The organism is Clostridium punense (assembly GCF_017874425.1).
In the GTDB taxonomy this organism is placed as follows: Bacteria; Bacillota; Clostridia; order Clostridiales; family Clostridiaceae; genus Clostridium_J; species Clostridium_J punense.
Genome location: NZ_JAGGLL010000013.1, coordinates 1 through 57,671, shown reverse-complemented (window position 1 = coordinate 57,671; position 57,671 = coordinate 1). Strand labels below are relative to the sequence as shown.

The 57,671-nt window shown below is 31.4% G+C and carries 43 protein-coding genes, 1 riboswitch and 2 other annotated features (1 of these 46 running past the window's edge); of the genes, 4 read left to right on the top strand and 39 right to left on the bottom strand.

From position 1 onward, the window contains the following. The 7 genes from J2Z44_RS09555 to J2Z44_RS09525 form a co-directional block, all read right to left on the bottom strand. Nucleotides 1-773, bottom strand: the 5' portion of a protein-coding gene (locus J2Z44_RS09555; protein WP_021282083.1) for an Ig-like domain-containing protein. Its footprint begins 202 nt before the window's first position; 773 of the gene's 975 nt are visible here — the first part of the coding sequence; its start codon is at nucleotides 771-773; the stop codon falls past the left edge of the window. Between the two features lie 247 nt (nucleotides 774-1,020). Beyond that, a complete protein-coding gene (locus tag J2Z44_RS09550) occupies nucleotides 1,021-2,718 on the bottom strand; it encodes a peptide ABC transporter substrate-binding protein (protein WP_021282084.1) in 1,698 nt (565 codons plus the stop codon). Nucleotides 2,719-3,191: 473 nt separating this feature from the next. Further along, on the bottom strand, nucleotides 3,192-5,204 hold the full coding sequence (locus J2Z44_RS09545; protein ID WP_021282085.1) for a methyl-accepting chemotaxis protein: 2,013 nt from the start codon (nucleotides 5,202-5,204) through the stop codon (nucleotides 3,192-3,194). A 530-nt stretch (nucleotides 5,205-5,734) separates the two neighbouring features. Then, on the bottom strand, nucleotides 5,735-7,486 hold the full coding sequence (locus tag J2Z44_RS09540) for a sensor domain-containing protein (protein ID WP_021282086.1): 1,752 nt from the start codon (nucleotides 7,484-7,486) through the stop codon (nucleotides 5,735-5,737). Between the two features lie 322 nt (nucleotides 7,487-7,808). Beyond that, the gene (locus tag J2Z44_RS09535) at nucleotides 7,809-8,633 is read right to left on the bottom strand and encodes a DUF2785 domain-containing protein (RefSeq protein ID WP_021282087.1); all 825 of its coding nucleotides are present in this window, start codon (nucleotides 8,631-8,633) and stop codon (nucleotides 7,809-7,811) included. A 66-nt stretch (nucleotides 8,634-8,699) separates the two neighbouring features. Continuing rightward, a complete protein-coding gene (locus J2Z44_RS09530) occupies nucleotides 8,700-9,623 on the bottom strand; it encodes a helix-turn-helix transcriptional regulator (protein WP_209649528.1) in 924 nt (307 codons plus the stop codon). A gap of 161 nt (nucleotides 9,624-9,784) precedes the next feature. Then, nucleotides 9,785-10,690: a LysR family transcriptional regulator gene (locus J2Z44_RS09525; protein ID WP_021282089.1), complete on the bottom strand. Its 906-nt coding sequence runs from the start codon at nucleotides 10,688-10,690 to the stop codon at nucleotides 9,785-9,787. Between the two features lie 110 nt (nucleotides 10,691-10,800). On the opposite strand from J2Z44_RS09525, the gene J2Z44_RS09520 reads away from it, so the two are divergent. Next, entirely contained in the window at nucleotides 10,801-11,994 is a 1,194-nt protein-coding gene (locus J2Z44_RS09520) for a coenzyme F420-0:L-glutamate ligase (protein WP_021282090.1), read from the top strand. A 266-nt stretch (nucleotides 11,995-12,260) separates the two neighbouring features. Here J2Z44_RS09520 and J2Z44_RS09515 read toward each other — a convergent pair whose 3' ends face one another. Further along, nucleotides 12,261-12,923, bottom strand: a complete 663-nt coding sequence (locus tag J2Z44_RS09515; RefSeq protein WP_021282091.1) for a B3/B4 domain-containing protein — start codon at nucleotides 12,921-12,923, stop codon at nucleotides 12,261-12,263. A 235-nt stretch (nucleotides 12,924-13,158) separates the two neighbouring features. Beyond that, complete coding sequence (locus tag J2Z44_RS09510) at nucleotides 13,159-13,704, bottom strand: CGNR zinc finger domain-containing protein (protein WP_161624448.1); 546 nt, start codon at nucleotides 13,702-13,704, stop codon at nucleotides 13,159-13,161. Nucleotides 13,705-13,811: 107 nt separating this feature from the next. On the opposite strand from J2Z44_RS09510, the gene J2Z44_RS09505 reads away from it, so the two are divergent. After that, nucleotides 13,812-14,696: an arginase family protein gene (locus J2Z44_RS09505; protein WP_021282093.1), complete on the top strand. Its 885-nt coding sequence runs from the start codon at nucleotides 13,812-13,814 to the stop codon at nucleotides 14,694-14,696. A 177-nt stretch (nucleotides 14,697-14,873) separates the two neighbouring features. Here J2Z44_RS09505 and J2Z44_RS09500 read toward each other — a convergent pair whose 3' ends face one another. The 6 genes from J2Z44_RS09500 to thrS form a co-directional block, all read right to left on the bottom strand. Beyond that, nucleotides 14,874-16,724, bottom strand: coding sequence for an ABC transporter ATP-binding protein (locus tag J2Z44_RS09500; protein WP_021282094.1), 1,851 nt, complete (start codon nucleotides 16,722-16,724; stop codon nucleotides 14,874-14,876). Continuing rightward, nucleotides 16,708-18,543 carry an ABC transporter ATP-binding protein gene (locus tag J2Z44_RS09495; RefSeq protein ID WP_378109316.1) on the bottom strand — a complete coding sequence of 612 codons (1,836 nt, stop codon included), beginning with the start codon at nucleotides 18,541-18,543 and terminating at the stop codon, nucleotides 16,708-16,710. Before J2Z44_RS09495 ends, J2Z44_RS09500 begins: the two co-directional genes overlap by 17 nt. 247 nt (nucleotides 18,544-18,790) lie before the next feature. Further along, nucleotides 18,791-19,633, bottom strand: coding sequence for an alpha/beta fold hydrolase (locus tag J2Z44_RS09490; RefSeq protein ID WP_209649527.1), 843 nt, complete (start codon nucleotides 19,631-19,633; stop codon nucleotides 18,791-18,793). Further along, a complete protein-coding gene (arcA, locus tag J2Z44_RS09485; RefSeq protein WP_209649526.1) occupies nucleotides 19,630-20,853 on the bottom strand; it encodes an arginine deiminase in 1,224 nt (407 codons plus the stop codon). The genes J2Z44_RS09490 and arcA overlap by 4 nt, the downstream gene beginning before the upstream one ends. A 287-nt stretch (nucleotides 20,854-21,140) precedes the next feature. Further along, the gene (locus J2Z44_RS09480) at nucleotides 21,141-21,593 is read right to left on the bottom strand and encodes a DUF2628 domain-containing protein (RefSeq protein WP_021282101.1); all 453 of its coding nucleotides are present in this window, start codon (nucleotides 21,591-21,593) and stop codon (nucleotides 21,141-21,143) included. Between the two features lie 140 nt (nucleotides 21,594-21,733). After that, a complete protein-coding gene (thrS, locus tag J2Z44_RS09475; protein ID WP_209649525.1) occupies nucleotides 21,734-23,497 on the bottom strand; it encodes a threonine--tRNA ligase in 1,764 nt (587 codons plus the stop codon). A 106-nt stretch (nucleotides 23,498-23,603) separates the two neighbouring features. Next, nucleotides 23,604-23,829: a binding site (T-box leader), on the bottom strand. 194 nt (nucleotides 23,830-24,023) lie between these two features. Next, nucleotides 24,024-24,249, bottom strand: a binding site (T-box leader). Nucleotides 24,250-24,567: 318 nt separating this feature from the next. Between thrS and J2Z44_RS09470 the strand changes: the two genes are divergently transcribed. Further along, nucleotides 24,568-25,797, top strand: coding sequence for an MFS transporter (locus J2Z44_RS09470; RefSeq protein ID WP_209649524.1), 1,230 nt, complete (start codon nucleotides 24,568-24,570; stop codon nucleotides 25,795-25,797). A 98-nt stretch (nucleotides 25,798-25,895) separates the two neighbouring features. Here J2Z44_RS09470 and lplA read toward each other — a convergent pair whose 3' ends face one another. The 23 genes from lplA to J2Z44_RS09355 form a co-directional block, all read right to left on the bottom strand. Further along, nucleotides 25,896-26,909 carry a lipoate--protein ligase gene (lplA, locus tag J2Z44_RS09465; protein ID WP_209649523.1) on the bottom strand — a complete coding sequence of 338 codons (1,014 nt, stop codon included), beginning with the start codon at nucleotides 26,907-26,909 and terminating at the stop codon, nucleotides 25,896-25,898. Beyond that, nucleotides 26,899-28,599 (bottom strand): dihydrolipoyl dehydrogenase, encoded by a 1,701-nt coding sequence (gene lpdA, locus J2Z44_RS09460; protein WP_021282109.1) that lies wholly within the window; start codon nucleotides 28,597-28,599, stop codon nucleotides 26,899-26,901. Before lpdA ends, lplA begins: the two co-directional genes overlap by 11 nt. A gap of 382 nt (nucleotides 28,600-28,981) precedes the next feature. Beyond that, the gene (locus J2Z44_RS09455) at nucleotides 28,982-29,335 is read right to left on the bottom strand and encodes a carboxymuconolactone decarboxylase family protein (RefSeq protein WP_021282110.1); all 354 of its coding nucleotides are present in this window, start codon (nucleotides 29,333-29,335) and stop codon (nucleotides 28,982-28,984) included. Nucleotides 29,336-29,494: 159 nt separating this feature from the next. Next, nucleotides 29,495-29,929, bottom strand: coding sequence for a MarR family winged helix-turn-helix transcriptional regulator (locus J2Z44_RS09450; RefSeq protein WP_021282111.1), 435 nt, complete (start codon nucleotides 29,927-29,929; stop codon nucleotides 29,495-29,497). A gap of 241 nt (nucleotides 29,930-30,170) precedes the next feature. Further along, nucleotides 30,171-31,403 (bottom strand): MFS transporter, encoded by a 1,233-nt coding sequence (locus tag J2Z44_RS09445; protein ID WP_021282112.1) that lies wholly within the window; start codon nucleotides 31,401-31,403, stop codon nucleotides 30,171-30,173. Nucleotides 31,404-31,984: 581 nt separating this feature from the next. Continuing rightward, the gene (locus J2Z44_RS09440) at nucleotides 31,985-33,511 is read right to left on the bottom strand and encodes a hypothetical protein (RefSeq protein ID WP_209649522.1); all 1,527 of its coding nucleotides are present in this window, start codon (nucleotides 33,509-33,511) and stop codon (nucleotides 31,985-31,987) included. Between the two features lie 552 nt (nucleotides 33,512-34,063). Continuing rightward, nucleotides 34,064-34,525, bottom strand: a complete 462-nt coding sequence (ribH, locus tag J2Z44_RS09435) for a 6,7-dimethyl-8-ribityllumazine synthase (RefSeq protein ID WP_021282115.1) — start codon at nucleotides 34,523-34,525, stop codon at nucleotides 34,064-34,066. Nucleotides 34,526-34,545: 20 nt separating this feature from the next. After that, a complete protein-coding gene (locus tag J2Z44_RS09430; RefSeq protein ID WP_209649521.1) occupies nucleotides 34,546-35,763 on the bottom strand; it encodes a bifunctional 3,4-dihydroxy-2-butanone-4-phosphate synthase/GTP cyclohydrolase II in 1,218 nt (405 codons plus the stop codon). 18 nt (nucleotides 35,764-35,781) lie between these two features. Next, nucleotides 35,782-36,432, bottom strand: a complete 651-nt coding sequence (locus J2Z44_RS09425; protein ID WP_209649520.1) for a riboflavin synthase — start codon at nucleotides 36,430-36,432, stop codon at nucleotides 35,782-35,784. 170 nt (nucleotides 36,433-36,602) lie between these two features. Next, nucleotides 36,603-37,700: a bifunctional diaminohydroxyphosphoribosylaminopyrimidine deaminase/5-amino-6-(5-phosphoribosylamino)uracil reductase RibD gene (ribD, locus tag J2Z44_RS09420; RefSeq protein ID WP_021284572.1), complete on the bottom strand. Its 1,098-nt coding sequence runs from the start codon at nucleotides 37,698-37,700 to the stop codon at nucleotides 36,603-36,605. 208 nt (nucleotides 37,701-37,908) lie between these two features. After that, a riboswitch (FMN riboswitch) is annotated at nucleotides 37,909-38,022 on the bottom strand. A 255-nt stretch (nucleotides 38,023-38,277) separates the two neighbouring features. After that, the gene (locus J2Z44_RS09415; protein ID WP_021284571.1) at nucleotides 38,278-39,594 is read right to left on the bottom strand and encodes a B12-binding domain-containing radical SAM protein; all 1,317 of its coding nucleotides are present in this window, start codon (nucleotides 39,592-39,594) and stop codon (nucleotides 38,278-38,280) included. 14 nt (nucleotides 39,595-39,608) lie between these two features. After that, on the bottom strand, nucleotides 39,609-40,970 hold the full coding sequence (locus tag J2Z44_RS09410; RefSeq protein WP_021284570.1) for a B12-binding domain-containing radical SAM protein: 1,362 nt from the start codon (nucleotides 40,968-40,970) through the stop codon (nucleotides 39,609-39,611). 178 nt (nucleotides 40,971-41,148) lie between these two features. Then, entirely contained in the window at nucleotides 41,149-42,651 is a 1,503-nt protein-coding gene (locus tag J2Z44_RS09405) for a B12-binding domain-containing radical SAM protein (RefSeq protein ID WP_342591496.1), read from the bottom strand. Nucleotide 42,652: 1 nt separating this feature from the next. After that, nucleotides 42,653-43,297, bottom strand: coding sequence for a class I SAM-dependent methyltransferase (locus J2Z44_RS09400; protein WP_021284567.1), 645 nt, complete (start codon nucleotides 43,295-43,297; stop codon nucleotides 42,653-42,655). 91 nt (nucleotides 43,298-43,388) lie between these two features. After that, entirely contained in the window at nucleotides 43,389-44,675 is a 1,287-nt protein-coding gene (locus tag J2Z44_RS09395; protein WP_021284566.1) for a B12-binding domain-containing radical SAM protein, read from the bottom strand. A gap of 221 nt (nucleotides 44,676-44,896) precedes the next feature. Beyond that, nucleotides 44,897-46,003: a GNAT family N-acetyltransferase gene (locus J2Z44_RS09390; RefSeq protein ID WP_152513278.1), complete on the bottom strand. Its 1,107-nt coding sequence runs from the start codon at nucleotides 46,001-46,003 to the stop codon at nucleotides 44,897-44,899. A gap of 101 nt (nucleotides 46,004-46,104) precedes the next feature. After that, on the bottom strand, nucleotides 46,105-47,094 hold the full coding sequence (locus J2Z44_RS09385; RefSeq protein ID WP_021284564.1) for a GNAT family N-acetyltransferase: 990 nt from the start codon (nucleotides 47,092-47,094) through the stop codon (nucleotides 46,105-46,107). Nucleotides 47,095-47,758: 664 nt separating this feature from the next. Continuing rightward, complete coding sequence (locus J2Z44_RS09380) at nucleotides 47,759-49,267, bottom strand: sensor histidine kinase (protein WP_021284563.1); 1,509 nt, start codon at nucleotides 49,265-49,267, stop codon at nucleotides 47,759-47,761. A gap of 53 nt (nucleotides 49,268-49,320) precedes the next feature. Then, the gene (locus J2Z44_RS09375; RefSeq protein ID WP_021284562.1) at nucleotides 49,321-50,016 is read right to left on the bottom strand and encodes a response regulator transcription factor; all 696 of its coding nucleotides are present in this window, start codon (nucleotides 50,014-50,016) and stop codon (nucleotides 49,321-49,323) included. Further along, complete coding sequence (locus J2Z44_RS09370; RefSeq protein WP_021284561.1) at nucleotides 49,962-50,633, bottom strand: phosphatase PAP2 family protein; 672 nt, start codon at nucleotides 50,631-50,633, stop codon at nucleotides 49,962-49,964. Before J2Z44_RS09370 ends, J2Z44_RS09375 begins: the two co-directional genes overlap by 55 nt. Nucleotides 50,634-50,647: 14 nt before the next feature. Continuing rightward, complete coding sequence (locus J2Z44_RS09365; protein ID WP_021284560.1) at nucleotides 50,648-51,841, bottom strand: glycosyltransferase family 4 protein; 1,194 nt, start codon at nucleotides 51,839-51,841, stop codon at nucleotides 50,648-50,650. 371 nt (nucleotides 51,842-52,212) lie between these two features. Next, nucleotides 52,213-53,109 (bottom strand): DMT family transporter, encoded by an 897-nt coding sequence (locus tag J2Z44_RS09360; RefSeq protein ID WP_021284559.1) that lies wholly within the window; start codon nucleotides 53,107-53,109, stop codon nucleotides 52,213-52,215. A 13-nt stretch (nucleotides 53,110-53,122) separates the two neighbouring features. Beyond that, nucleotides 53,123-54,175 (bottom strand): NADH:flavin oxidoreductase, encoded by a 1,053-nt coding sequence (locus J2Z44_RS09355; protein ID WP_021284558.1) that lies wholly within the window; start codon nucleotides 54,173-54,175, stop codon nucleotides 53,123-53,125. Nucleotides 54,176-54,912: 737 nt separating this feature from the next. On the opposite strand from J2Z44_RS09355, the gene J2Z44_RS09350 reads away from it, so the two are divergent. After that, complete coding sequence (locus tag J2Z44_RS09350) at nucleotides 54,913-55,824, top strand: GGDEF domain-containing protein (RefSeq protein WP_021284557.1); 912 nt, start codon at nucleotides 54,913-54,915, stop codon at nucleotides 55,822-55,824. A 195-nt stretch (nucleotides 55,825-56,019) separates the two neighbouring features. Here the strand turns inward: J2Z44_RS09350 and J2Z44_RS09345 are convergent, their stop codons facing one another. After that, complete coding sequence (locus J2Z44_RS09345) at nucleotides 56,020-57,438, bottom strand: sensor histidine kinase (RefSeq protein WP_209649519.1); 1,419 nt, start codon at nucleotides 57,436-57,438, stop codon at nucleotides 56,020-56,022. Nucleotides 57,439-57,671: the final 233 nt, after the last annotated feature.

Sequence of the window (57,671 nt, the reverse complement as noted above, 5' to 3'; positions counted from 1 at the left end):
TTATTGTTTCTAATATAGTAGACTCCCTCATAGGCCTGAACTCCGTCTTTTGCAGCTTCTATATCCGCAATTCTATTATTTTTTTCATTGAAATAGAATTCTACTTCATCAATGGTGATATACCTTATTCCTCCTTGTTCATATACCTTGCTTATATATCCTGTTTTTCTCTCCCTTTTAATTTCCATAATATTAAGATTTAACTCCACATTTCTATCATACTGTTCTACCTTTCCTTCATATTTTACTTTTCCTATTTTACTTGTATCTATGACATTACTATTCCACACTACATCTAATTCCTTATCTTCATTATTTATTTTTGTTCTAACTTTAGTTGGCAGCTGATATTCACTGTTTTCATATAAATTTATATCAAGTTTAATAATTTCAAACTTTGATTTAATATCATTTAAAATTTCCTTCATATTTTCTGTATCTACATTGTTGTTTATTGCTGTCTTGATAATTCCATAAGCATCATCTAATCTTTGTTTTTCCATATACTTATTTTTTATTTCTATATAGGCCCCTTTATTAGCTTTATCCATAGAAATAGCTTTTTCAAAAGTACTTTTTGCATCTTCATATTTTCCCTCGCTTAAAAAACTAGTTCCATCCATAATAATTTTCTTAACCTCATCCTCTTGCAGTGCTGTTTCTTGCTTAATATCATTTGCTATTACAGTGGTCTTTTGTTTATCTTCGCATGCTGATAGTGTTATCATAGATAATATTGTTAATGTTACTAAGAATAGAGATTTCTTTTTCAAAATAATCACTCCCTGTATTTGGTATACTTATATATTATCATTGAGTTTTTTCCAAAATTAGAGAAGTTATTTCCAACTTATTTCCATCAAATATTTTTTTCTGCCACTTTGATATTTATGAAACAACTGCAAACTTACTACTATCTGAGATACTTAATTCTCTTGTTATATTTTACTAATCTCAGGTATAACCTAAAAAAACCCTAAAATATAAAAGCAGTGCTTTAGCACTGCTTTATGTTTTGTATTATTCTCTACCTTCAGTATAAGTGTATTTTAAATCTATAGTTCCAAAGGTCGGAGCTGCATAATTTTTAACATATTTTCTTATAAAAGTATTTTTAAATCTCCATATACGAGGTGAAATTACACCATCTTCATATACAAGAAGTCTTTCTGCATCCTTAAATAAGTTAGTTCGCTTCTCCATATCTGTAGTTTTAGCTGCATCTTTTATTAAGTTATCATACTTTTCACTTGTCCATCCTGTATTAGTTATTCCAGCATTGCTAATAAATAAATCAAAGAATGTGTTTGGATCATTGTAATCTCCAGTCCATCCACTACCTGCAATTTCAAACTCGTATTGCTCTGTTTTCTTTTGGAAAACCGCCCATTCAACATATTCACACTCAACATTTATCCCAAGCTTACTCTTGTAGTTTTGCTGAGCAAATTCAGCAAATTCTTTTGCTCTTGCATCTGTACCTGACTCTAAATACTTAATATTGATTTTTGATGGATCTGGATCTAATCCAAGCTCTTTTAATCCTTCAACTAATAAAGCTTTTGCATCCGGATGTTGTTTCTTTAACTCTTCTACTAAATTATGATTAACTTTATCCCTAAAGTCTTTTCCATCTATCTGTATTCCAGGTGGACACCAAGCATAAGCTGGCTCTGCTAACCCTCTATATAATGTTTTTGCTACTCCTTCTCTATCTTCTGCTATAATAAAGGCTTTTCTTACCTTCTCATTACTAAATAGCTTATTTTTTTGATTGAAAAGTGTATAAAAACCTGTACCATCATATCCTTTTTTTACATCGAACTTTCCAGTTCCATTGAATTTATCTATCCACTCTTGCTTAGATACTCCTGCACTATCCAAAGAACCATTGTAAAGTTCATTCATTCTTGAAGTTTCTTCTTTTATAATTTTCATAGTTACTTTTTCTAATTTTACATTTTTAGCATCCCAGTACTCCGGATTCTTTTCTAATTCAACAGCGTTATTGTGAACCCAATTTTTTATTATAAAAGGACCGGAAAACACCATTGTATTAGCTTCAGCTCCATACATCTCTCCATGCTGTGTCAAAATATCTTCTCTTTGGGGCTGCATAACTTTAAAATATGTTAAATCTAAGAAATATGCACAAGGTGAGTTTAATGTAAACTCAATTGTCTTGTCATCAACAGCCTTAATTCCTAAATCCTCAACCTTTGCTTTACCAGTATTAAATTCATTAGCATTCTTTATAGGATATAATAGAAAAGCATATTGAGATCCAGTTTTTTGATCTAGGGTTCTAGTAATTCCATAAACATAATCTTTAGCTGTAATTGGTTTACCATCACTCCACTTCGCATCTCTCAAGGTGAAAGTCCACTTTAATCCATCTTCAGACTGTTTCCATTCCTTTGCTCCGCCTTCTACTATCTTATCCTTTCCATCCTTGTCCACAGTAATTCTTGTTAAAGCCTCCTGAGTGTTTGTTAACACCTGAGAAGCTACTGAATCTGTAGATTTTGATTGATCTAAAGTTTTAGGTTCTGCACCAAGAACAATGTTTAAGAACTGTTCCTTGTCCATTTTTATTTCCTGCGATGTACTATTATCCTTACTAGTCTCTTTTACTTCATCTTTTTTGCATCCAACCAACAAAGTAGTTGATACCATTGACATAACAATTAAAGTTGCTAATAATTTTTTACTTTTCAACACAAATTCCCCCTCTTTATTATGTTCTCCTTGTCTTAAACAAATGAATTATCCCCATAACATTCATTTAAGTAAATATATGGATTTATTTACTTATATTACACCACATTTACACAATTTTCAATATATTTTTAAAATTATAAATATGATTTTTATTGAATTTTACAAATAATCCTCTATTTTTTCAAATTTTGAATTATTTTAGTGTAAAATCATTAAATAGCGTGTTGAAATAATTTAAATAAAAAAAAAGCCGACCAAGGTTCCAATTATGCCCCCTGTCTATTTGACAAAGGAGGGATTCCAATCACCTAGTAGGCTTTTTCTTATTGATTATTCAATTGTCACTTTTATGCTATCCAATACAAAAACCAACAATACTTCTCTTTACTTTAAGCACAGTCAAATTTTTAGCTAAACAAGTGCCACTCCACTTATGGAAGCTTCAGAATTAAAACTTTTATAAAATCTAACTATATCTTGAACCCTTCCACAATAGTCTTTAACTTATTGGAAATTTCCTGAAGATCCTCTACTGCCGTAGCTATATTATCCATTGCTCCAGATTGTTCTGTTACTGTTGCAGCAACTTCTTCAATAGAAGCTGCTGATTCTTCAGCAACTGCTGATACTTCTTCAATGCTGCTTATTACTATGTCTTTATCCTCTTCTATTGCTTTTATATTAGCCGTTAAGATTTTTATGTGTTCAATTGTGTCTTTAAAAGTACTGTTTATACCCTGGAATTTATGGATAGCCTCTCTAGTAGCCCTATCTGCTTCTATCATTATGGATTTTTCTTCTTCCATACTGCTTTTAGACGCATCTATCTCATTCATAATTTCCCTTATAATTTTTTCTATTTCTTTAGTTGAAATTGATGACTGCTCAGATAATTTTTTAATTTCTTCAGCTACAACAGCAAATCCTCTTCCAGCCTCGCCTGCTCTTGCTGCCTCAATAGCAGCATTTAAAGCAAGTAAATTGGTTTGCTGTGAGATACCTTGGATTGTGCTTATTATCTTTCCTACAGAATCAGATTTATTCGATAAAAGTTCAATATTCGCAGAAATTTTCTTTAATGCCTCATTATTTGCCTCTATACTATTTATAAGTCTTTCAGAGGAGTTTATTCCTTCTTCGCTCATAAACTGTGATTGGGTTGAAAGTTCAATTACTTTATCTGCACTGCTTGAAGATTCCTGGATTTTTTCAGCCAAATTAAATAACTGTTGTGACCCCATCTCTGTATTTTTAGCCTGATCTAGTGAGCCAGCAGAAATTTCATCCATAGTTAAGGAAATAGCTTGTATACCTTGAAGAGTTTCATCTGTATAAACTGAAATATTTGTGGAGTGCGAAAGAAGGCTTTCAGAATTATCTTTAAGTACCTCTATAGTTTCTCTTAATTTTTCTCTTAAGTTAATTACCGCTCCAGCAATTACACCAGTCTCATCTTTATTCTTTAATATTTTTCCAAATCCCTCTTCCCTATCTTTCTTTAAATCTAGCCTAGTAGTATTATTAATTAATTCTGTTACCGCTCCAATAGGTTTTGATATTCTACTTGAGAAATAAAGTGCTATAACAGAGAAAACTCCTAATAGTATTATTACCATAATTATAAAGCTAAAAACTAAGCCATTTAATGGTTTTAAAACTTCTGCCTTAGAAACTGCAAGTCCCATCTTCCATTTAGCTGAAGCTATAGGCGCCACTGCAAAATATTTCTCCACACCATCGTAGTCTTTTTGTTCTGTAAAACTAATTTTAGAGGTTTCTTGACCTAATATGTTACTTAAGCTTCCATCTAAAACCTTAGTAATATTTTTTAATCCTTCAGCACTAGGCTTAAATTCATCATTTTTATGAACTATTATTTCATTGCTTTCACCAATTAAGAAGCCATAACTATTATTTATAGGCTGAGCCTTTTCAACCTCAGAAATTATGCTTTCTATATTTATATCAGTAGCAACAACTCCAGCTACAACACCATCATTTTTGACAGCTTTTGCAGCAGTAATAACAACCTGCTTTGTGTCAGTATCTATGTATGGTTCAGAGTAAATTACAGTATCTGAAGATATAGCTTTCGTATACCATTCTCTCTTAGTACAATCATAACCTTCCTCTGGTACCCACTCGCTTGCGCTAAGAAGGCTTTTATTCTGAAAACCTATATAAACATCTAAAATTCCAGGCAAAGCTTTTGACCTGCTTTGTAGATACTTTAACATATTCTCATTAGTATAACTATTGTTAAACTCAAGATTAGCTCCAATTTCATTAACTAGATTTCCCTGTAAAGAAAGCCAACTATCTATAGACTTTCCATATTTCTCTGACATAACCTTTAGTTTCTCCGTAGACTCCTCCATAATAGTTTTATAAGATAGATAATAGCTTATTAAAGAAGAAAATAATAAACTAAAAAAACAAACTAGTGATACTAAACTAATAATTTTCAACTTGATACTTTTCATTTGTAACCCCCATCGTAAACCATGAATATTTGTCATCATGTGCCATATTTTTCTATATATTTCTATATTTCTACATATTATTCTATCAATGAGTTGTATTAATGTAAACACTTTAAATAATAATTTTACTATTATTTCAAATATTACCAAACAGTTTTTTATTGATTATCCTTAAGTTAACTACCCGTCATTGATTATTTCCACTGTGACTCCTTTAAACTGCCTACACCATCAAAAACTTTATCTTAACAATCAATAGCAATATATTCCTAACACTTCCATACATTTTTCCCAATGAAAAATTCAACTTTTAATGCAAAAAAGAGCAGCAAATTTGCTCCCCTTATTTTTACATTTACTATTAACTTAAATTATATAAATACTCAAGATAAAAGATTCACTCATTCAAACTGTATAGAATAAAAGAGGATTTACTTTCAAGATTGATCATTAATTTTTATTGCCCAGTTACCTTAATAACTTATATTTTACATTTGAACATCTCTATTTTACTATAAGCTAAAATTTATCTATAAAATTAATTCTATAAATTCCTCTTCAGGTAAAGGTTTACTTACAAGATATCCTTGAAACATATTACAGCTATGTTTCTTTAAATAGCTAAGCTGATATTCTTCCTCAACCCCTTCTGATATAACCTTTAATCCTAATTGCGATGCCATAAGTATAATAATGTTTGTCATATTTTTTCTGTCTTCTGACGATTTTATATCTGAGATAAAAGACCTGTCTACCTTTAAAATATCAATAGGCAGCCTTCTAACATAAGTAAGTGAAGAATACCCACAACCAAAATCATCTAATGCAATTCTTATTTTATGTTCTTTAAGTTCCTTTAATTTGGAGATTGCAAGGTCCATATATTCAATAAATACTGATTCCGTAATTTCAATTATTATACTATTAGGATTAACTCCTGACTCCTTGACTGTATCTAACACAAATTTAGTAAATCCCTGCTCAAGCAACTGATGAGATGAAACATTAACAGATACATAAAAATCAATATACCCTCTATCTCTCATGTTTTTAGCAAAGTTACATGCATTTTCTATTACCCATTTTCCAATTTTAATTATAGTACCATTTTCTTCAGCTACAGGAATAAATTTACCTGGAGGTATAATTCCTTTTTGTGGATGTATCCATCTTACTAATGCCTCACATCCTTTTATCTTTCCATTTTGCACATCAACTATGGGCTGATAATATAGCTGAAACTCTTTATTTTCAATAGCCCTATGTAAGTCTCCTTGTATTTCAGCTTTTTCTCTTGCAGTTTCCCCCATCTTTTCATGGTAAAAAGAATTTGTATTTCTACCTAACTCCTTAGATTTATACATGGCTGTATCTGCATTTTTTAATAACTCCTGAAAACTTTCTCCATGCTGAGGATAGCAAACAATCCCGCTGCTATGAGTAACATAAAACATATGCTCATTAATATGGAAAGGTTTTGCCATAGTACTATTTAAAGCCTCTAGATACTCTCCAATTTCTGTCCTATCATTGGTATTTTTTATTAGAATAATGAATTCATCTCCACCAGACCTAAAGGACATAATGTTAGTATTATCCATTGCTATTAGTCTTTTCCCAATATGCATCAATAATTCATCCCCAACTGGATGACCATAACAATCATTGATAAACTTAAAATTATCTAAATCCATAAATATAATGGAAAAGTTATTTTTATTTATGTTTTCTTTTTCAATTATTTCTGTTACTACTTCACTAAACATAACTCGATTTGGAAGACCAGTTACTGAATCATAATAAGCTAGTTTTTGTATTTTCTTTTGTTGCTCTTTTAATTCAGTTACATCTGTAAATGCACCAAAGGTAGACACCGCTTCTCCATTTTCATTAAACTCACACTTGGTACTGGAGGATAACCACTTATACTTACCTTCCTTACTTTTCACTCTATACTCAAAGGCCTTAACATCAATTTTATCAACAATCTGTAATCTAATTCCTTCTTTAACTAAGTGAATATCCTCAGGATGTACAATGTCAAACCAGTTTTGAAAATCCTCTAACTCTTCTGGTGTATATCCTAATATCTCGTATAGCTTTCCTGAAAAATACCTTTTTTTCTTAATCAAATCCCCTTCCCAAATAATATCCTTAGTAGCTTCAGCAACAATTCTATATTTTTCTTCGCTTCTCTTTAATTCCTCTTGTTTTCTAACTAGTTTCTTAATAGTTTCTTCTATATTATTATCAACAACATTTGATGTTTCATGAATGCCCATTATTCTGCTCCTTATGAAATGTCATATAATTCTAGGTTTAAAGATTATATTAAAACTTTACTATACTTGTCTATAAATAAAATCTCTTAATTCCACTAAATAATTATACACGTTTTTTCATAAATATAAAATAATGAATATTAAAAATATTACTTATTCTTTAATGTATATATCTCATTTATAACTTTTTACATTTTTAAACAACTTATAATTTTCATTTTCATCCTGTTGTCTCCTACAATTTTTCATTAGTTTTTCTAAATCAAAGGGAAATTTAATACTGGCCTACCCCATTGAGTTTATAAAGCTTCACCTCTTGTTCCTATAAACTATCTAAATTGCTTTTTATTTCCTTAAGTATCATTTCTGTACCTTCAACATTTGCCAATCTAAAATATAAGCTTCTAAGGAACCCTTTAATATTCACCTTAAAATGGTAAAACTCAATATTTTTATTGCTATAATCTTGAATTTTAAACGCCTTTAACCATGAAAGTATTTCTGAATTATTTAAAATCTTCCCCCTAATACAGCTCTCCACCACATTAACCATTCTTTCATCCTCTTCATCTATATAAACATAGTATCCAATGCATACCTTAGCTTTTATAGAATCTAATATCTCCTTAACATCATTTTTACTAAAGCAATCACATTGGATTAATTCATCTAATACATCTGCTGTATGAGCTGACGCATGGGCCCAACCCTGACCTTCAACATAACCTCTAAGATCTTCTTCCATTATCATATAATCTATTACCTTATGCCTTACATCCTGTAGTTCTTCCTTTGTTAAAAATTTTTCATTCCTGTGCTTATATACAATAAGGGCTATTATTAAAACAGAAAATGTCCTCTTAAAAACTCCATCCCCATGTTTTTCATTTACTCTATTAAAAAGATGTGAGTTACTTGTACTAATACTTAATAGCTGTCTAAGCTGTTCAGTATTGAATTTATCTTTTATAATCCAATGATAAAAAGTAGTATAAATTAACTTATCTCTAAGCTCTGCATCTAAGACTCCAATACTATTCATCATTTCTAACCCTATTTCATAATAACTTTCTTCTTTTTCTAATAAATAATTATTTTCTCTAATTTTCATTAACTTTACTTTTAATTTATTTTCCCCAAGTTTCATTTACATTCCCCTCACTTTTTTTACTTTTCTCTTTTATTATAAATTAGAATGACTGACACCATTGTGTCAGTCATCATATTTTGTATAAATATTTTTTATATACTCTAACATTTCTCTTCTTAATTTTAATGGAGCTAGAACTTCACACTGATCACCAAAACTTAGAATGAATTTTTTTAATCCTTCTTCCTCTGGGAAAGCTCCTTCCACTATATATGTTCCATTATCTAAAATTTTTATTTTGTCCTTTGAAAAATACTCACTTAACTGTAATCCCATTTTGCTAGTAAATTTTAAAGTTACTAGCATGCACTTCTTCTTATAGCTATCCTTGAATGTTTGATTTAGTTCATCTCTAGATATTAATCTCTTTCCAAAAATTTCCCCTAGAGCCATTTTTCTTATCCTAACTAGTTTGAATTTACGGTAATCTTGTCTAATTCTACAAAACCCAATGATATACCAATGACCGTCACTGAATTCAATATAAATTGGTTCTACTACCCGTTTTGAGCATTCTATTTTCCTGTTTATATATTCAAACTCCAGCACCCTGCTTTCCTCAATTGCCTTATTGATAATGAATAAAAACTCTCTAAGCTCCAGTTCCATGCTAAAATGTGACATATCAATGCTAAGCCTTTCATAGGTCTTTGCAGTATTTTCTCGTAAAGTTTCAAACTTAAGCACTATATCGTTAAACCGAGGATTGTTTCCAAATAAAACTTTCAAGTTATCCATTACAGCAATCAACGGCTGAATTTCATCTTTATTAAAAAATAAGTTATTTATATTATAATTCTCCATAATATAGTAGCCCCCGCCTTTTCCTCCAACGGCTGCTATTGGCACTCCTGACTCACTTATTTTTTCTATATCTCGATATATAGTCCTTAAAGACACTTCAAAATGTTCAGCAAGTTCTTTTCCAGTGACTAACCCCTTTTGCGAAATTATTATTAAAATAGATAGTAGCCTATGTGCCCTCATAGTTATAAATCCCCCAACTCAAGCATTATCCATCAAATATACCCATATAATAATTTTACCTTATATTGTTATAAAAGTAATTTATAATTTAATCTAGGTTTTGTCTTAGTAAAAATTTAATTTATATGCTTGTAACCCCTTTAAGATTATCGGGTTATTTTTTATGTATTGAGTATTTCATTTTTCTTTTTTTCCATTATTTCAATGAACTTTTTGGCTGCTTGAGAAAGTGATACACTTTTTAAATAGCATATACCTATACTCCTTTTAGGTATCTTTTCTATAGTTTTTACTTCGTATAAGGTACCTTCCTTTAAGTATCTTTGTGAAAATTCTTTAATAACACAAGCAATGCCTAGGTTTATTTTTGCAAATTCTAGCAATAAATCGTGAGATCCTAACTCAATCTCAGGAGAAATTATAAGATTCTTAGATAACATATATTTTTCTATGTATATTCTTGAATTAGATTTAGGCTCTAATAATATTAATGGTAACTTAGATACTTCTTTAAAGGTTAATTGTTTTGATGCTATTTCTTTGAATTTGTCTCCGCAGACAAAAATATCATGAATATCCTTGCAATGTATTTTTTCTAGCGCAGGATCCTTAATTGGAAAGTTGCATATTCCAATATCAACCTCTCCAGACTTTAACATATTACAAATTTCCAGAGTTGTACGATTAATAACTTGAAGCTTAATATTAGGGTATTTGCCGTGAAACTCCTCTAAGTAAGGCAACAAAAAATATTTTGAGTTTGTATCCCCTACACCAAGCCTTAACTCCCCTGCCATTAAATTTTTACATTCCAATAACTTTGTTTCTCCTACATTAATTAAATTTATTGCAGAACTTATGTATTCAAACAATAGCTGTCCTTCATTAGTTAGTACAACGCCCTTAGGTATCCTTGTAAAAAGCCTTGTATCAAGTTCTTCTTCTAACTGCATAATAGCTTGACTTACAGCTGGCTGAGTCATATAAAGTTCCTTTGCTGCCTTGGAAAAACTTTTACATTTACAAACTTCACAAAACACCTTGTATAGATCTAGTTTCGTTATCATATAAGCCCTCCTTATATGTAGTATTATATATATTTATTTTACTTATATCATAAACATACTGTATATTACAAGTATAGGATGTACTTTATAAAAAACAAGGAGATGTTAATTTGGAAAGAGTAGTTGGAACTGTAGTTAGAGGTCTTCGTTGCCCAATTATTAATGAAGGAGATAATATATGCGAAATAGTTGTAGACAACGTTTTAAATGCCTCTAATAAAGAAAATTTCGCTATTAGGGACAAAGATATTATTGCTGTCACTGAATCAATTGTAGCAAGGGCTCAAGGAAATTATGCAACCATCAATCACATTGCTAAAGATATTGAAGATAAATTCAATGGTGATAATCTAGGAGTTATTTTTCCTATTTTAAGTCGTAATAGATTTGCTATTTGTCTACGTGGGATTGCAAAAGGAGCTAATAAGAAAATTATTTTGATGCTTAGTTATCCTTCTGATGAAGTTGGTAACCATTTAGTTGACATAGATTTATTAGATGAGAAAGGTATTAACCCTTGGATAGATGTATTGACTGAGAGTCAATTCTATGATTACTTTGGAAAGGTCCATCATACTTTTACTGGAGTTGATTATATAGAATATTATAAGTCCTTAGTAGAGGAGTACGGTGTTCAATGTGAAGTAATCTTCTCAAATAATCCCAAGACCATACTAAATTTTACTAAGGATGTTCTTACTTGTGATATTCATACTAGGGCTAGAACGAAAAAGATTTTAAAGGCCAATGGAGCAAACAAAGTTTATGGCCTAGATGATATCTTATCAACATCTATTGACGAAAGTGGCTGTAATGAGGCTTATGGACTATTAGGCTCTAACAAGGCAACAGAAGATACTATCAAACTTTTCCCTCGCAATTGTCAACCTATAGTTGATAGTATACAAGCTAAAATTAAAGAGAAAACCGGCAAAACAGTTGAAGTAATGATTTATGGTGATGGAGCTTTTAAGGATCCAATAGGTAAGATTTGGGAACTAGCTGATCCAGTGGTATCACCAGCTTATACACTTGGACTTGAAGGTACTCCCAGCGAGGTTAAATTAAAATACCTTGCCGATAATAATTTTGCTAATCTAAGAGGAGAAGAGCTAAAAAAAGCTATTTCTGGATATATTCAAAATAAAGATTCCAACCTAGTAGGCTCTATGGTATCTCAAGGAACTACTCCTAGAAGACTTACTGATCTCATTGGCTCCCTAGCAGACTTGACTTCAGGAAGTGGTGACAAGGGAACGCCTGTTATATACATCCAAGGGTATTTTGATAACTACACAAAATAAAAATAATTATTTATGTATTCTCATAATTTTTTTATACAAAAGAGTTATATAAAGTGATAAAGCACTTATATAACTCTCTTTCACATTTTTCAACAATAAAGAATTTATTTTGTTCGATAATTATGGGATATAATTAAACTTAAATAAAAGTACTTTTGTACAGCAAGGTTTAGTTTTTAGCTAAAGACTTCTACCTTAAAGTTGTTTAATCACTAATAAAAACAGCTAAATTCCCCTATGAAAATGTTGTTAAAAAACTATGGGTTTTAAGAAAATACTTTAATCCCTATAATCTTTCCCCTAGCGTAGTTTTCTAATAAATTTATGCCATAATCCATGTACTGCTTTAAAACATTATCTCCATTAAAAGAGATAATGTTTAGCAAAATATGTGAAGTTTCAGAAGTAATCATAGCCCTAGTGGAGTCTGAAGTTGTACTCCCAAAATGCCCTTTATCATCAGTAAATAGAGGAATGTTCTCCAGGTTTATAAGGCCTCTCCCTATGCCCTCATAGGTTTCTCCTTCTCTACCTACTGTAAAATATATATTTCCTTCTATCTTATCTAAATCATAGGTTCCAACAGAATAGCAGCTAGTAAGAGATATAAGATTATTAATATCTACCACGTTATTAACCTTATATAATTCATTTCCCTTTACTATTCTCTTTACTAAGGATTCAGAAGATAATCTATATCTGCTTGGGTCTTTACCTAAAGTCTTATATGCTCTTCGTGAGCTGTCTATATTCTCAATATTTAGTATATCTTCTGGCTTGTAAGTACTTTGTATTTCTGCACATTTTTCATCTATAGTAGCCCATAACTCCTCTCTTCCACCTGTTACAGTCACATAAGCTTCAATGCTTCCTATAGCTACACTAGGACATTTTTCTTTTAGTTCTTCTTTTATTATAACTTCTATCATTAAAACTTCCCTTTCTTTTAGTAAAATAATTATTAGGATTTCAGGTGAAAATATATTTTACTTATCACCACATACCTTACCTGACCATTTATAAGACTAAAGTATAAGTTAAAACTATTCTTTGATTTTGTGTAAATACATAAATATAAAACATTCATATCTTCAGAATTTTAAACAAAGAATACATTTTTAATAATTTGATTGATGATAAATTTATTAGTACATTGTTACTTAATCATTTAAACTTCTCCTTATGCTTTGCTCTAAAATTGCGTACCTTTATTAAATTTCTACAAGTATCACAACACCAACGTTTACTATGGTTCTTACTTGAATCATAAAATACAAACCTACAGCTGGAGTTTTCACAAACTTTTATATTATCTATGCTATGATTACATATTAATTCCGCAAAAGATCCTAATATCCTATTTATTACATGCTTCCAATTATAAAAACTACACTCATAATCCAAAACAAGTTGTTTTTCATAAACTTGAATTTTTCTATACACTGGAGTTTTACTCATGAAGTTATTTAGTTCAACTATATGCTCTCTACTTATACTCCCTCTCTCCTGAATATGTTCTACTATGCTGACTAATAAATCTCTAAGATTTATTAATTCATTTAAATCTTCTTGTTCAGCAATTGGTAAAGTGGCAAGATTCCAGGTAATAAGAAACTTATTCACCCATTCCTGCTTTGTAAAAGGTTCTATACCATCTTGTTCTTTGTACCATTTGCTATTTATAAAATCAAAACATATTAAATCCAACATGTAACCTCCTAAAATAAGCATTGATTATTACAAACCTTAATGTTATATTTTTATTATATCATTGTAACCACTTAATTTAAACTTAAACTATTACTAGGAGGTATTCTATGAAAATAAGATTGATAGGCGTTCCAACCTTTTCTGGGAGCTTATATTCTGGTACAGAAACTGCACCTACTGCTCTTCGGCATGCAGGACTAAAGGATTTACTGCGTAAATCTAATCTTGAAGTTCATGATTTAGGGGATATATCCCTACCAAGCTACTTACCTAGACATAATATAGCTCCTGTCAGAAATTGGCCATCTCCCAGAATAATTTGGGAGGAATTAATTAATAAATCTCAAGAAATATTTAACTTAGAAGACTTTTCATTAATTCTCGGAGGAGACTGTAGCATAATTACTGGAACTATTCAAGGATTATATAACTTATTTAGAGATAAAGTTTATGTTATATGTATAGATGCTCACTTAGATGCGTTAAAACCTTCACCTGATACCTGTGTAGGTGCTGCTGCTATGGGGTTATGGTTTTTATGTAACCATAATATGTTTTATAATAAACCTGCCGAATTTAATAGCTCCAATGTTTTTGTATTAGGAACTCAACAAAATTACGAAGAGAACTATGGAATTTCATTCTATAGCTTAAATAATTTACGCTTACAAGGAATAAAAGCCTCAGTATATAATTTACTAACAAAGATACCTAAAGACTCAAAAATATTTATACACTTTGATTTAGATGCTATAACTAAGGATGAATTATCTGCAGTTTATGCTCCAAGTGATAATGGCTTTTCTATAAAGGAAGCAAAGGAACTACTTTCATATATTGTTCAAGATTCAAGAGTAATTGGTATTGAGATAACTGAGTTTTCAGCTATTAAGGATGAAAGTGGAACTGAGGCCAAAAAAGTAGTAAATATATTGAGTGATGCTTTAGCTAACTTGCACACAGGTAATCTAAAGAAATTTCATTCACTATAAAGTATAATAAAGAGCTGCCTTATAGCATATATAACTGGAAAGCTGCTTTCCATATTTTTTATGCACTAAGTTAATATTGATATAATTATAGGCTTTTAAATAAGAGCTACTTCAAAACAAACTATAGGAAAATTTGTTTTGAAACAGCTCTTAAATTTTAATTATATGAAGCCTCAATTACTCCTCGTAGGATTGAGAAAATTGCCTAGAGTACATATTATAATAAATACCCTTCTTATCTATAAGCTCCTCATGGCTACCTTTTTCAACTATTTGTCCATTATCAATAACCATAATTACATCAGCATCTCTAATAGTGCTTAATCTATGAGCAATAATAAAGCTTGTTCTACCTTTCATTAACTTAAGCATAGCTTCCTGTATGTTAAGTTCAGTACGAGTATCTACACTACTAGTAGCCTCATCTAAAATTAATATAGAAGGGTTAGATAAAATCGCTCTTGCAATGGCCAAAAGTTGCTTTTGCCCTTGACTTAAATTGCTTCCACTTTCAGCTAGTACTGTGTCGTATCCCTTAGGTAATCGTCTAATGAAAATATCTGCATTTGCCATAGCTGCAGCTTCTTCAACTTCTCCATCACTAGCTTCAAGCCTTCCATACCTGATGTTTTCTCTAATAGTTCCTGAAAAAAGATAGGTATCTTGAAGCACAATTCCAAAGGATTTGCGCAAACTATCTCTAGTATATTCTCTAATATCAACTCCATCTATTAGTATTCTGCCCTGAGTTACGTCATAAAATCTTGCAAGTAAATTAACAATAGTGGTTTTTCCTGCTCCAGTTGGTCCTACTAGTGCAATATTACTTCCTTCCTCTGCATGAAAGCTTACATCCTTAAGTATTAATTTATCCTCTATATATCCAAAGTTAACATTTTCAAATACCACATCACCTTTAGGATTCTTTAAGTCCTTTGCCTGTTCTATATCCTCAGGTTCTTCCTTCTCATCTAAAATTTCAAATACTCTTTCTGCCCCCGCAATGGCAGATTGAAGAGTGTTAAAAATATTAGCTAAGTCATTTAAGGGTCTTGAAAATTGCCTTGAATAGCTTAAAAAACTAGCTATTACCCCTATAGTAATCATATCCTTAACGGCTAAAGCTCCTCCTACCCCTGCAACTACAGTAAAGCCTATATTGTTTATGACATTCATTAGCGGCATTATGTAGCCAGATAGAATTTGTGCTTTTGTTCCAACTTCACAAAGCCTATTATTAATTTCATTAAAATCTTCAATAGCCTTGTCCTCATGATTAAAGGCCTTAACCACTAAAATTCCTGATATGGTTTCCTCAATGTGTCCATTAAGCTTTCCAAGTTCCACCTGCTGATTCTTAAACAATACTTTTGTTTTCTTAGCTACGGTTCTTGTTAATAAGAATACCAATGGTATAGTGATCAAGCTAGCTAAAGTAAGCAGTGGACTCAAATATAACATCATGCCAAAAGACCCTAATAAAACTATAGTTCCTGACATTAGCTGAATGGTAGATTGGGATATGGTAGTGCTAACATTTTCAATATCATTAGAAAGTCTACTCATAATCTCGCCATGGGTACGAAGGTCAAAAAAGGAAACAGATAACTTTTGAAGTTTCTCAAAAAGAGTATTTCTTAGTTTTTTAACTATTCTTTGGGCTACTCCAGCCATAAGCCATCCTTGAAAAAAGTTAATTACAGCATCAATGATATAAGTTGTTATTAAAATTCCCACAACTATGCTAAGCATAACAAAATCTACTCCATTATAAGCAGACATTGCATCTATAGCACGTCCTAATAAATAAGGAACTGAAAGTCCAATTCCTGAACTAAATAATATAAAAATAAAAATTATAAGTAAGAGCTTTTGCTCCCCACCAAAATACTTCCAAAGTCTTAACATGGTACCTTTAAAATCCTTTGGTTTAGCTATAGGTCCCATGGGTCTTCTTCCCCCAAAACCTCCACCTCTATTTAATGGACTAGGCACAACAACTTCACTTTCTTTACTTTTCTTTTCCATTGTTTATTGCCTCCTTCCCAATTTGAGAACGGAATATATCTTTATAAACCTCACTAGTTTTCATAAGTTCCTCATGTTTTCCAAGCCCTGCTACTTCTCCATTTTCTAGAACCAATATCCTGTCTGCACTCATAACTGATGTAATACGCTGAGCAATTATAATTGTAGTTAAATTACTAGAGTACTCTTTTAAGGCTTCTCTAATCTTTTCTTCAGTAGTCACATCCACAGCACTTGTACAATCATCTAGTATTAATATCTCAGGCTTTTTAATTAAAGCTCTAGCAATAGAAACACGTTGTTTTTGCCCTCCTGATAAATTTACTCCACCTTGTCCTAAAACAGTATTATACTCCTTAGGCTGAATGGAGATAAATTCATGTGCTTGAGCTACCTGAGCTGCTTCTACTACCTCTTCAAAGGTAGCCTTTTCCTTTCCCCATCTAATGTTATCCAAAATGGTTCCAGAAAAGAGAATTATCTTTTGAGGTACCAAGGCAATCTTCTCTCTTAAAGTTTTAATATCCATAGTTTTAATATCCATATTGTTTACTTTTATGGTTCCAGAGCTTATATTGTAAAAACCATTAATTAAATTAATCAGAGTAGTTTTCCCTGAGCCTGTAGAACCAATAATTCCAAGGGTTTCACCTGGAAGACAAGAAAAGCTTATATTCTTAAGCACAGGTTCCCCAGAGGTTCCAGCATAAGAAAAGCTTACGTTTTGAAAGTCGATTCTTCCTACCGCTTGAGATACTTCTTTCATATCTTCTTTAATATTAACCTGTTCCTTTGAAAATAGAGGGCTTTCTCTAAGAACTTTATTCTGAAAGGATTTTGAAACTACTGCTTCATTAAGCATAAGTGAACTTTCCTCTGAAAAAACCTCATCTATTCTTTCTGCTGAAGCCTTTGCTCTAACAAACATATTAAACACATGAGATATCATCATTAGTGAAAATAAGATTTGGGTCATGTAGTTGGTGAAAGCAATTATCTCTCCAACCTGCATCCCACCTCTATCTACTCTAATGCCGCCAATCCAAAGAGTTGCAACTATACCTAGATTTACTGTGAGAGTTATTCCTGGAGAAAATGCAGCCATAACCCTCATTCCTTTTGTTGATATATCAGATAATTCTTCATTTGTTTTCCTAAATCTCTGTGTTTCATAACTAAATCTATTAAAAGCTTTAACTACTCTAACTCCTGATAAATACTCTCTCATTACACTATTTACATTATCTAGAGCCTTTTGTATCTTTCTAAAAAAAGGATATCCAATCTTCATGTTCATACTTATAAGTAAAACTATTATAGGAATTACAATTATAAAAATTATAGACATATATGCATTTAGCCTTACTGCCATTATAAGACTTCCTATACATAGAAGTGGCGCCTTCACAAATATTCTCATAAGTCCATTGACAAAATTTTGTACTAAAGTTATATCATTAGTAAGCCTTGTAACTAATGAGGCTCCATCATATTTATCAATATTTTCAAAGGAAAGACTTTGAACCTTGCTAAAAAGATCACTTCTTAGTTCTGTACCGAACCTTTGTGATACAATGCTAGCTAGTATATTACGACTTACTGCCCCTAACGCACCGATAGCAGTAACTCCCAGCATCACCATACTCATTTTCAGTACAAAATCCAAATCCTTATTTTTTACCCCTATGTCCACTATTTTAGACATGATGGTGGGCTGTAATAGGTCACAAGCTGCCTCAACAGTTAAACAGGCCACCGCAAGGCAAAAGGGTTTCCAGTACTTTTCTATGTACTTTTTAAGAAATTTCAATATCATCATCCCCATTAATATATTTCAAAAAATTAGCTCACTAAGATAGGCTATTTATTAAAAGTTATTATCAGACATCACATAGTGAACTCATTAACATTTAACTTATTCGACAAGAATATGATGTATCCTTCCAAAACCAGTATGTATAGCAGCATATTTTAAATCTATTGCTTTTCTTGTAATTTTTATAGAGCAAAAGCAGTTATTTAATATAGAATTACCTTTTCTACTAAATAACTGCCTCTATATAGCTTTATTTTTCACTAATCGTACTTATCATTTCCTTTATTTCATCAATTATTGCCTGTGGATTATCATCCTGAATCATATGTCCAGCACCTTTAACTGTGATTTGCTTACTCTTATCTGATAAAGCAGAAATATCCTTTTGAAGCTGTGCCCATCCCACTAATATAGGACCTGGCACTTTCAAATCTGTATTTTCTGCAGAAAGTACTGTGATTGGGATATTTCTAAGAGCATCTTTTTTTCTTGCTTTTCTAACCTCAGCTGCACTATTTAATAAATCATCAAAGGTTCCTTCTGGGTTTACAAATTCTGTTCTAGTACTTTCATATTCCTTTGGTGCTATTAATTTATACAAACTAAACATTTCCTCATGGGCAGAATCAACAAATATTATGCCTGCCACTTCCTCTGGATAACTATCAGCAAATAATCTAGCATTAAAACCACCTATAGAATGAGCAACAATAATATAAGGTCCCTTTACCTTAGTTTTTTGGAGTAGAGTATAAAGCTCCTTAACTTGATTTGCACTGGTTCTTTCTAAGGTGCTTTTGTCACTTTCCCCAAGTCCTGCCCTATCATAGCAAAAGGTCCTTGTAAGTTTTGCAATTTCTGGCTGTACATTAGTCCAAACTCCAATTCCTCCACCCAGTCCTGACTCGAAAATTACAGTGGGACCTCCCTTACCTTCAACCTTTACATTTAACCCATAGCCACCGATGTCTACTTTCCCATTCACCGGAGCTGCTGCCTCAATACTTTCCCTATACCTTGCCATTAAGAAAACTCCAGCAACCACTAATAGAAATGCTATTGAAGCTATAAATCCAAAAATCTTTTTTCTCATAGACTCTCCCTAAACAAAGGCATACTCATACATCTTGGGCCTCCACGACCTCTTGATAATTCATAGGAATCAAACTCTAGCACTTCTATTTTATTTCTTCTTAAGGCTTCATTTGTTATATGATTTCTGTTATAACAAACCACCTTACCTGGTGATATAGCAAGGGTATTACTTCCGTCATTCCATTGTTCTCTACTGGCCGCAATTGGGTCTCCATCTCCACATCTTATTAAATCTACAGCTGGTAGTCCTAAATGCTCTTTTAGTACCGTTGATAAATCTTCCTGTTCGTATCTAATATTAAGTTGATTATCTTTGCCCTTAGTTATACTATACACATCAAGAGGAGCCTCTATTCCTGGGAATATAGTAAACTTATCGTAATCTACCATGGTGAATACTGTGTCTAAATGCATATAGGCTCTTGTTTTTGGAATATCAAAGGCCAAAACTGTTTGGAATCTTTCCTCAGAAAATAAAAGTTTATGTGCTAATCTTTCTACTGCCATTGGATCAGTTCTATCACTAACTCCAATTGCAACTACTTTATCTGATAGTACTAAAATATCTCCACCTTCAATAGGATGAGTTTTATCTCTATTGTACCATCTAGGTACGTTTTTAAATCTAGGGTGGTAGTTAAAGATATACTTAGCAAAAATAGTTTCCCTATTTCTAGTTTCATTGGCCATAACATTTAAAGAGATTCCACTTCCAATAGATGCAAAGGGGTCTCTTTGAAAATACATATTAGGAATTGGATCAAGATAAAATGGATATGGGTTCTTCACCATATCACCTAACGCTTTTGGGTTAATACTTTTTAAATCTTCCTTCTTAACTCCAGCTATACATTTAACAATAAGTTCCTTTGAAGATAGAGGGCTCAAAAATTCTGTAATTGCTTCTTGAAGACCTGCAGTTACAACCTTTCCCTCCTCCATAAATTCCTTTAAAAATTCTGTTCTTACACTACTGTGCTTTAGCACTTCAGCCATTAAATCAGTAAGGTAAAGCACTTCAACACCCTCATTTCTTAAGATGTCTGCAAACTGATTATGTTCTCTGCGAGCTTGCTCTAAATATACAATCTCATCAAACAAAAGTCTTCGAAGATAATCTGGAACTATGTTTTCAACCTCTTCTCCTGGACAATGGAGAAGAACGGTCTTAAGCTTTCCAATTTCACTATAAACAGAAATGCTACGGTCTAAGCTCATACTCTTCATCCTTTCTTAATAGAATCTAAACTATAGTTTTCTCTATAAAAATTTCATTATTCTTTTTGAGGTTTTAATTAATAAATTTAAATGAATTTACTTTTTAAAATTATATAGTGGTATTCTATTTTATTTTCAACTAACTTCTAATGTTTGAATGAATAAAAATTGAAGAGAGAATATAAAGTTTCTATAAAAAATAACTCCTACCTTGTTAAAAGTTAGGAGTTATTCTTTAAATTGATTTTTAAGATACATGTGTTTATAAAACTAGTGTAAATTTCTAATTAATATATAATTTGTTTGCTCTTTACTATACGACTATAATAAAGATAGTTTCCTCTTAAACCAAATAAAACAGCAATTAACATAGCTAGATAATCAGATATAAATCCTAGTAGTGCTGCAACAAGAAAGCCAACTATTGCCGAAAGCCATAATCCTTTTAAAATAGCCCAAAATGGTCCAAATAAAAATGACATCCAATTCCATTCACCTGTATAGGATTCATTACTCTCGTAAATTTTTATAAATTCTTGTCTATAATATGGTGATAAAAAAGACATGTTATTTATCTCATTAACAACACTTTTATCTCCACTGTCCATAGTACTACTGTTTTCTATCTCAATGGTAAAATTTCCATCTTGAGAACCACTTACTTTAACATGGGTCCCACAAGCCCCACAAAATTTATCTGTTGCCCTTAGATCATAGCCACATTTTTCGCATAAACTCATAAAATATCCCCCAATACTTTTACAATATAGTAGATATTCTACATGTTAATTAAAACTCCTTCCTTTTTATGCTTATTGTTTCTAATCGTTATTACAGATTAGAATATGGTTATGAGAATAATTGCCCTAACTTATCTATTCTATAAGGCTTTATCATTTATTTCTTGAAAAATTCTTGTAACAAAATCTTCTAACATTATATTACCCTCATCTCCACCATTTCTACTTCTAAGAGCTATACTTTGTGAAGCTTCTTCCTTTTCACCTACTACAATGATATAGGGAACTCTCTCATTTCTAGCTTCTCTTATTTTAAAGCCTATTTTTTCAGCTCTTAAATCCATCTCAACTCTTATATTATTTTCTTCTAATCTATTTTTTGCAGCCTCTGCATAATTATTATATTGTTCTGATATAGGCAATATTTTAACTTGTGCTGGTGATAACCAAGTTGGGAACTTACCAGCAAAATGCTCTATTAAAATTCCCATAAATCTTTCAATACTTCCAAAAATTACTCTATGAATAACAATTGGTCTGTGCTTTTCTCCATCCCTTCCAATATAATTTAAATCGAATCTTTGAGGAAGTTGAAAATCTAATTGTATTGTTCCACATTGCCATGTTCTTCCTAGGCTATCCTCTAGGTGAAAGTCAATTTTAGGGCCATAGAAAGCTCCATCACCTTTATTTATTTTAAATTCCATATTCATTTCTTCTAGAGCACCTTGAAGGGAACTTTCAGCTAACTGCCACTCTTCATCTGTTCCCATAGAATTTTCTGGTCTTGTTGAAAGTTCAACCTTATATTTAAAACCAAATTTTTCATAAACTTCATTAATGAGCTTAACTACACCTTTTATTTCATCCTTTATTTGCTCTGGTAACATAAATATATGGGCATCATCTTGAGTAAGTGCTCTAACCCTCATAAGTCCATGTAAGGCTCCCGATAGTTCATGCCTATGCACTCTTCCAAGTTCTCCAGCTCTAATTGGTAAATCTCTATAAGAATGAACTTCGGATTTATATACCAACATGCCTCCTGGACAATTCATTGGTTTTATAGCAAATTCCTGCTCATCAATGTTAACAGTGTACATATTGTCCTTATAGTGAAACCAGTGTCCTGATGTTTCCCAAAGCTCCCTATTTAAAATCATAGGAGTTTCAATCTCCACATAACCATATTTTTTGTGAAGCTCTCTCCAATATTCAATTAACTTATTTTTAAATATTACTCCCTTAGGTAAAAAGAAGGGGAATCCAGGACCTTCCTCCATTATAGTAAACAGCTTTAACTCTTTTCCTAGTTTCCTATGATCTCTTTTTTTAGCTTCCTCAAGGATATTTAAATATTCCTCTAGCTCACTTTTCTTTGAAAAAGCTGTACCATAAATTCTTTGGAGCATTTTATTTTTCTCGCTGCCTCTCCAATATGCTCCAGCTACTGATAAAAGTTTAAAAGCCTTTACCTTTGAAGTTGATACCACATGAGGACCTGCACAAAGATCAATAAATTCTCCTTGCTTAAAGAAAGATAACTCCTCCTCCTCAGGTAAATCATTAATAAGCTCCTTTTTATAAGGTTCTCCCATTTCTTCCATAAGCTTTAGAGCCTCAGCTCTTGACATAACTGACCTTTCTAGTCTTAAATCTTCCTTAATGATTTTTCTCATTTCTTCTTCTATCTTTTCTAAAGCTTCCATTGTAAAAGCTTCTTCTACATCAAAATCGTAATAAAATCCATTATCTATAGCAGGTCCAATAGCCAGTTTAGCTTCTGGATACAATCTCTTTACAGCTTGAGCAAGAATATGAGCTGCTGTATGTCTTAATGCGCCTCTTCCTTCTTCTTCATTAGAATTAACTATACTTCCATCTTTTAAGATAACCTTTAACATACTATTACCTCCTCTATAATCTTCAATTTATATTTTCTAATAAACTCACTTGTTGATATAATTTTGCATAATATAATCAATCAAAAAAATAAAACTCCTCCCTAAAATAAGGGACGAGTATCTTCGCGGTTCCACCCAAATTACAGAAGTGTATATTGTGTTACTTCTGTCTCTCTAAGCCATTAACGCTAGCACACGTAATTGTCTACTTTTAGTTCAACAATAAGCTCAGAGGTGGTTTTCAATAATACTTACCTAAGAAACCTTACAGCCGGTGAGTTTCTCTCTCTTAAAGTAGTAAATTATTTACTCTTCCTCTTCATAGCTTTTAATTATAACTTTTACAAATTGCCTCTTCAACCAATATCTAAGTTGTAAAATATCTAACAATTCCATTAAAGTTCTTTTCCAAAAGATAAATCAAATTATCTACCTAAAATCCTGTAGCACTCTTATCATGATAAAGTTCTTATTTGATTTGTGTGTTTGTGTATAAATTTATATAAAATAAAAAACTCGTACCCAAATAAGGGACGAGTTTAATCGCGATTCCACCCAAATTACAAAAGCATAATTAAAACTTACTTTTGTCTCTCAAAACCATTAACGCTGGTATACGGAATTACCTACTTAAGTTCAGTAATCAACTCAGAGGTGGTTTTCAACAATACTTGCCTAGGAAATCTTTCAGCCGGTGAATTTCCCTCTCTTAAAGCAGTAAATCATTTACTCTTCCTCTTCATAGTTTTTAATTTATAGTAATTTTAATCCAACTTATAGCCCTTGTCAATATATTATTTTAATTTTCGGAATGTTTTTCATTCTTGTTACTAACTTATTTTCTTAAGAACATATCCCTAAAAGTTCTTATTACTCATTTTATTATGAAATTCTAAAAATGTGCTAATTTTTCACTGTTAAGTATTATATATTTTAAATTCTATTGAAAAACTATTGATATTCATAGTAAAATAACTCAATGACTCTATTGATTCATCTTAGGTATATTAATAAATAAGTTCAAAACCAGTGAATCTTTAGTATTGTACGATTGGAGTGATGAATTGAATATGAAAACGAATTGGAAGAAGAATACACTACTATTTTTGCTTAGTCAAACTATTTCTCTCTTTGGCTCTTCTTTAGTTCAGTATGCAATTTTATGGTATATAACCCTTAACACTAAATCTGGAGCTATGATGACTATATCTATAATCTGTGGATTTCTTCCTACTTTTTTTCTTTCTCCCTTTGCCGGAGTATGGGCAGACCGCTATAATAGAAAGACTTTAATTATGTTATCTGACTCCTTTATTGCCCTAAGTACTCTTTTACTTGCAATTTTATTCTTAATGGGTTATGAATCCATGGGATTACTTTTTGTTATGTCTGCTTTAAGGTCCATAGGTACAGGAATACAAACCCCAGCTATTGGAGCTTTTCTTCCTCAAATAGTTCCAGAAGATAAGCTTACAAAGGTAAATGGCATTAATGGTAGTGTACAGTCCATGGTAATGCTAGTTTCACCCATGATTAGTGGTGCCCTTCTCTCTATGGCCTCCATAGAGTCTATCTTTTTTATTGATGTAGTTACAGCTGCAATAGCTGTTTCAGTAATATTATTATTTCTCAAGGTACCTGCTCATAATAAAGCAATTGGCCCGCAAGAGGTTAGTTACTTTAAAGACTTACAAGCTGGCATTTCCTATATTAAGGGGCATACATATGTTAAAAAGTTCTTTATATTTTGCGCCTTTTTCTTTTTTTTAGTATCTCCAGTAGCCTTTCTAAGCCCCCTTCAAGTTACAAGAACTTTTGGAGAAGATGTATGGAGGTTAACAGCAATTGAAATTACCTTTTCACTTGGAATGATGTTAGGTGGTATTATCATGGCCTCTTGGGGAGGATTTAAAAACAAAATTCATACTATGACTTTATCTAGTTTCATCACTGGTGTGTGCACCTTTTTACTAGGCATTGTATCTAACTTCTGGGTTTACTTATTTATCATGGTAGTAGTAGGTATTACAATTCCCTTCTTCAACACACCTTCAACAGTTTTACTTCAGGAGAAGGTTGAGCCAGACTTTTTAGGAAGAGTATTTGGGGTTTTAGGAATGATTTCTAGCTCAATGATGCCTCTTGGAATGTTAGTTTTTGGCCCAATATCTGATGTAATTAAGATTGAATGGCTTCTTATTGGAACAGGTCTATTAATGTTTATTCAAAGTTTCTTTTTAATTGGTAGCAAAGAGTTACTTATAGCAGGTTTGTCAAAAGATAATAGAGATGAAGTCTAAACTTCCTATGCATTTTATTGAATAATTTAATACTCTAAAAAAGAGTTGGTGAAATTCTAACTAACATAAAAATTCTCCAACTCTTTTTCAATTTAACTTTAAAACGCTATATCCTCACAAATTGATTCAATAATGTTTATAATCTCAGCATCACTATGCCCATATTTATCCTTATAACTTTTCAATCTTTTAATAACTTCAATCTTATTAAAACTACATCCTTCTAACAGAGCCTCTACATTATTAACTCCTTTGGCCCTTATTGAATCCGTATATATTTTACACTTGTTTATTTTCCCATCCTCCACTTGAAGGTTTAGTTCATAACTCCCATCTTCAAACTGTTTTTTAAGGGATACCTGGAAGTTTGGGCAATCCCCATAAAGCCAGTAATCACTTGAGTACTTCATATATAGCTCTTCCATATTATTCCCACATACTTCACCAAAACTTTCATCCACTTCTTGGTTAGTATCTGGCTTTCCATAGTAATACTCAAAAGCTTTAATTAAAGCTTTAATGAGCAAATCTATAGTTAGCTCTTGTCTGCACTGCTTCAAGTTTATAACTCTGCTTTTTACAGAATCAATTCCCTTTGATTGGAGCTTTTCTATGGATGGAGTCAATATTTTAGGCAGTATTTCCATATCTACGTCAAATAGTAAGGTGCCATGATGATAGTATTTATTTTCCTCTCTGTAAAAGGCATTTCCTGATATTTTTTTATTGTCCACTAAGATATCATTTCTTCCTGAGAATACAGCTTCAATTCCCAGTTCTTTTAATGCCCTAATAATTACTCCTAATTGTTTAGATAAATCTTCATTTTCTTCCCTCATCAAAAAGGTGAAATTCAAATTTCCTAAGTCATGATAAACTGCTCCACCACCAGATAGTCTTCTAGCTACTTTTCCATTGACCCTAGATAAAAGTTCTAAATTACATTCTTTCCATGGGTTTTGGTTTCTTCCTATTACTACAGTCTTTTCATTTTGCCAAAGATATAAAATCACTTCTTCCCTCTCCACTTTATTTAGAAGTAATTCCTCTAATGCTAGGTTAAAATAAGGATCAAAGCTTTTAGAAACTACTACCCTTGTTTTAGTTACCAAAATGTATTGCCCCACCTTCTAAGTCTAAAACTGCTTCATGGATTGCTTCGGATGTAGTTGGATGTGCAAAAATGGTTTCTTTTATTTGTTCCTCTGAAAGGTTATTTTTAATGGCTAAAGTTAAGGTTCCAATTAAATCTGAACCATGAGGACCAACTACAGCAGCTCCAATTAGTTTATTATTATTTGTATCCTTAATTATCTTCACAAAGCCTCTTTCCTCTCCATAGGTTAAAGCTTTTCCATTTGCCATAAAAGGGAATTTACCCACCTTAATTTCAATCCCTTGCTCAAGAGCTGCCTTTTCAGACACCCCAACAGTTGCTACTTCTGGGGTTGTGTAGACCACATTTGGCACTACTTCATAATCCATATATTTTTCTTTCCCTAGTATATTATCTACTGCTACCATTGCTCCATGAGATGCTACATGGGCAAGACCAATTTTATTATTTACATCTCCAATAGCATAAATATTTTCAATGTTTGTTTGGAGTTTTTCATTAACCTTAATTCCTTTTCCATTGGAGTTTAGCTCAATTCCTACTTTATCTAAATTTAAGCCTTCTAAATTTGGTTCTCTTCCTATGGCAACTAAAACTTTATCACAGGTGATAAACTTCTGATCACCTTCAGTGTCAAAGCATACAATTGCCTTTCCATCCTCACTATTTTTAACTGAAGTAACTTTAGAAGAAGTGAAGAACTTAATTCCTTTTTCCTGTCCTATAGCTTTAATTTCTTCGATTACATCATCGTCCATCATAGAAAGTACTTTTGGCATGTACTCAACAACCATGACTTCTACCCCAAAATTTGCATAAATGAAGGCAAATTCCATTCCAATAACTCCACCACCAATAATCACCATCTTAGTTGGAAGTTCCTTCATATTTAATGCTTTGGTACTATTTAACACCTTATCGCCCTTAATACCCTCTATATTAAAATTAGAAATTTTTGAACCTGTTGCAATTATTATATTCTTAGTATTTATAGTAACTTCTTCTCTTTTTCCTTTTACAAAAACCTTATTTTTATCTAAGATTTCACCTACACCTGTAATTTTCTCCACTGAATTTTTCTCTAAAAGAAAATCTATCCCTGAGGTTAATCTATTTACAATTTTATCTTTTCTTTTAACTACTTTTTCCATGTCTACTTCCGCATTTGCTACTTTAATTCCAAATTCTTCACCATGTTTTATATGGTTAAACACTTCAGAGGATCTTACTAAAGCTTTTGTAGGTATGCATCCTACATTTAAGCAAGTTCCACCTAGGCTTTCTTTTTCAATAACTACAGTTTTTAAGCCTTTTTTAGCAGCATAAATTGCAGCCACATAGCCTCCTGGACCTGCTCCTATTACTACTAGGTCACAGTTTATTTCTTTTTTAACTGGTTTTAGCATGGAATTAAAGTAATCAAAAGCTTTAGGTTTTTCCTTAGTTCCTTCTGTACCTTCTATAACCCCAAATACATCACCTAAATTTACTGTGTCACCTTCTTTAACTCTAAGCTCCTTTAAAACGCCGCTATATTCTGCTTTTATTGGAGTATTTCCTTTTTCTCCTTCAATTTGAAGAATTATATCCCCAACAGCTAGCTTATCTCCAACCTTGGCATTTATTTTTCCTACCTGACCGGTCTTACTATGTCCAACTAATTTTTCAATTTTTAATTCCATCATTGTTATCCCTGCCTTTTATTTATATATAAATTTTCTTATAAGTAAGTTATGAATTCTAAACTCTGAGTTTAAACATTCCTAATCCAATGATATAAAACCTTAAAGCAAACAATTTATACTCAGTGATTAACTAATTTATTAACTCAATCTTCACTCTAAGTACTTCAATAAAGTTTATTGCTCTTAAATTTGAATTTTAAAATTATTGAAGTGTTTATGAATAGAAAGTATTAAGCAAATGGGTTATTCACACTCTCTTTTCTAGAAGTTAAGTGATATTGTAACTTTTATGCCCAGTCTAAAACTTAATAATAAAACTTTAAGCATCTTCAAAAAAGCAAAATATACCTGTACACTTTAATAGCACAGGTATTTGTAAAAATTATTGGAAGTCTTTTTCGAATTCGTCGATTGAATCCTTTAAAAGTGTTACTGTATAAGCCATTGATGGACCACCGCCAAAGGCAACTGAAACCATAGCTGCTTCCATTATTTCTGCTCTAGTAGCTCCTGCTTCTAATGCTTTATAAACATGGAAAACTATGCAATATTCACAACGATTATAAGCGCCAATAGCAACACTAATTAATTCCTTTGTTTTAACATCTAAAGCTGCTGGTGCATAGGTTGTCCCTAATAGTCCCATGAAAGCTTCAACATTAGCTCCATTAGTATTTCCTACTTCTTGTAATCCTCCCATAAAGGCATTTAGCATTTCTCTTGGATTTTTACTCATAATAAATCTCTCCATTCACACAAATAATTTATAACAACAATAGTTGCTATAGCAAGTATTATATAAATAATACCACTATTAAATGGTATTGACAATAATTTATCATATAGTTTTTTCCAATGATTACATACTAATTTATATATTTTCCCAATGAATGTCCTACTCCACTTTTTCAGTTACATTCAAAACAATTTTATTTAACACTTCTTTGAAGGTATCTAAGTCTTTTTCACTAATACCTTTGATACCATCCTTTGAGAAGGTTTCTCCAAGGGGCATTAATGCTTCCCTTTTTTCTCTACCTTCCTCTGTTAGATATAAATTTGTAACTCTTCTATCCTTCTTATCTTTTATTCTTAGAACTGTATTTTCCTTTTCTAATCTATCTATAAGCCTTGCTACAGTAGATTCCTTTAAATCCATCTCTTCAGCAAGCTCCTTTTGAGTTATTCCTTCACTTCTACCTATATAATAAAGAGCTATCCATTGTACTCTTGTGATATTATAAGCTGCTAATCTACTACTAAAAGCATCCACTATATGTTTTGTTCCTCTACTTGTTATTATCCCAATGCAATCATCTAAATTGAACATATATTTTTCACCTCAATATATATTATAAACTAAAAAGAGCTACCCTTCCATAGGTTATGGTAGCTCTTTAATAATTAGAGACTTTTCATTATCTTCAACAGATACATTATATTTGCAGAGCATCATTGTTTGTATTCAAAATTAATACTTTGCTTCTAATACCCATTTACCTGTTTTCCATCAAAAATTATAACATAACTAAAGTAAGCTCTTATGATAAAAGCCTATAATTATCAAATAATTATATCTCGGACTTTGTAACTTTTTCAGTTGTTTTCTTATGTCTTTTGTTATCTTCTCTCTTCAGTAATATATAGCTGTTAATTACTATAAATACTATACCTACTGACCCTAAGAACTTAAAAGCTATACTCAATGAAAATTTATCTCCAAGAAGTCCTACAATTGGAAATAGAGTAATCATAAAAAAGCTAAATATCATGCTTGCAAATGATAAAATAGTTGCCCTATTCTCACTAGGAATCATTTTATTAATATAATCACTTATAGAAACATAAATTATCCCCTCTGTTATCATTAGTAATACAAAAAACACATAGTGATACTTACTAAGAGCTATGCCCCATATACACCCTACAGTAAACAGTGGAGTTAAAAGAAGTATTCCTTTTTCTTTAATCTTTTTCTCAATAGCATGAACTTGAGTTGAAACTAAGGCAGAAGCCAAGGAACATACTGCATAAATAACACCTATTATAGCTTCACTATAGCCATCACCCTTAAGATAATTTTGAAGATAGTAAAATATACAGGTGCAAAAGGCCATTAGAATTTGGGTAAATATAATTAAAAATCCTATCTTAGGTTTACTTAAAATAATTTTCAAACTAGTTTTCAACTGATTAATAAATATATTTTCCTCACCATGAACTGACTTTACCCTGCCCACATTTGGCTCTTTAAAAGTAAATGATTGCCCTATAGTTATTACAGCAATTAATATAGTTAAAAGAAAGGCAATATTATAGCTCTTCGTTGCTAAATATCCCCCAACAAAGAAAGATATAACTCCCGCAACTTGAAAAAATAATTCTTTTCTACCAGATACTTTCATGTAGGTTTCTTCTTCTCCAATTTCCTTTAGCGAATCATAAATTAAAGCATCTCCAGCACCAGACTCTAAATTGTAGGAGAGAGCTGTAAAGATAAAGGATATGGAGAACCAAAGAAAACTGTTAGCAAGTAGTAAGATTATCACACTAATCAAAGACATAATTCTTCCTACTATTCTACTAGTCTTTCTTCCAAATATATCTGCTACTGCACCAGTTGGAACCTCCATAGTAAAAGATGTAATATGAAATATGGTTTCTAACAACCCAAGCTGAGTTAAGCTCATTCCTTTACTAGCTAAATAAATCATCCATATTCCACGTGTTAAATCTATATTTTGTAGCAAAGTATATACATAATTTTTATAAACATTTTTTCCTAATTGTAATTTTTCATTCATAATAAAATCCCCTTTCAAATTTGTGTAAAAATTCTTTGTGCCCACCCTACCTGATGCGCTCCAAAATTTTATATAACCCAGAATTTCAACCTATGAATAACAGGTTACTTTTTCTAAATAATCTTAAGTTATATAATAAAATTCATTTGTTGAAATCCTTACAATTTATAAAAGGGTATAAAAATACCCCTAAGTAGAATACTTAGAGGCTCACTTCTGTCATAATATATGTAAAATTAATATTGAATCATCACTTTTCATATTAATTTTTATCACATACTTATATTTATAAGAGAGCAAATTCTACACTATCAGGCTTACAACATATCTATTTTTGGACGCACCTATCCCGTAGTGCCCAAAAATTGCTGTAATAGCATGTGCTGTAGCTAAATAATCTAACATGCTAGACCTGATAATAACAGACATCTTACTCCCTCCATTTCTAAAAATAATAGTGTACATGAAAATTTATTCACATATACACTATTATATCATAATTCTAAAAATTTGGAAGACTTTTCAGCTATTATCTATATCTTATTTCTCTAACCACTTACTACACTATAAATTTAACTATCTTAAAACGAGTATTCTTCCTTAGTAAAAAATTGTTTTGATTTTAAATACTTTGGGATGCTCTTCTCCTCACCGTTTATAGTAATATTTGCAAACTTCTTTCTTATTTCCAGCATGTACACATTATTGTCATAAGGTAAGTTTCCAATACATCTCAATCTAATTTTCAGATTATCATCCAACTCTCTTATATTAAATAATGTGAGGAACCTTTTACACCTTCCCTTAAAGGCTCTCTCTGGATCTAGATTGTCAATTTGAGTATTATCAAAAGTAAAATCAATATTTAAGTACTCATCCTCAACATAAATGTTTGATTTACAAAATTCATTTATATATTGCCTATTTTGATTGGCTCTTGATATCCTTGAAAACTCTTCAAGCTCATCTATAAAGGTAAGAAAAGATGAACTGCCATTAATTTCACTCATTTGAAATCCATCACTGGTGTGGTCAGTAATCGCTTCTAGCATATTAACTAAAGTGCCTAGACTAATAACGTCGTGTTTATCTACCTTTAGGGTTTTATAGTCCACGTAGCTAAACTGTTTATTATTAAATACCGATAATTTTCTAAATAATAAAAAAGCACTCATAATTCCATGTTGATAGTTCTCGAAATCCTTTGAATATCTCATATGTCTAGAATAATCGAAGGATAAATCTATTTTAACATCGTTTTCCATTAAAACTTCTTTATCCTCTTCTGATAGCTTTAGAAACTCTTCTTCTTTAATGCCTGCTATAATTCCATGTTTATCAAGATTAAGTATTTTTTTATATATCTTATCACCCTTTTTACCCGCATCCACTGAAAAGTTGAAACGGAAGCACATCAGATTTAAAAAATCTTTAATTAAGTTATCATGGATATCAGAATAACTAAAGTCAAATTCACTGTAATTTTTTATACCAAAGTGAGGTAAAATACCTTTTATGTTTTTGTTTATTGAATTTATTTTCTTTATTGGATAACCAAGATCATGAGTAAGTGCTGCTAGGCATCTTAAAGCATCATCGATGTTTTCGGATTCATTTAAAAGCTCATCAAACTCAAGAAAGGCCTTAAATACATCTTTATGTACACTATTTTTAGCAACTTCACAGAACTGTTTAAAGCCTTCATTTCCTTTTCCATATTTATGTAAAAAAGGCTTAAATTCTTCATTCTTAAAAATATATTCACCTAAGAAATAAACCCATAAACAGTGCATAGTATGATCTCTATAGAAGGAATCTGAAGCAAAAATTAACTCTTCGAAGTTTACATACTCATCAAAGTACTGAAATAAATCATCATAACCTCTTCTATCAGAATCAATAGAACTCATAGAAGCTTCAAATAAAACCTTCCATAATTTCTTGCAAATTTTTATCTTATTATGCATTTCTTTTTCTTCTTTAAGTTTTTTAACTTCTGCTGCTATTTCTTCCTTGTACCAAGGTTTATTTTTTAAAAACATTATAGAGTCCTTGTCCATCTCCTCAAGATAAAAATCAAGAACTTTTCTTTCATCAATCATATTCATATAGCCACCCCAATTTTTTATTTCTTGGACACAGTATTAAGCAATTATCCCCATGCATACCTTGTCCATATTTGTAATATAGTATATATTTAATCACAAAATAACTTATATGTAAATAAAAGTAACAGACATTCTCTTAATGGATTTTTAACTGATATCAGACCTTTTCCTGTACATAATCACTATTTAGATCATATATACTAGTTCCTAACTACTGTTATACATTTACAATAGGCTGAGGCTTAATTTACCCTTAAATATAGACGTTTACTAATATTTATACTTACCGCTGACTTGTAGTTGGTGAAGAAATTAATACTAATATACCTTCTGTTTTTTATGCTTGAAAATTGTATTTGATAGTTTTAATATATAAGTTTCAATATTATTTCTACATTGTAAAAAATTTGAGCAACTTATATTAAAGAAAATGCACAATAGAATTGGATATATTTATGCAGTGTCTTTACTGCTTTCTATATGCTATAAAAAGCAATTAGTAAAAACTATGCTTACTAACTGCTTTTCTATGTCTTACAATATTAAGCTTTACTAAAATTCCTTTAGTAAATTAGCCATTTCAATTGCTGTAATTGCAGCATCATAACCTTTATTTCCAGCTTTAGTACCAGCTCTTTCTATTGCTTGCTCAATGCTATCTGTAGTTAATACTCCAAAGATTACTGGAACTTCTGTTTCTAGAGAAACACTAGCTACACCCTTTGTCACTTCGCTTGATACATAATCAAAATGTGGTGTTGCACCTCTTATTACTGCACCAAGGCAAATAACTGCATCATACTTTTGAGATTTAGCCATTTTTTTTGCTACTAGCGGAATCTCAAACGCTCCTGGAACCCAAGATACTTCAATAGAATTTTCCTCTACTCCATGACGCACTAATCCATCTATGGCTCCTGATAGAAGTTTTCCTCCAATAAACTCATTGAATCTGCCTACTATAATACCTATTTTTAACCCTTGAGCTACTAATTTTCCTTCATATACTTTCATTCCTAATTCCTCCTTACAATTTATTGTTCTATACTCTCATTAAAATCTAGCATATGCCCTAGTTTTTCTTTTTTAGTTTTTAAATAATACTCGTTTCTTTCATTATGATTCATTTGAATAGGCTTTCTTTCAACTATTTCTATGCCATAACCAGTAAGACCAGCCATTTTCTTTGGATTATTAGTCATAAGCTTAACCTTCTTGACTCCTAAATCTACCAAGATTTGAGCTCCTATACCATAATCTCTAAGGTCAGCTGCAAAACCTAATGCTAAGTTAGCTTCCACTGTATCCATTCCTTGGTCTTGAAGGGCATAGGCTTTTATTTTGCTAATTAAACCTATACCTCTTCCCTCTTGCCTCATGTAGAGAATTATTCCTCTTCCCTCTTTTTCAACCTCCATCATAGCAGCTGCAAGTTGTTGCCCACAGTCGCATCTTAGGGATCCAAAGGCATCCCCAGTAAGGCACTCAGAGTGCACTCTCATTAATACTGGCTCTACATCCCCTACATCACCTTTTACTAAAGCCACATGATGTTCTCCTGTTAAAGTACTTTCATAGCCAATCATTTTAAATTCACCATACTTTGCTGGAAGCTTACATTCTGCCATTCTCTTTATGTACACCTCAGTTTGTCTTCTGTAGGCAATCAAATCAGCTATAGTTATAATTTTCAGATCATGCTTTTTCACATATTCCATAAGTTCTGGAGTTCTTGCCATAGTTCCATCTTCACTCATTATTTCACATATAACCCCTGCAGGATAAAGCCCTGCAAGCCTTGCTAAATCCACTGCTGCTTCTGTATGCCCTGCTCTTTTTAAAACTCCGCCCTCTTTAGCTTCTAAAGGAAATATATGTCCTGGTCTTTTAAAATCTTTAGGCAAGGTATTCTTATCTAAAACCTTTTTTATTGTGGCTGCTCTTTCAAAAGCTGATATTCCTGTGGTAGTTTCCATTGCATCAATTGAAACAGTAAAGGCTGTATGATGGGAATCTGTATTTTCATTTACCATTGGATAGATGTCTAGTTCTTTAAGTCTTTCTCCAATTACAGGCATACAAATTAATCCTCTTCCAAAGGTAGCCATAAAATTTATTGCTTCTGGAGTTACTTTCTCTGCTGCCATAAGAAGATCGCCCTCATTTTCCCTATCTTCATCATCAATAACTACAACCATTTTTCCAGCTTTAATATCCTCAATAGCCTCCTCGATAGTGTTAAACTTACTCATCTTTCATTCCTCCTAATACTACGCAAAACCATGCTCACTTAAAAAATTAAAATCTATACCTTTATCTACAGGTGCTTGTTCTTTTCCACCTAAAAACTTCTCCACATACTTACCTAGAACATCACACTCTAAATTCACCACAGCCCCCACTTTTTTCCTCAAAAGTGTTGTCATGTCCTTAGTATGTGGAATAATAGATACTTTAAACACATTATCATCTACATAAGCCACAGTAAGACTTACTCCATCAATAGCAATAGAACCCTTTTGCACTATATACTTTAAAATTTCTTTTGAAGCGCTAATAGTAATCCAAACTGCATTATCTTCTTTTTCATAGGATGAAATTGTCCCCATGCCATCTATATGCCCTGTAACAATATGTCCACCTAGTCTATCTCCTACTCTTAAAGCCCTTTCTAAGTTCACTTCTTCACCTATTTGAAAATTGCTTAAATTACTTCTTCTCATAGTTTCTGCCATAGCATCTACTGTAAACTTATTACCTCCAAAGGATGTTACTGTAAGACATACTCCATTTGTGCAAATACTATCTCCTAGTTTTACTCCTTCTAGCACTGTAGAAGCTTTAATAGCTATTCTTGCTGACTTTGTTGATTTAGAAATACTCTCAACTATTCCTATCTCTTCTACTAATCCTGTAAACAATTAACTTATTCCTCCTTTCTGCTTATGGATAATTAACAAATTGAATCTAATAAATCGCTTTATTTAAGACTGATTTAATAGAACTCTTTTTGTTAACTAGAAGTTTATTCTTTTAAAATTATCACCTAAAATATCAGGGATAGTTTTCCCTCCAAAATTTAATTAGATTTTTAAAACTTATTTATATAACCTTCTATCATTATGTCTTCACCAAAGTTCTTTACTTTAATGTGGTTAAGAGTTATAGCTTCTTTCATTAACTCTCGACCCTCTCCTCCCACTGGAGTTTTAGCATTTTCTCCACCTATAATTTTGGGGGCAATAAATGCATGTACCTTGTCTACAATCCCCTCTTCTAAAGCAGAGTAATTCAGCATGCTACCACCCTCTAAAAGAACACTATCTATTTTCAATTCTCCAAGAGCCCTCATTAGATAGCCTAAGTCTACCTTTTCATTTTTTATAGGAGTAATTATGATTTCTGCACCTTTTTCCTTTAACTTCTTTAGTTTGTCTTCACTTGCTCCTTCAGTAGTGGCAATTATAGTCTTTGCATTGGAAGAAAGATTTAATACCTTTGCTTCTAAAGGAATTTTTGCTAAGGTATCTACAATTATTCTTACTGGATCCCTTGCGTTTATGCCTTCTAGTCTGGTAGTTAGCATTGGATCATCAGCAATAATAGTTCCTACTCCCACCATAATTCCTGATAACCTTTGTCTTAATTCATGTACATATTTTCTTGAAACATCTCCTGTAACCCACTTTGAATCTCCAGTATAGGTGGCAATTTTACCATCTAAGGTCATAGCAGTTTTCAATAGACAAAAGGGAATATTTGTTGTTATATACTTTAAGAAAACTTCATTTAGTTCTCTACCTTCCTCCTCTAAAACCCCAGCTATTACTTCTATTCCTGCCTCTTGCAAAATTTTTATACCTCTTCCGCTGACTAAAGGATTAGGATCTTTTAACCCTATAACAACCTTTTTAATTCCTTGTTCAACAATTGCTTTTGCACAAGGTGGGGTTTTTCCGTAGTGAGAACAAGGCTCTAAAGTTACATACATAGTAGCCCCTTGAACATCTTTCTTAGCATTTTTAAAAGCATTTACCTCTGCATGATTTCCTCCATAAACCTGATGATAGCCCTCTCCAATTATCTCTCCATCCTTTACTATTACTGCTCCTACTAAGGGATTAGGACTGGTAAAACCAATACCCTTTTTAGCAAGCTCAAGAGCTCTTTTCATATACTGAATATCCAATGTATTCACACCCTTTTCCTACTTGGTATAATATTTTATTTCCTAGTATGCACCATTTAGGGCAATTTAAAAGCCCTGAGATTTTATTCTCAGGGCTGAAATTCCTTATACTTTAGTAATACTATAGCCTAAAATACACAAACTATACTCAATTTAAGCTGACTTAAATTGAATTTATAGTAAGTTTATATATACTTCTATAATACTTTAGTTTCTTCTTTCATCCAGACTTTACTGTCGGCTTCGGAGTTACACCGAATCTGCCTTACGGCTCGCGGGCTATACCGCCGGTGGGGACTTACACCCCGCCCTGAAGATTTATTAAGTTATGATTAATTTAACAAATCAAATATATCACTAGAAAATTTGCCAGTCAATAGGAAATTTCCTTTTAAGTGTAAACTTTTTTCAGTTTATTTTATAAATAGTTAATTTAAAATTTCCTAAGAATGAACTTTAAAACTCCACATTAAAGTAAATATATATTATTACTATAAGTGAGTTTTACTGAATTTTCGTCACAATCTCATCTGGATTAATTGTAATTTTATTATTTTACCAAAACCTTAATCTTAGATTAAATGATATTAGGAGTAATTCTTCTCTTTATTTGATATCTATAATAAAGATTAACTGACAAATAGAATAAAAAGGTTAGAGGTCTTTTAAAGAATTCAGAGTGGAATATAGTTCTCTCTAAGATACTTCTCATTGTAAAAACATCATTGTATAAATCCCAATAGGCCTTTGTCAGTTCCTGAGGTGTCATATTTTTAGGTACATGAACTGCTTCTGTTCCATTGTAGGAATACATATCATGATTACAAATTCTATTCTCTTTTATCATATCTTCATAAAACTTTGTTCCCGGAATTGGGGTTAAGATATAAAATCTTGGTACCACAATCTTATTTTCTCTTATAAAATCACCTGTAGCCTTAATGGATTCTAAGGTATCCCCTTCTGCCCCCACCACCATCTCTGTGGATATATCTATTCCTGCCTTCTGGATCTTTTTAATTAGCCTTGGATATTCCTTTGGATTTTCCCAAGCCTTGTTCATGCTATTTAAGCTTTCTTTGCTTATGCTCTCTAGTCCAAAACTCAAAGCAATACACCCACTTTTAGCCACCGCCTTTAAAAGATCTTCATCCTCTCCAATTTTTACAGAACATTGGGATAGCCATTGCATATTTAACTTTTCTATCTCCCTGCAAAGCTCTAGCATATAATCTCTGTCAGAAAGGATATTATCATCTAGCAAAAGAAACTTTTTAAACCCTAATTCCTTAACCTTTTTTATATCTCTAATAACATCATTAATTTCTCTTCTATGGTATCTAGTTTTATAAAGACAATAAACAGAACAAAAACTACAAGCATTTGGGCATCCTCTGCCAGCTTGTACAGGAAGAAAATCGCCAATATTCTTATTTAGAATTAAGTCATATCTAGGAATAGGAGTTTCAAGCTTTGTAAGTTCCTTTTTATAAAACTCCTTAAGCTCACCTTTTTCATAGTCCTTAAGCAATTCCTCCCAAACCGGCTCTGCATCTCCAACTACTACTGCATCACAGTACTTTTTAGCTTCCTCCGGCATTAGACTCACCATATATCCACCTAGAATCACGGTTTTTCCTCTCTTTTTAAATTCCTTAGCAATATCTAAAGTTCTAACCACCGCATGTCCCATACTACTTATCGCAACAATATCTGCATCAGAATCAAAATCAACTTGTTCAATGGTTTCTAAAATTATTTTCACTTCATATTCTTTCGGAGTAAGAGCTGCAAGAAGGGGAAGCGCTAATCCCACAAAGTATAGTTTTTTCTTTTTAATAAGCTTTCCCTCATTATCATAAGGTGTTGGTTGAATTAGTAATATCTTTTTCATTTGCCTTCCCCCTTCTAAGCCTTGAACATCAGATTCAAGTAAGTTTTAACTACTCCAAAAGAGCCTCTTCCCATTCTAAACACTGTACCAACTCCAAATCTTTTTATCATATAAGAGGTGCTATTCATTCTCACATTTACATAAAGTACAAATCTTAAAAGCTCAAAGTAATATCTTCTTAGAGACATTTTAGAAGGCTTTATAGTCACTTTACCAAAGCTCCAAGCCTCATATTCCATTGGATTATAAATAAGCCTTTCTTCATACTTCTTGTACATTGGCAAGTTAGGAAAAGGAGTTAAAGGACTAAATGTAGATATCTCAGGCCTTAACTTTTTCACATATTTTTTCAAGCTCTTAAAATCCTCTAGATCCCAATCTGGGTGAAGCATAAAGGAAGCCCAAACATCAATACCCAACTGTTTTAATATCTCACTAGCCTTAATATTATCCTCTACAGTGGATTTTTTTCTATAATTTTCTAACTCTTCATTCTTAAAGGTTTCATATCCTACAAGTACAGCTTTAAGTCCATTGTCCTTCAATCGACTTATAGTATGAGGATGCGATAATACACTATGAACACTGCCATAGCATATAAAGTTTTTAGTTATACCTTCTCTCTCTAGTAAATCACAAAACTTTTCAAGCCTTTCTTCATTGTTTAGAAAATCATTATCACATATCATAACTGAAGGCTCTTCTATTTCCTTTAATTGATTAATTATTAACTGTAAATCAATATCTTCCTCCCTAGCCCCTTCAATTCTCCATCTTAAGCAAAAGTCACAACTTTTACTGCAACCTAAGGAGGTTTGCATTATAGCACAAGGTTTATACCCTAAATAGCTATAATAACTTCTGTACTTCTTAGTTGAGTTTCTATCTGGAACCATGTACTCATTTCTACCCTTAGCTTCTGCACCTTCAAAATCAAGCACCCTACTACAAACTCCCTCTATAGGTCCCATTTCTCCTTTAGATAAAAGTTCCATTAACTTTTTTAAATTATCTGTAGTAGTAAACTTGAAAACATGATCCACATGTTGTGTGAAAAAACTTTCAGGACTTAAATATGCCTGAGTTCCTCCAACAAAGGTTATAACCTTTGGATTTAAGACTTTTACTTCTCTAGCCAGTTTTAATACATTATCTACATCTATGCAAAGAGAAGTAATTCCCACCATATCAGGATTAAACTCTTTAAATTTCTTATGAAAGTCTTCGCCCTGAACCATAAGATCTAGAATTTCAACCCTATGCTGTTCTTTTAAAATCTTATATATGCACTGAAGACCTAAAGGCTCACAGAACATCATCTCTCCTAGTGTAACTGCCTGTTTAATTCTTGGAGGCCGAACAAGTAAAATTTTCATTTAATCAACCTTCCTCTGTTATTTCATTATATAAATGAATTTTATTTTAGTTTTCTACATCTTTATTGTTTTGTAAATCTTATCATTGCCATAATCCAACGACTTTCTTTTAATAACTTTTATAATTAAACTATTTATTGTTTGAATTATTTATTTACAATATGAACTTAATTTTATGCTATTTTCCTCTAACAATCTTTATAAAATATTGAAGAGATATACTAGAACTGCCAAAAGATAGCTTTAGGCTTTGAAAAAATCCATACCTTCTAACAATGTAGAATATATTTGAAGGAGACATAATAATTTTGTAATAAAGCTTAATAATGTTATAGTAATAGCTTCTAATTGACATTTTTGAAGGCTCTACTGTTAAATGGGCTAAATCCCACTTTTCATGCTCTTCTCTTTTAACAATTAACTTATCTTTATATTCTTCAAACAGTTCAGTCCCAGGAAGAGGGGTAAAGGGCTGAAGGTTCACAAATCTTATTTTTAACTTTCTTACCCACTGATATAATCTATAAAAGTCTTCTTTTCCCCAGTCAATTCCAAGTATCAAAGTTGCATAACACTCAATGCCATACTTTTGAAGGATTTTTACAGCCCTCTCATTAAATTCCACTTGGGACTTTTTATTATATTTCAATAATTCTTCTTCACTAGCAGACTCCAGCCCCACAATGCAAGCTCTTAACCCTACTTCTGAGAGTTCTCTAATTACATCTTCATTTTGCGCTATAAAATCTGCCCTTCCATAGACTAAAAACCTTTTTTTAATACCATAGCTCTTTAGCAATTGTGCAAACATAAGCAATCTTTCTCTATTGAAAAGAAAATCATCATCTACAATATAAATTTCTTCTTCCTCAATGCCTTTAAGTTCCTCCATGATATCCTCTAACTCTCTAGCAAAATATTTCCCATCTGTAATATTTCTGCAAAAACAAAAGCTACACTTATAAGGACATCCATAGGAGGTTTTAATAAGAGCACATGGATTATGAAACATATAATAGTACTTGTTCCTATATTTGCTTACACTTTTTCTATCTGGATGTTTCCACTTAAACTCCAAAGCTTTCAGCACAACTTCACCACCATAAGTCCCTGGTAGGTTAGTTACTCCATATACGCACCCTTCCTGGTTCTCATTTTGTTTTTCATTTTCCCCTTCCACTTCAAACTTTCCATTTAAAGTTTCCATAAATTCATTTCTAATATCTTGTCCTTTATTTTTCTTTATATTATTTTTTAATAAATTATCCTTTGCTTTAACTTCATCTAAAAACTCAATAATGTTAATAAAGGTTTCAATGCCATTAGCTCTAATTATATAGTCAATATGTTCATATAAAAAATCTTCTGGTACTACCTCAGCATGAACTCCACCTACTACTACCTTTATATCCTTACATATTCCTTTTATTGCTTTTCCATAATTCTTAATTATATTTACATGGGAAATGTACCCTGTTATTCCCACAATATCGGGCTTGCAACTTTTAATATAATACTCCAAAGGCCTTTTTTCTAAAATCATATCTAAAATTTCCACTTTGTGTCCCAAAGGACTTATATTTGCTACCAAATACTCTAATTCCAATGGTTCACAAATCATCACACTTTGCAGCCCTATAGTTTCTTTAGGTGGCTTTGGTCTGATAAGTAATATATTCAAGCTACTTCCTCCTCAACTTAAATAAAACTATAGACGGCATATATGGTTTTTCTCTTATGAGAATTTCTTCTTCTAAAATGAAATGCCCCTTTGTAAGTTCTTTAATTTCTTTAGGACTTAAATAACTTGCTTTAGTTGTGGTAAACTTCACAATAAACATGGCTATTTTGTCATAGAAGCTTTTTTCCGAGGCTTGGGCTAAAAGTACATACCCTTCTTCTTCTAATAAATCATAGAACTTTTCAATAGTGCCCTTCTTATCTTTATAATAAGGAAAGGAATGGGTGCAAGTTATAACACTAAATTTCTTTTTAGCGTTATAACCTTCAATTGAAGAATTGGTATAATTGATTGTAATGGAGTTTCTCCTTGCCTCTTCTACCATAGCTTTTGAATAATCTAAACCTTCTAGGTAAGAAATCTCCCCCTTAAACTTTTCCCATATTTCTCTAGTGAGTTGGCCCGTTCCGCAGCCTACATCCAAGAGGTTTATCATTTTACCTTCTTCAGATTGGCCATTTTTCTCTCCCTTATAGCTTAAAATATCTTTTATTTCCTTTAATACTGCTTTTCTTGTTGGTCCTAAGGAATACTTCTGAACCCATAACCTTTCATACCTTGATGCCCAAAAATCCCAAATACTCATCATATTCCTCCCATATTGTTAATCTTTGCTATCTGATCACTAAATTAATTTATTAGGTTGACCTTATTTCACTTAATGGCTGTGAATTCCTTCACCTACCTAAAATTATTAATTTTAAGCTGTTCAAGTAAATCTTTAGCTGCATAGTATAAAAATAATAGTAATACTTACTAACACTAAGATTTCTTGGCTTAACTAAAAGATGAAGAAAATCCATGTGGTCATAGTTTTTAAATCTCAACTCCTGTTTATGCTTTTCATAAAGCTCTGTACCTGGAAGTGGCGTATATATGGAAAAAGTACATAACTTTAACCCTACACTTTTAATCCACTTATATAACTTATTAAAATCTTCTTTCTTATAATCAATATGAGTTACAAATAACCCCACGCATTGAATTCCACTTTCATTTAAAAGTTCTACACATTTTTTATTTACATTGCTATCCGTACCCTTAGTGAATTCCTTAAGGGTTAAGTCCTCCACGGCTTCTAAGCCTACAATTACTTGCTTTATGCCTATTTCCTTCATCACTGAAAGTAAATCCTTATTTTCAACGATAAAATCTGCTCTTGAATATACTATGAAGTTCTTTTTAATATCATGACTCTTTAAAATTTCATTAAAGTCAATTAATCGCCTTCTAGAAATTAGAAAGGTATCATCAATAATCCAAATATTTTTACAATTAATATTTTTTATTTCCTCAACTACACTTTCTAAGGTTCTTTGAGTATAAGCTCCCCCATTTAAAAGCCTACAATAACAAAAGTTACAAGCATAAGGACATCCATAAGAGGTTTTTACCATGGCATACGCTCCTAAATTTAAATATTTAAAGCTTTTTTTATTCTTATAAAAAAAACTTCTATCGGGAGCCATCAATTCTTCCGGACTAAAAACCTCTCTTCCATTAGTTATCCATTCATCATAGAAACTTTTGTAGCATATGCCTTTTATATTCTGGAAGAAACTTTTGTCAAACTTATAGGTTATAAGAGCTTCTAAGGGCTTGAAGCCACCAGAATAACAAACTATATCTACCCCTTCACTAAAAAAGTCTTTATAATTAACTTCTGCATGAACTCCACCTACAATGATTAACACTTCAGGATTTATTTTTTTCATTTCAATGCTATGAGCGAGGATAGTAGTTACATTATTTAAATATCCAGACATAATTACAATCTGTGGCTTCTCTTCAATGAAAACATTGAGAGTGTTTTTTTTACTTATTATTTCATCTTGAATAAAATATTTTAGCCCACTTTTCTCCAAAATAGTTGCCATATACTCTAATTCTAAAGGTTCCACTACAATTGGCTGAAGAAAATTATATGCACTTTTAGCTCTAGTTCTAACAAGCATTATTTTCATGTAAATACTCCTTAACAAAAAATCATAATCATATATTTAAATATCTTTATTTTATACAGGAATAACTCTCACGTCCAAAATTGTTCATAAAAATTCTAAACTATGGTTTAACTTATAAGAAATTCAATTAATAATCTCTTGAAACTTTTGAAGTTTAATAAATTGAATTTTGCCATAGAAGCCTATAGAGAAAATTTTATTTGCATCTAAAGGCTAAAGACTTACCTAGAAATAGTTTTACATCTTTCCACCTGTATCTCGTACACATTGAATTTTTTATATTCCTGAAAGTCAAAGGTGAGCCCACAGTTTACTGAAGGAAAATTATAATCCAGTATCCAGCTTGACTCGCATAACTTATATCTATTTTTTGTTAATTCATAACATTTTTTCAAAAGCCCAAAGGTAACTCCAGTATTTCTATATTTAGAAAGCACTCCAAGTTCCACAATCTTAACCTTCTCAATACTATGCGACATAAACTTGTTTTTTAGCACCGTTGAAACTCCAAAGGATTTATAAGGAGCTACAAGCTCATGGAAATCAGGATACCATAAGAGGAATCCTATTGGCTCTTTATCTTTGTAAGCAAAAATAAGATTCTCGCCTTTAATTAAATAGGATAAATCCTTAAACAGCTCAAAATCCATAGTACTTTCCCTATGGTAGTAAAATTTATGTTCCTTAAAAATCTCATTATTTAACCTTGTATATATTTCAATTTCATTTTTCAAATCACTGATATTCATAATTCTAAAGGAATAGTTTCGATTAACTCTTTCAAGAACTTTATCTACTTTTTCCATGCTAAAGGTACTTAAATCCTTTAATAAGGAAGTCAAAACCACTTTATTGTGAGGGTAACCTTCAAAAATTTTTAAGTAGAACTCAGGATTATATGAAGATCCAAAACTTTGAGGACTTTGAAAATCACTACTTAAGATTCCAAGTCCATAATTAACATGACCATTCATTCCAATAAGAACCTTAGGTACATCCATTTCTCTTGCCTTTTCAATGGCATAATCTATTAAAACCCTTCCCGCCTCTTCATACCCCTCTTTACATTCAAAGAAGGCAATTTGAACATATTCACAAAAGTTTTTCTCATGAATTAAAAGTGCTGAAGAGTAAATTTCTCCATGTTCTTCAACTAATAGAGGTTCAATCATAGCACCTTTTGAAAAAGTAGTTTTCTTAAACAGCATATCCTTTAAGGTTAACTGCTCTGAATTCTTAAAATAGGGATTATTTTTGTATAGGCTTTTCCGAAAGTCTAACATTTGATTTTTCAGTGTTTTATTATTACAATTTATAATTTTCATCATAATCCCCTTCCATTGTTAAAGTAACTGTGGATTCCTTAGTTCTTACAAAATTAAGATCACATTTTAATTGCTATGAAAGTAACTATTTCTATTCATCTATGTTAATCAGAATTCTCTTTAAACACATGATAGTTCTCTAGGTTGTATCTGTAACTAAATAAAGGCACAACATGCTGAATCACCCTATTTAATAATCTACTAGAGCTATGAACATACAGATACTTCTCCTCTAGTCTGCATCCTAACCTGAGCTTAGCATCTTCAGCAGTTTGTCCCATCTTTACCTGCTTTGCACCACTTTTAATTGCCATGGAAATAATGTGATAAAGCATATTAAAATATAAGCTATGCTCCTTATTTAAATCATAATTTATTCCTCCAAATAAAAAGTAGAAAACATCCTCTTCTTTAAAGGTTTGAACAAAACCTACAGGCTTTTCTCCTAAACTGAATACAGTGGTATCAGCTCCATTTTTCTTGAAAAAGTGAATTGGAAGCTTTTCTAGCTTAAAGTTAGATTTAAAATACACATTTTCATATAATCTGTAAAGCTCCTCACTAAATTCCTCGTTGTACTCCAGAGTTTCTACCCTTAAAATTTTACCTTGTTTTTTAACCTTATTATATCTATATCTATGGGTACCCTTCATGGATTTCAAATACTCTCCAAAGTTAACCCATGGAAGGTTCATAATACAGTCCGGTAAAGTTTGTCCTCTTTTTAAGCTATGAAGCTTATCACTACTATTTAATATTATCTTCATTCCCTTTATAGCCTCCAGCACCTTTAAAATAACCTTTTCATCATCACAAAAGTAGCCTGGGGCTGAAACTGAAGCAGGAATTCCGATTACCGTAACAGGTATTTCTAACTTTAATTTACTATAAGTAAATACATTAAGCTTTAATTTATAGGAAACAAAACAATACTTCCTTCCTTCTTCCCCAGTCACTAAATAGTATTTAGCCTCACAGGGATTGGTTTCCTCAAGTAATCTTAAATATTTTCTTTTTAAAAATGGGTGGTTTTCAACCATACATTCCCATTCCTCGTCAATGAGTTCTACACTATTAAAAATTTTTATATCCATACTTCTCCCATATAAAAATATATGTCTACCTAAAATTTTCACCCTTACAATTAAAATACAAGATTGGTCACACCTAAAATTTATGATTAGCTATAATCTAGATGATTTATAACATAACTACACAGCTTTTAAGAATGAATTAATAATAAGTTGACTACTTTAAATCCCGTGATGACCTTAAAATTTTCTTCATAATTACTAAGGTGTATTTATTAGTAGAACATACATACTTTAAACAAGTTTATACTTACTAGTAAAATTTAATTTTATGAGTTTTTACCTTGTTCTTTTTATACCTACTTAAAAGATATAAGATAAATTAATCTATAATTAAACTTTTTTGTTAAATTGATTTAATAACTATTAATTTTATTCTATCACATATATATTAAATATAAATCCTATGTAGAATTGAAAATTATATAATAATTATTTCTTAATTATTTTTAGTAACAATACTACTATTTTAAACTTCCCCAAATTATTTGCTAAATCATACTATCCATACTATACATAACATATCTATTTAGATTTACAGCAAGCTAATGAGGAAAACAGCTTTATATAAAACTCATAAGAACCTTTATGTTATTTCAACTTGAATACATTTTATAAGCAGTATTAAACTTTTATGACAAAAAAAACAGAAGTCAAAAGACTTCTGTTATTGTTCATCATTGATTATTCTAAATCTTACATTAAAACTTACATAGCCATTTTTATATTTTGCTTCAATCCAACCTCCTTGAAGCTGTACAATACTTTTTGCTATTGCAAGTCCAAGACCGCTTCCACCTGTATCTGAGGACCTAGATTTTTCTGCCCTATAAAATCTATCGAAGATTTTCTCCAAATCTTCTTCAGTTAAATTGTCACACTTATTTTGTACACTTACCACTGCCACATCTCTTTCCTTAGTAAGAATTACTTTTATTTCTCCTGGCTTAATGCTATACCTTATAGCATTTATTAGTAGATTTTCAAATACTCTTACAGTTTTTGCAGGATCAATATTAACTACTACTTTTTCATTAATAAATTCTTCAGTAATAACAACATCACTTTCTTCACTAATAGGACTAAGTTCGTCAATAAGCTGATCAAGAAGTCCATTTAATGCAATATTTTGCTTATCAATCCCCACCTCACTACCACTTAGCTTAGTGTACTCAAACAAATCATTTATTAGCACTTCAAGTTTTTCAGTCTTATTGTAGGCAATATTTACAAATTCATCTAGCTGTTCTTTTTCTTTATATTTATTTTCCTTTATAAGCCCTAGATACCCTTTAATAGAGGTTAGTGGAGTTCTAAGGTCATGAGATACATTTGTTATTAATTCACTCTTTGTTCTCTCAGCTTTTCTTTCATTATCAATTCTTTTTTTTAACTGTTGAGCCATGAAATTTATATTATTTGCCAAAGAACTAACTTCATCTTCCCCAACAATTTGAATTCTATGATCTAGGTTTCCTTTAGAAATTTCAATTAGTCCGTGAGATACTTCTTCCACATATCTCATCTTTTTATTAGTTATAAAATAAAAAGATAAGAGAAAGGTTAATAAAGCTGCAATATCTCCAGACATAGGGTCAGAATTCATTTCATATACTATTTGTCCTTCAGGAATTCCGCTTACAATTACGTACCCCTTGCTGTCAGTAAAATTAATCGGATAAAAGCTTATATATTCCTTACCCTCACTTACTCTAGCCTCTTCCCTATCCCTTGATCCTTCCATAGCATTCTTTATAGTTGAATATATATCTACTTGGGTTTCATTGGCATTGTTAGATTTATATAAAACTTTTCCATCTAAATCAGAAATTATAGTTTTTAAATTTCTATTTTGAGAAAAATTACTCAGTGCTTGTTCTATTGCTACCTTATCACCTATACTAATTTTTAGATTAGTTATATGGTCTACTATATTACTCGCTTGATTTACAATTCTATCAGTACTACCAGTGTAATCTATTCTAGCGTATCTACTTCTGTCCCTAAAAAAATCATCTGTTATACTCCCAACAATAGTTGATAACAAAAGGCATATTCCAAATATTGTTACCAGTTCCAGCCTAATACTCTTCCTAATCTTGCTCCAAGCCATATGCCATAAATTTGTTATAGGGGAAAACAACTTTCTTATAAACTTAGGACATCTAATTTTCACCTTTTTAGTCCATCCTTTCACAATTGATTTACCTTTATCTTTAGTGCTTAATATTAATTTTCTATTTTATAGCCAACACCCCATACAGTTTTTATAAACCTTGGCTTTCTTGGATTATCTTCAATCTTTTCTCTTATTTTTCGTATATGAACCATCACAGTGTTATCTGATTCATAAAACTCCTCTTTCCATACCATAGAGTATATCTTTTCAATACTAAAAACTATGTTCTTATTTTTACCTAAAAGATAAAGTATTTCAAACTCCCTAGGGGTTAGTTTTATCTCCTTATCTCCTACTCTAACTTCATGAGTATTAGTGTTAATGATCAAATCTTCTATTTCAATAATTTCTTCCTTTTTATCAATTGCTGTATTAAGTCTTTTATATCTGCGAAGCTGAGATTTTACCCTTGCTAGTAATTCAAGTGGGTTAAAAGGCTTTGTCACGTAGTCATCAGCCCCAGTTGTAAGTCCCATAATCTTATCCATATCTTCTGACTTTGCAGAGAGCATAATTATGGGCATGTTCTTGTCTTCTCTAATTTTCATACAAGCCTCTATTCCATCCATAGTAGGCATCATTACATCAAGAATTATTAAATCTACTTCCTCTTTATTCAGTAGATTAAGTGCCTCAACTCCATTACCGGCCTTTAAAACTTTATAGTTATCATTAGCTAGATAAATCCCAACTAAGTCTCTAATTTCCTTTTCATCGTCCACCACCAAGATGGTTTCTTTATCCATAACATACACCTCTCAATCTTAAGTTTTTCTATAATTTTATAGGTTAACTTAGCAAACATAACTCCAAAAACTACATCTAAAATAACATGTTGCTTTACAAGTAGTGTAGACAAAATAACAATCCACGCTGTTGCACTTATAGCATTTTTTACCTTCTGATTGTTGCTACCACTCTTCCTCATACCTATTATCATAGCATAACTAGTTAAAACATGTATGCTTGGAAAACAATTATACGGATTATCTGAATTATAGACAATTCTAACAACCTTAGTTAGAATATCCTCATCTATTAATTCTGGCCTTGGTACAGTGGTTTGAAAGAAAAAATATACCCCGTAGCACAAAATCATACCCAAAACTAAGGTACTTAAGGTTTTATAATACGCATCTTTATAGTAAAAGCAAAAATATACTAAGGTTAACACTATAAATGGATACCATAACATATAGGGTATAATAAACACTTTTGAAAATGGTATTGCTTTATCTAAGTCAGTGACAAGAGAATAAACTCCTCTAGTAGAATTATTTAAAAGACCATAAAAAATATTTGTAAGAGGAATTAAAATCATTAGCATCAGCGGCAATAAATTATCCTTAAACTTCTTTATCATAACTTTCTATCTCCTTAGTAATGAACTCCTGAGGCTCTTGCTTGTCTCTGGGTAATAACACCATAGTTTAATGCTTTATAATACAAGTCTAAAACCCTTTTTGCAAAAGTTTCACTAGAATATTCCTTTGAAGCACTAGATGCTTTACAACTTAATTCCTTTCTCAACTCATTATTCAGTAAAATTTCACTGGAGTACAACATAAATTCCCAAGAATTCTTATAGGAAAAACCATTACTTCCCTGAACAATAACCCCATCTACAACTTTATCATATCTACAAACTACCGGGCATCCACAGCTCAAGGCCTCAATATAGGTTAGACCCTGAGTTTCGCTAGTAGAAGCTGTAACAAACAAATCTGCTATTTTATAATACTTGTAAACTTCCGTTGGGTCTACCATACCTGTAAAAATTACAGAGTCCACAAGTCCTTTTTCTGCTACCAACACCTTCAAATCCTCAAGATGGGGTCCTCCCCCTAAAATTAATAATTTTGCGTTATGAACTCTTTCTAGAACTTGTTCAAAGTTAACTATGACTTCATCAATATTTTTCTCTTCAGCTATTCTCCCAACATATGCCATAATTCTATTATCTTTGTTTAGCCCCAAGTTAAAAAGAAGTTCTTCTTTTTCCTCTTCAGTAACTATTCTTTGAAATTTGCTTAAATCAATACCAGTGGGAATTATATTAATAGTACTGTGAATCCCATAGTCTATTAGCGCCTGCTTAGTTTTGTCTGTAGGCGCTATAACTTCATCCACAGAATCCAATATAAACCTTGTAACTTTCGCTGCTCCACCTTTTCTTAATACTTTTCCCCCTAAAATATAACCTAAATAATCCTCATACATAGTATGGTAAGTATGAATTTGGGGAATGTTTAATTTCCTAGCTATATGCTTTGCTACCAACATAGTAGAAAATTCGGTTTGAGAGTGAATAACCTCTGGTTCCCATTTTAAAATTTCCTTTATAATACTGTAATGAAAAGGTGTTTTAATTCTTGCATCAGGATAAACATTAATCTTAAAAGATTTTAAATAATATATGTCTCCATCAACTCTTTCTTCCCCTGTGTGAGATAAAGTAAGAATTCTAACATCATGTCCCATAGCTTTAAGTTCTTTATATAAATTATTTGTGGAAATCACAACTCCATTTATCATTGGATAGAATGCATCAGTAGTTAATAGTATTTTCACCTTAAAAACCCTCCTACAACAAAACCATATAATACCATAAAATATTTAATAAATTTATTTCCTATTTTTTCATTTTACACTATTAATTATAGAGGTTACTCCTTAAAAAAATTATACTATAAATCTTAAAAATTTCTTAAGATTTATATCTTGTTTAAATCCAACAAATCACTCCTTTGTTGTTAATATGAACTAGCTAATTAGAATTAACAATGGAAATTTTCAAATACATTAAGTAGCCTTCACTTCACTTTCAAAAGTTTAGAATTCCTATATAATAAAAAACGCCCGCTAAAAAGCGGACATTTTTGCTATAGCCTCATAAGTACTTAATTTATATAAATGCTTATTATTTAATTTACATTATTACTCTACAAGAATAACAAGGATACCCCGACTAAAGATATAACCGCTCCTGCAATTTCTCTTGGCAATACTTTTTCCTTAAAGATGAAAATAGCTGCTGGTATTACTAGAATTGGAGTTATTGAAGTTATAGTAGACACTATACCCGTTGGTGCATATTGAACTGCTAGTAAAGATAAGGAAACTCCTATAAATGGTCCAAAGAAGGAACCAACAGAAATACGCTTAATAGCTTCCTTATGTTTTATGGCAACTCTCAATTCACCCCATCTTTTCCATACTGTTATAACAGCAGAAAATCCAATAATAGCCGCTATAATTCTAATTTGAGTTGCAGCAAAAGGATTGTAAGAACCCATTCCAAATTTACTAAAAACTAATCCAAAAGCCTGTCCTAAAGCTCCAATAAAAGCATATAACATCCCTTTAGCAGAATGGTTAAATTTAACTTTTTTATCCTCAGGGTTTTTACTAAAAATCACTACTATAATTCCTCCCATGGTTATAAACATTCCAACAAGGCCAAGCAGTGATATTTTTTCTCCCATTAAGATAAATCCTGTCAAGGCAGTTATAGGAGGTACTGAAGACATAATTAACATGGATACACGAGAGCCAATTTCCACATAAGCTTGAAATAAGAACAAATCTCCTATTACAAAACCTATAATCCCAGAAATAGTCAACCAAATCCAAGCAGTTCCTGAAGCATCTAAGGGTAAAATCATTCCTCTAGTGAACAAATTAAATACAGAAAGCAATATAAAGGCAATTACTAATCTAATTAAGTTTACCGCTAAGGAACCAACCTTTTTTCCTGCTGATTCAAAAGCAACGGCAGTAACTGTCCAGCATAGAGCAGTACCAAAAGCGGCTACTATGCCTAAGTTTAATCCATTCATTGTAATTCCCCCATTAAACTGCTTTTCTTCCCGGACAATGCCTTCCATTCTTAAACCATAGACATTTTTGGCACTTTAAGCATGGCGATGGTGTCATACTACTCTCAGCTTTTTTTACCCAATTAGGATCAACTAAATGTCCTCTTCCTACAGCTACAAAATCAGCTAACTTATTTTCTATAATGTAACCAGCCTGTTCTGGCGTTCTTATACCATTTACCACAATTACAGGTATTTTAACTTCTTTTTTAATTTCAGTACCACAATACACTATCCAGTTGTAAGGAAAATCCTTTGGTGGCTCTGGAATACTTTCTCCTGTAATTCCAGCAGATACGTGAAGTAAGTCTACTCCTTTAGATTCAAGTGCTTTAGCTATTTCAATTCCCTCAGTAAGTGTTGGGGCGTTACCTCCCATTCTGTAACCTAGAATAAAATCTTCTCCAACTTCTGCTTTTATCATTTCCACAATCTCAAGAGCAAACCTCATTCTATTTTCTATAGTTCCACCATATTCATCATTTCTTTTATTTGTTATTGGTGACATAAATTGATCAATTAAATATCCATGAGCACCATGTAATTCTATTCCATGGAACCCTGCTTTTTTTACTCTTAAAGCAGCTTTAAGAAAACTCTGTTGAACTCTTTTAATTTCATCCATAGTCATCTCTCTTGCTACAGTTCCATCTTTATCATAATCTGAAGGTGCTATAGGTAAATCCACCACATTCTTAGGACTTTTAAGTCCAGCATGATGAATTTGAACTAGTGAAATTACATCATTATTATGAAAATTTTCTGCAATTGGCTTTAAGCACTCTATAAACTCGTCTGACCAAATTCCCATTTGATCACTCGATAATCTACCATCTTTTTCTACAGCGTGAGCCTCTAATACTACAACTCCTGCTCCACCTTCAGCAAAAGCTTTATAGTGATTAATATTATCTTCTGTAGCAAAACCATCTTCTCCTGTAAAACTAAAACACACCATTGGCGGAACCACTATTCTGTTTTTAGCCTTCCAATTTTTTATCATCATTGAATTAAACATATTAGTCATTTTATCCCTCCATATTTTATAAGTATACATATAAAAATATTTATATTAAAATACTATAGTTGAAAAATCACAAACTATATTTCACTATAGGTAATTTTAACAACCCCTCTGCTGGATATTATACTTTAATCCTTTATTTTAGTACACAGTTTAGAATCAAATTTATAACTAATTTTATTATTTTATATTTAATTCATATTTTCATTTCTGCTTAATTAATTTAATGTGATCCCAGTTACATATTTTGCTTAAAAACTTCTAATCCTCCTAGTGGATAATAACCGTGTTACAAATCACTTAATAATTGTTATGTCTTTTTAAAATTCATCCATGAATTTTATTATAATTAGTTGCTACATTAGTCTAATTTAATTACCTGTTCCGAATAAAGAATCAATGCACAAAACCATTTTTCATGAAAACTAACGCTTGAGTTGTTCATTTAGATTAGTAAAATAATTCTATTAGTTTTGCATTATACTTGTGCTATAATAAATATGATATAAAACAGTTAAGTTTGCTCCTTATATTTTCTTTGCTGTGACCTTTTAATATAGATTCAAGCTGTTCTATATCAATCTTATAAATAATAAGCAACATGTTTTATAAATAAAGCCCTTTATGACATAGCTTTATTTTATTTATCTAAAGAATCTTAATCAAAGTTAAGCACTTGCTTATAAGCTTCCATCACTTAATTAATATATAATAATAAATCAATTTTACATAAAAAGGATGTGATTAAAATTAGTGTATTAGAGACTATAAAAGAAAGACTCAGTATTTTTACTAATTTATACGACACAATAAGAGTAATTGATCCTGAAAAAAAACAGGTTATTGCCACTTCCGCTACTGATGATGAGGGGTTGAATAGCACATGTTACTGTTATTGGAAAAAACATAATGTATGCACTAATTGCGTATCCATTAAAGCTATAAAAGAAAATAATACCTTCATGAAAATAGAAACTAAAGATAATAAAGTCTTTCTTACTACGGCTAGCCCAGTAGTCCTTGATGATAAAACTTACATAGTTGAACTTTTAAAAGATATTACCCATGAACATATTGCAATAAAGCCTGAAAATACACCTGCTGAATCTATAGATAGCTTACTTTTAAGTATCACAGATGAATTAGTAACAGATTCTCTTACTAAAGTTTATAATAGAAGATTTATAGATTCTACTTTGTCCTTAGATATAGGGGAAGGCTTAATTAATAAAAAACCTTTATCCATAATATTAAGTGATATTGACAATTTTAAAGAAATAAATGATACTTATGGTCATATTGCAGGTGACTTCATATTAAAAGAGTTCTCAAAACTTATATCTGATTCTATCAGAAAAACCACAGATTGGATTGCTCGATATGGTGGTGAAGAATTTTTAATAGTCTTAAGAAATACCAAAGGTGTAGAGGCCTTTGCAGTGGCTGAAAAGCTGAGAAAATTAGTTGAAAAAAATGAATTTGTTTTTGAAGGAAATGTTATCCACATAACCGCTAGCTTTGGTATATGTTACTTAGAGAAGTTTGACAATATAGAACCTAGCACGTTTATAAACTGTGCTGATAAAAACCTATATGCAGCAAAAGAAGATGGTAGAAATAAAGTGGTTATGGATTTTTATAAAGAGATATAAAAACATAAAAAAAGTGAAGATAAAATAATCTTCACTTTTTGTACAATAACCTTCTATAGATATTATGCTTACTCTTACTACATAAAACTCTTATTTATTCTTTCACAAGTTCAGAGAAAGGATTATCATTTCAGTATAACTTATATATTATCATCATTCTTCTAAAAAATACGACTTAATATTCCGTTTAAAAATTTAGGAGTAAATATCTGAAAACTCTATATTAACTCTTTGAACATGGCTTTCTGCTACAGCCTCATAATCTATAACATCCATGTTATCTTCTACTAAAGTAATAGGAAGTATTATTATAAATTCGGTGCCATTTCCATATTCACTTTCTACTTTTATGGTACCACCATGCATTTCAACAAAAGACTTAGCTATAGATAACCCAAGTCCACTGCCCTCATGATTCCTGCAAAGGGACTTATCAACTTGAATAAACCTACCAAACACAGAGTCAAGCTTTTCCTTTGGTATTCCTATTCCATCATCCTTTACCACAATCTTTATGTCTGACTCTCCATCATAAACATTTATCTGTATATTTCCATTTGGATTAGTAAATTTAATGGCATTAGAAAGTAAATTAAGCATAATTCTTTCTATTTTATCTGGATCACAAGCAATAATTTTTTCTTCTATTTCTGTATCAAATTGAATTTTAATCCCCTTATTTTCTGCAAACTCCACTACCGATAGGGAAATATCTTCTACTATAGGAATAATGTCATGATTTTTGAGACTTACGGTAAAATACCCTGCATCTATTTTTGTCATATCAATTAAATTATTTATTAGTCTAAGAAGTCTATAGCAATTTTGTTTCAGAGTTTTAACTCTCTTTTTTAAAGATTCATCTTTAATTAAAATCTCTTTCTGTTCTCTCTCTATTAGCTGTAGAGTTCCAAATATTATGGTTAAGGGAGTCCTTAATTCATGAGATAAGTTAGCAAAAAAATCACTTCTAAGCCTATCAATCTCTATTGCTTCCTTAAGTTTCCTCTTTTCCTCGTTCACCTTTTTCTCTAATCTTTCAAGTTTTTTGTGCTCTGTGAGATCTCTTAAAGTGTTTAGCACAGCAACTGTTCCATCTACATTTATAGGATTTGAAAAGGTTTCTACCTCCACTACCTCTCCATTTGCCTTTGTGATTATATTTTCTACTAAAGGTTTAAAATTTGATTCATTTAAAACATCATCTATACGCTGATCTCCAATTAAATCTACATTAAGTTTTACAAAATCGCTAACTGATTTTCCAATAATTTGTTCAGGATTTTTTACATTAAAAAATTTTGCCCCTTCGCCATTTGTATATATAAACTTTAGTTTTTTATGAATAAAAACGGGGTTAGGTAATGCCTCTAAAGCTTGTTCAAACATTTTACTTTTGTCTTTTATTCTTTTTATATTATTATAAACTTTTTTCACCATAATAATTTGTAGCATTGCGGAAGCTATAAGTAAAATAATAACTATACTTAATATATAAAAATTAACCTTTATTTCCTTTACTAGAAATACAATGAAAAAACAACATATACTGGAATTTATAACGTTTCCTAAAATAACTAAACTAAGCAATTTATTTTCTCTTAAACTTAACATTTCCTTATTATCCCCCCCAACCCAAAACTTAATTATGATTTAAAGTTATATCTAACATGGGTTTATAAATAATATTTTATCCTAAATCACTACCAAAATTCAACAACTTTTGATATATTATTCATATTTTTCATTAATCTCATATTTCGCTGAATGAATTTCATTCAGCGATTATTTTTTTATTGATCGTTTTTTTTTTGGATTATTTTAATTAATTAACCTTAATATTCCAA

Coding starts and splice junctions, on each gene's coding strand:
- J2Z44_RS09545 (WP_021282085.1), bottom strand. CDS start 5,204: ATGAAAAGTATCAAGTTGAAAATTATTAGTTTAGTATCACTAGTTTGT.
- J2Z44_RS09540 (WP_021282086.1), bottom strand. CDS start 7,486: ATGGGCATTCATGAAACATCAAATGTTGTTGATAATAATATAGAAGAA.
- J2Z44_RS09535 (WP_021282087.1), bottom strand. CDS start 8,633: ATGAAACTTGGGGAAAATAAATTAAAAGTAAAGTTAATGAAAATTAGA.
- J2Z44_RS09530 (WP_209649528.1), bottom strand. CDS start 9,623: ATGAGGGCACATAGGCTACTATCTATTTTAATAATAATTTCGCAAAAG.
- J2Z44_RS09525 (WP_021282089.1), bottom strand. CDS start 10,690: ATGATAACGAAACTAGATCTATACAAGGTGTTTTGTGAAGTTTGTAAA.
- J2Z44_RS09515 (WP_021282091.1), bottom strand. CDS start 12,923: ATGATAGAAGTTATAATAAAAGAAGAACTAAAAGAAAAATGTCCTAGT.
- J2Z44_RS09510 (WP_161624448.1), bottom strand. CDS start 13,704: ATGTTGGATTTAATATGTTTTGATTTTATAAATAGCAAATGGTACAAA.
- J2Z44_RS09505 (WP_021282093.1), top strand. CDS start 13,812: ATGAAAATAAGATTGATAGGCGTTCCAACCTTTTCTGGGAGCTTATAT.
- J2Z44_RS09500 (WP_021282094.1), bottom strand. CDS start 16,724: ATGGAAAAGAAAAGTAAAGAAAGTGAAGTTGTTGTGCCTAGTCCATTA.
- J2Z44_RS09495 (WP_378109316.1), bottom strand. CDS start 18,543: ATGATGATATTGAAATTTCTTAAAAAGTACATAGAAAAGTACTGGAAA.
- J2Z44_RS09490 (WP_209649527.1), bottom strand. CDS start 19,633: ATGAGAAAAAAGATTTTTGGATTTATAGCTTCAATAGCATTTCTATTA.
- arcA (WP_209649526.1), bottom strand. CDS start 20,853: ATGAGCTTAGACCGTAGCATTTCTGTTTATAGTGAAATTGGAAAGCTT.
- J2Z44_RS09480 (WP_021282101.1), bottom strand. CDS start 21,593: ATGAGTTTATGCGAAAAATGTGGCTATGATCTAAGGGCAACAGATAAA.
- thrS (WP_209649525.1), bottom strand. CDS start 23,497: ATGTTAAAGGTTATCTTAAAAGATGGAAGTATAGTTAATTCTAATGAA.
- J2Z44_RS09470 (WP_209649524.1), top strand. CDS start 24,568: ATGAAAACGAATTGGAAGAAGAATACACTACTATTTTTGCTTAGTCAA.
- lpdA (WP_021282109.1), bottom strand. CDS start 28,599: ATGATGGAATTAAAAATTGAAAAATTAGTTGGACATAGTAAGACCGGT.
- J2Z44_RS09455 (WP_021282110.1), bottom strand. CDS start 29,335: ATGAGTAAAAATCCAAGAGAAATGCTAAATGCCTTTATGGGAGGATTA.
- J2Z44_RS09450 (WP_021282111.1), bottom strand. CDS start 29,929: ATGTTCAATTTAGATGATTGCATTGGGATAATAACAAGTAGAGGAACA.
- J2Z44_RS09445 (WP_021282112.1), bottom strand. CDS start 31,403: ATGAATGAAAAATTACAATTAGGAAAAAATGTTTATAAAAATTATGTA.
- J2Z44_RS09440 (WP_209649522.1), bottom strand. CDS start 33,511: ATGAATATGATTGATGAAAGAAAAGTTCTTGATTTTTATCTTGAGGAG.
- ribH (WP_021282115.1), bottom strand. CDS start 34,525: ATGAAAGTATATGAAGGAAAATTAGTAGCTCAAGGGTTAAAAATAGGT.
- J2Z44_RS09430 (WP_209649521.1), bottom strand. CDS start 35,763: ATGAGTAAGTTTAACACTATCGAGGAGGCTATTGAGGATATTAAAGCT.
- J2Z44_RS09415 (WP_021284571.1), bottom strand. CDS start 39,594: ATGAAAAAGATATTACTAATTCAACCAACACCTTATGATAATGAGGGA.
- J2Z44_RS09410 (WP_021284570.1), bottom strand. CDS start 40,970: ATGAAAATTTTACTTGTTCGGCCTCCAAGAATTAAACAGGCAGTTACA.
- J2Z44_RS09400 (WP_021284567.1), bottom strand. CDS start 43,297: ATGAGTATTTGGGATTTTTGGGCATCAAGGTATGAAAGGTTATGGGTT.
- J2Z44_RS09395 (WP_021284566.1), bottom strand. CDS start 44,675: ATGAAAATAATGCTTGTTAGAACTAGAGCTAAAAGTGCATATAATTTT.
- J2Z44_RS09390 (WP_152513278.1), bottom strand. CDS start 46,003: ATGATGAAAATTATAAATTGTAATAATAAAACACTGAAAAATCAAATG.
- J2Z44_RS09385 (WP_021284564.1), bottom strand. CDS start 47,094: ATGGATATAAAAATTTTTAATAGTGTAGAACTCATTGACGAGGAATGG.
- J2Z44_RS09375 (WP_021284562.1), bottom strand. CDS start 50,016: ATGGATAAAGAAACCATCTTGGTGGTGGACGATGAAAAGGAAATTAGA.
- J2Z44_RS09370 (WP_021284561.1), bottom strand. CDS start 50,633: ATGATAAAGAAGTTTAAGGATAATTTATTGCCGCTGATGCTAATGATT.
- J2Z44_RS09360 (WP_021284559.1), bottom strand. CDS start 53,109: ATGAATGGATTAAACTTAGGCATAGTAGCCGCTTTTGGTACTGCTCTA.
- J2Z44_RS09355 (WP_021284558.1), bottom strand. CDS start 54,175: ATGACTAATATGTTTAATTCAATGATGATAAAAAATTGGAAGGCTAAA.
- J2Z44_RS09345 (WP_209649519.1), bottom strand. CDS start 57,438: ATGTTAAGTTTAAGAGAAAATAAATTGCTTAGTTTAGTTATTTTAGGA.